Source organism: Methanoculleus methanifontis (genome assembly GCF_030464365.1).
GTDB classification, from domain to species: Archaea; Halobacteriota; Methanomicrobia; order Methanomicrobiales; family Methanoculleaceae; genus Methanoculleus; species Methanoculleus methanifontis.
The window spans coordinates 1-57,671 of record NZ_VCYI01000016.1 but is presented as its reverse complement, the minus strand read 5'-3'; the positions used below and the strand labels follow the sequence as shown (position 1 = coordinate 57,671).

The following is a 57,671-nucleotide window of genomic DNA, read 5'->3' as shown; positions in this document are numbered from 1 at the left end:
CGATCTCGAAATCTGGAAGGAGTTTTCCTGCGCTAAGTTCGCTGCAATCTCCGTCTTTGATGAACTGGCCGAAAAACACCCCTTTGCCGGCGCAGACACACCGGAGCGACAAACCCAGCGCCGCAGTCGTCTTTCCTTTGCCGTTGCCCGTGTAAACGTGAATATATCCTCGTTCCATAAACAGGGACCCCTCCGGATTTCGTCAGGTATTCGAGCGTTTGTTTCTCCTGCACCAATAAGAGATAGGATTGAACCCAGAGAGAGCACCGTTTACGCCGGCGTACCGAGCTGATGTGGCTTCGTACGCGATGACCGGGATCGTATCTGCTGGCGGTTTGGGGTCTTTCCGGGTTTGTAGACGTGACCGCATGCCCCGCACTGAAGGGGTGTGAGGGGGGCGTGCACAGGCGACCCCCCCGCACCGCCTCCCGGCCGGTGCGCCCCCCTCATCGCACCCTCCGCACAAAGGTATTTTATGTATGACAACAGATTAAATGAGGTAAACGGGGCATGAAAGTGCAATCGATGCATCTTCTGTTTCCGTTCGGGCGATTCGGGCGAGGGTTGCCAAGCCAGGTCAAAGGCGCTAGGTTGAGGGCCTAGTCTCGTAGGAGTTCGTGAGTTCGAATCTCACCCCTCGCATTCGGTTTTACGGGATTAAATTATTTACGCCATTCATTGCTGCTAAGGAGCCTCCAGCGCCCGCGCAATACCGCCGGTCCAGGCCTCGATATCGTCCCGGTTGCGAAAGTCGCCCTCGGGAAGAGCCGCCCGGTTCCGCCGCATCCTTCATCCAGTGCTCCATATACACGGCACTCCCGATAACGGCGGCGTCACACTCCCCGGGGGTGTACACCTGCTCGCCTGCAGAAGATCGCTCACCCATCCTGCGCGCTTTTCCAGAGTGTGAACCAGAACGCCGCTCCCTCATCAGGACGGCCGGGCACCCGGTCCTCGACCCATATCCGGCCGCCGTAGCGCTCGATGAGCATCCGGGAGATGAAGAGTCCGATCCCCTTGCCCGGACCTCTGGCTTTTCCGCGCTCCAGCCGGCGGAAGAGTCTCTCCTTCACGTCGTCCGGAACACCGGGGCCGGTGTCCTCGACCGAGACCTCGACCTCCCCGTCCAGCTCCCTGACCCGGATGGTTACCTCAACGTCCGGTCCACCGAACTTGACAGCGTTGCCGATGAGGTTCGCAAAGACCTCGGAGAGGAGTCCGTCCGCCCTCACCTCGACCGGCGCGTCCTCGTAGTGGATCGATGCCCCGGGGAAGGTCTCGATCTCCTTTCGGACGACGGTATCGAGGTTCACCGGAGCAAGCAGGGACGGCTCCTCCTGAAGCCGCCTGATGGTGGCGACATTCCGGAGAATTTCATTGCTCTTCTCGACACTGCCGCGCAGTTTCTCTGCATACGCACCCGGCTCGCCCTCCAGCATCTCGACCATGAGATCCGCGTACATCGTCGTGACGGTGTTGGCGTTCCTGATGTCGTGGGTCATGATGTCGAGATACAGGTTCGCCTCACGGTGCGCATCTTCAAGTCTTTTGTGTAGTTGTGCTCGTTCTTCTTCCGCCCGCTTCCGATCGGTGATGTCCCTGATATTGACGGTGGTGATCGGACTCCCGCGGACGGTGCAGTGCGCCACCGAGACCTCAAGCCACATCTCTCTGCCGTCCCGGCGCCGGAAGAATATCTCCCCTGGCTCCTGCATGCCGGAACCTTCCGGGACCGGGTTGCTTTCCAGATCCCCGATAGGCCTCCCTACGACCTCCCTGCTGCTGTAGCCGAGTATGCTCTCGGCGGCAGCATTCCATACCAGCACGTTTCCCCCCGCATCCAGGCCGATGATTGCGTCGGGGGACGACTCGATCAGAAACCTGTAGCCTTTGCTGGAGGGAGGAAAGATGTAGTCCAGCACGTAATGAACGTTCGCCATGCGGCTGCCTGAAAGGCGGAGGATCAGGAGCAGGGCCAGCAGGAAGTACAGGGAGGCACCCCACTGCCCTGCCCTGCCTGCCCAGGCCATGAGGTCGCCGCGGGACAGGGTTAGCAGGTACGCGATCTGGCCGAGGGCGAGGAGAGCCAGCGCCAGACCGTATAGATACTGGAACGACGAACGCGAACGAATATAGTTTATAAATACCACCAGCGCAGCAGCGGCAAAGAGACCCGCAGCGAGGGTGATGACCACCTGCCGGATCGGGGTTCCTCCCTCTCCCGGGATGAAGAATTCGGGAATCGCCCCGGCCGTGCTCGCGATGACGATCAGGGTGACCGCCGCTATGCTGCCGCCGTAACCCACTGCGAGTGCAACCGCCCGTTGTCGCGGATCGGGCCTGGCGAGCCCGATCGAGAAGACGGCGATCAGAGCGCCGGCAAGATGCAGGGCACCGGCGAGAACGGCACCGAGATTCTGGATCTGCACTCCGTTGTTCAGGCTGATCGGGGTCCCGACCAGGTTCGCCAGCAGAATGGCCAGGCCCAGCACGAGAATGCCGGACCCCATCCAGACAAGCTGCAGCCGCCCGGTCTTCATCGCGGCCCATGCCACGAGAACGGCCAGGAGCACGGAACCCATGTTCGGGAGGATATTGAGTGCTGCCTGGAAGGGAGCAACGAAATCAAACGGAACATTCATGAAAGACTGGACCGCAACGACCAGTGCCAGTAGAAGGACGGGCGCGGCGGCAAGCAGCTGCCAGTTGGGCCCCTGATTCACGAGTCCGGTGCTGCTGTCCGCTGAAACCATACAAGTTGCCTGATTATAGGCTTGTTTTTCGTACTACATTAACACCGGGTATTGAACATACCGTCAGAAACCCTGGACCCGACGACTTCCCGCGGTCTTACCCCGGAGATGGAAGGAGAGAAGAGATGTTATATCCTGTCCAGGGGGCTTATGCCAGCACTTCGTGACGCTGCTGGCAGCGTTCCTGGAGTTCGTTCCACTCGTCCGGGTGCTCCTCTGCCCACTCAAGGATCGCGTGGACAATCCGGCCCCGCGACTCGGGATCCCCCCGGTAGTCTACCAGGACGCAATTTACCACCACTTCGATCTGTTCTTCCGGATGCTGGCTGTTTTCTGCCATAGTGAGCCCTCCTGATACACCCCCGGTGCTCACATCCGGTGAAGATTCGACAGCATATAATCCTGATCCTCCCCGGGCGGTGGCGGTCGCAAATCCTCCGATTTTCCCGGACGGTATGCCGGATCCGGCCTTTTGCCTCCCGGCCGCTTCCGGCACCGCCGCCGCAGGGGTTATCGTGCCATGGAGGAGAACAATACGGGAAGAACCATGAAACTCGGCGTGCTCTTCTCCGGCGGGAAAGACTCCCTCTTCGCCTGCTGGCAGGCGATCCAGAAGGAGGAGGTTGCCTGTCTGATCACGGTCGTCTCCCAAAACCCGGAGAGTTACATGTTCCACACCCCGAACATCCGCCTTGCCGCACTGCAGGCCGAAGCGGCGGGGTTCCCGCTCGTGGAGGTGGAGACGGCCGGGGAGAAGGAGGAAGAACTCCTCGACCTGAAACGGGCTCTCCTCGCCGCCAGGGAACGGTACGGGATCGAGGGGGTCGTCACCGGGGCGATCCTCTCGGTCTACCAGGCGGCGAGGGTTCAACGGATATGCCGGGAACTGGGGCTCTGGTGCTTCAACCCGCTCTGGCTCGCCGACCAGGAAGCCTACATGGAAGAACTCATCGGTGCCGGGTTTACGGTCGTCATCGCGGGTGTCTTCTCCGCTCCCTTCGACGAGTCCTGGCTCGGGCGGGAGATCGACCGCCGCACACTCGACGAGCTCCGGGCAATCGCCCAAAAATATCAGGTCACCCTCACCGGCGAAGGAGGGGAACTCGAGACGTTCGTCGTCGACGCCCCCTTCTTCGCTCAGAAGATCGCGATCGAGGAGGCGTCGAAGGTCTACCGGAACTACAACGGCGTTCTGCGGATCGAGCGGGCGGGGCTGGTGGCGAAATGATCCTGGTCGTCGACCTCTGCTACCGGGACGGCTCGCTCTCCCGCGACGAGTTCGTCGCGCCGGTTGAACGAATTCTTTGCAGGGCCGAAACACCGTTCCTCACCCGCCACTACACCGCCGTCGGCGCACCGGACCTTAAGAGCGCGGATGCAGCGATCCTCTGCGGCACGGCGCTGATGGATACCGGATACATGGAACAGCCGGAACTGTTCCGGTGGCTTCTCTCGTTCGAGCGCCCGGTGCTCGGGATATCCTCCGGCATGCTGGCGCTCGCGGCGGCGTTCGGCGGCGGCACTGAGCCGTGCTGCGAGATCGGCATGGTCGACGTAAACGTTCTCGCGCCCGACCCACTCTTTGCCGGGCAGGAGGTCTTTCCCGCCTACGAGGTGCACGAGCATGCCGTGCGGGTGCCCGGGGAGTTCGTAGCACTCGCCGCCTCGGACCGGTGCGTCCAGGCGATCCGGCACCGCTCGCTTCCCCTCTACGGGCTCCTCTTTTACCCCGAGGTCAGGAACGAGTGGATCGTCGAGCGGTTCCTCGGGCTGGCCGCCCGTCAGAGCCCGTAGCGGTTGATCGTGTTTATCAGGGCCGCGAACCCTTCCATCTCCTTATCGAGGACTTCCATCCGGGTCATGCCCATGCTCGTCTCCGCGTCGGCGGTCAGCGACTCGGGGCCGCGCACCACCTCGCGGTCGACGCCGTCGGCGGAGAGGATCGTCCTTGCTTCGGCGTCGTGGACGAACGCCCGGCCGGGGAGGATAACGACGTCTTCGAGCCTCTTTAGGTTCACCCCGGCGAGGTCATCGGCGGTGATGAGGCAGGCGATCTCCTTCTTGACCGGAACGACCCTCGAGATCGAGCCGCGGATCGAGAGGGCCCGCTGGAGGAATGGGGCCGCGATGCTCCCGGTGATCACCGTCGCGCGCTTCCGGACGCGCGGGAGTTTCTTCAGGAGGTCGGGCTCGTGGAGGATCGCGAACGGCGACCCGATCGAGGGGTCGCCGAGCGGCGTCCCGCTGATCTTCATCGAGAACCGGTCGTTGAGGTCGGTGACGATGTCGTGGAACTCGTCGACAGTGTGAACCCGCTGCCCCTCGAGGAGAGGAGCGTTGCCGAGGATCAGCCCCTGGTCGGTCCGGTTTGCAAACCGCATCAGGATAAGCCCTTTTGCGCCGCGCTCCTCCAGCCACGCGCAGGTATCTTCGAGGGTTTTGCCATCGTTGACGCCGGGGATGACGACTGTTGCGGCGTAAACGTCGATTGCGCCGCAGAGCCGGCCGAGGACCGCGAGCGAGGCTTCCGGCGTCGGGTCGTGCATCCACTGCCGCCGGAGTTCGGGGTCGGCGGCGAAGACCGTGTAGGAGACCTCGGCGAGGCCGTTCTCGATGAGGTGGTCGGCCAGCCCCGGGTCATCGAACCCCTTGCCGCTGGTGTAGCCGATGTGGAGCGGCACCTCCATGCTGCCGAGGAGTTCGATGAGGTCGCGAAACTCCGGGTAGCAGCTCGGGTCGCCGCCGCCGCTGATGGTGATCCGGTCGACGTCGTCGCTCATCACCTGGAGGTTCGCGAGCGTCTCGTCGGCGACCGTCCTGAGGCTCTTGAACGCCTCATACCCTTCCCGCACCCCCCGGGTGCAGTAGTCGCACCCCTTCTGGAAGGGGAGGCAGTATTTGCAGCCGAACGCCGTCGTCCCCTCGACGTGTTTGAAGTAGCAGTACGAACAGAATCCCCGGCAGTCGAGGCCGGGCCGGCCTCCGAGATCGACGGTGAGATGCGACATTCTGATGGTACTTCTGTGCTCCTCTGTTATGAACGTTGCAGACCTCTCCCGGCGCGGGTTCGCGGGGAGAACGGGCGCTGCTCCGGGTGCAGGATTACGCTGAAATGTTTGAGACGGACCCCAGGAGGTCAAACCATTGACTTCCTTTTGCACCTTCGGTGCTCCAACTCCTTCTTCGCAGGCTAACGGTTGCTCAGACTCCGTTCCTACGGAACGTCGCACCCTGCGGGAAAAGTCGTCCTTCGCGTTCTTCGCGGCTTCGCGTGGGACTGGATCGTAATCTGCACCCGTTGTCTCACGCGAAGCCGCGAAGCCGCGAACGTGAGCACCAGAGGTGCGAGCTCCGGTGTTTCTGGGTGTTGCTAATTTCTTTTTAGTTCTCGCGCGAGGTTGCATTGCTCGATACCGGATGCCACACAATAGTGAAGTGCCGGGCACGCCGTGGCGGCTGCTCCGGGCGGGCGGCGGCACCTTTATGCCACGCCGGAGCGACGGAGTCGCGGTATGCGGACGAGCCACCGGCTGCTGCTCCGGTTCTATCACGATCCGGGCTACGACTTCTCCCGGGTCGAGGTCGAGTACGTCGACCGGGGAGCGCCCGGCGATCGCTCGACGGTTCACGGCGACCGGGTCGTCGCGCTCGATGCGCAGTACCTGGAGGTGGACGCCGGGACGCACGTGGCGTGTATTCCCTACCATCGGGTCCGGCGGATTCTCTATGATGGTGAGGTTGTTTGGGAACGCGACGCTCCAACAGGAGCGGAGCGTGAGAAGCCCGAAGGGTTTTGAATCGCGACTGGCGCGAGCGCAGCGAGCGGCAGGAGCGCGAGCACCGCTAGGTGCGAGTGACGACGCTCCGTCAGGAGCGGAGTGTGAAGAGAACCGGCGCCACCTTTTTTACCGCAGACCGCCTACAATATAAGGTATGCCCCAGTGGCTTAGCTGGCAGAGCGGCTGACTTGTAATCAGCAGGTCCCGAGTTCAAATCTCGGCTGGGGCTTTCTGTTTTTGATTCCGCGCTCAAACGGAATGCAGTTTTCACTTCGTTATGACTGTTTACGCTGACGCTTTGTTCAAAGCACTTTTAAAAAGTTGATCCTGATGGCTTCAACCTCGCAAGTGAGTTTGTTATAGTACTCAGACCTCCCAAGAGATCGGTCCCCTTGGGACAAATAAGATCGAGGTGATCCTAAAATTATAAGACCCCCTCAGATAAAATTTGGGATCATGGTATTCCGGGAAATTGACGACGATCTCTGGGGTATTGTCCAAAAATACCTCCCGCCAACGAAGTCGCACATTGGCCAACCGCGGTGTGACCCCCCGCGTGCTGTTCAACGGTATTCTGTAAGTTCTCACTACTAGATGCACCTGGCTCGATGTTCCAGCGAACTATAAGAGGCGCAATGCAGTAGATCGGTTCTTCAACGGAATTGAAGCGTTTAAGAAGATTTTTCCACGATACGAGCGGTATGAACACTCATTCCTAGGACTGATTCATCTAGCATGCAGCATCATGAACGCGAGAGTATTGGGATGACCTCATCTTCTCATACTCTGTGAGAAGGGTAGGGGATATGATTCCCTCACACAGACTGAATCTAGGTACGCTTGATCGTTGAGTCGGTAAACCCGTAATGCGTTTGGAGATGCCGGCGGTACTCAAAGAAATGGCAAGCCTCCTCTATGAGGGCGGCCTGCGCCAATATGGTTTTACCACATGGACACCCTTGGTTATCAAATGGTGGCAGTTCATATGGAAAGCACATATTCTCTTCTGTGGTCAAGGCCACCGATTTTCTCACCATCATTACTACAAACGCGCCCTATTTCGGTGACAAATTGGTTCTTTTCGATTTTCACGTGACACATGATTACTAGATAATTTGTATGACAACGGGGTACCATTCCCATATCGCCATCTGGATTTGAGTTTACTAGTCGTTTGTATTCTGCCAGTTTTTCAAGCCTGATTTGTCGGATGCTCGGAGATAATTGGTAAGTATCATCAGTTGGTTTGCAACATGGGGGAGGATCTTGAAGTATCTCAGGATCGTTTCTAAGATTGCCATATTTGTCGTAAAGTTCTCGGAAATATTCCCGGATCGTCACCTTTCCATAGGAGATTCTTGCCATCGATTTTTCTTGATCTCGCATCAGTTTGGAGTTATTTGTCTTCACTTCTGCCATAAGGTAAATATTGTCGTAGCAACTGTCCCCGAGTCCGGGGAATTGTATTCCGTATTCAAAATCGGGCATCCACCCGCGAGGAGTGAAATGTATCGCCCGGGTTTTATACGGTTTTCCGTTGTACTTTGGATAGATATCGTAGATTGCATCAGGTAGATAGTAGTCTCGTGTGACGGCTTTCGCGATAGATTTTCCAACATCTCCGAGCGCAACCCGCGAGAGTTGATCAAAAGTGATATGTTTCACAGAACCACCTGCAATACTGAAGCATTAATACCCGCACCCTTAAAAGCATCCACGAAGAAGAGCATGTCGCTGCTCCTTGAGAGGTGTCCCTACAAAGTATGCCCAACGCTCCTCCACCTTAACAGCGTCGGTCCACCCGACCTGTCGCAGATGCGCCACAGCCACACAGCACTATAGATGCTCGGGTTTCTCGAGCATCGGCACGTCGATGCCGGCATGACACAGGGGAACGCCGACCATCCCCGCAATCCACTCGCACGGGCTGCATTACTCTTGACACTCAGGCGCACGCATCATTTTCCAGTTTTGATGAAAATTGGTTCACCATTTTTTTTCATCGCAGTCCTTTTCACCAGATCCAACCCATATATATACATGGCCTCGTACGTCCACCGGATAGAGGTACAATATACCCGCGATCCACGGCTGCCGACGCGTACCGAGAGGTTCCGCTCGCTGGGTTTCCCCCTGCGCGAGCTGCACCTCGTCGACGTCTATACCATAGCGACCGCCCGGAGGGACTTCTCCCCCGATGAGCTCTCGCAGATCGGCGCGCAGCTCAGCAACCCCGTCGTCCAGCGGTACTCCGTAGACCGGCCGACCGAGGCCGACTTCGACTACGCGATCGAGGTCGGGTTCCTGCCCGGGGTCACCGACAATGCCGGGACGACGGCAAAGCAGACCATCGAGGACTACTTCGGGTTCCGGTTCGGCGAAGGGGAGGCGGTCTTCTCGTCGCAACTCTACCTTGTCGCCGGCGACCTCACGCCCGAATCCCTGGAGCGGCTCACCGCCGCCCTCGCAAACCCGCTCGTCAACCGGGTGCACGTCAGGAGCCGCGAGGAGTACGCCGGGAAGGGAATGGACGCGATCACCCCCTTCGTCCACCTCCACGAACTCCAGACCGCCGGGACCGTTGATCTCGACCTCCCCGACGCGGAACTCGCCCGGATCGGAAAAGAGGGCATCACGGACCCCGGGACAGGGGAGCGGCGCGGGCCGCTCGCCCTCGACCTCGCCCAGCTCCACGCAATCCGCGACTACTTCCGGGGGCTCGGGCGAAAGCCGACGGATGTCGAACTCGAGTCGCTCGCCCAGACCTGGAGCGAGCACTGCAAGCACACGATCTTTGCCTCGGCCATGGACGACGACGTCCCGCGGGGGCTCTACAAGTCGTGCATCCAGGCCGCCACCAACACCATCCGCGAGGCAAAGGGCGACGACGACATCTGCGTCTCGGTCTTCACCGACAACTCCGGCGCCATTGTCTTCGACGACGAGCACCTGGTGACCTGCAAGGTCGAGACGCACAACTCCCCCTCCGCCCTCGACCCCTTCGGCGGCGCCCTCACCGGGATCGTCGGGGTGAACCGCGACACCATCGGGTTCGGCCTCGGCGCCAAGCCCTGCATCAACATCTACGGCTACTGCGTCGGCGACCCCGATACCGAACCGGTCCTCTTCCGCGGCAAGAACCGGACGAACCCCATCCTCCCTCCCCGGAGAATCTTCGAGGGCGTCGTCCGCGGCATCGACGTCGGCGGCAACTGCTCGGGCATCCCGACGCCGCAGGGGTGGTGCTACTTCCACGACCGCTACGTCGGTAAACCACTCGTCTTCGCCGGCACCGTCGGCGTGATGCCGCGCGCCAACAACGGAAGACTGCTCCACGAGAAGCAGGCCCTGCCCGGCGACCTCGTCGTCATGGTCGGCGGCAGGGTCGGCAAGGACGGGATCCACGGCGCCACCTTCTCCTCGGAGGCCCTCGACCCCGCGAGCCCCGTGACCGCGGTCCAGATCGGCGACCCGATCACCCAGAAGAAGTTCTCCGACGTCATCGTCAAGGAGGCCCGCGACCTCGACCTCTACCGGAGCATCACCGACAACGGGGCAGGAGGAATCTCCTGCTCCGTCGCGGAGATGGCGAGGGAGTCGGGCGGGTGCCATGTCCTCCTCGACCGCGTCCCGCTGAAGTACCCCGGCATGGCGCCGTGGGAGATCTGGATCTCCGAGTCGCAGGAGCGGATGACCCTCGCCGTCCCGGAGGAGAAGATCGAGGCGTTCATGGACCTGATGAAGAGGAGGGAGGTCGAGGCGACCGTCATCGGGACGTTCACCGATACGGGAAGATGCGTCGTGGAGTACGGCGGAGAGACCGTCATGGACGTCGATCTCGACTTCCTCCACGACGGCCTCCCGAAGGAGCACCTCATAACAGAGCCCGTAGAGACGGCCTATCCCGAGCCCGAAGTCCCGTGCCCCGACCGGCTCGACGACCTCCTCCTCGCGATGCTCGGAAGGAAGAACATCTGCTCCAAAGAGTTCATCTCGACCCGGTACGACCACACCGTCCAGGGCGGGCACGTCCTCGGGCCGGTGCAGGGAGCCGGGCGGGTCCAGACCACGGCCACCCTGACGAAAGTCGTCCCCGGCTCGATGAAGGGTGTCGGGCTCTCGCAGGGCCTCTTCCCGTCCTACTCGGAGCTCGACCCCTACCGGATGGCGCTCGCCGCGATCGATGCAGCGGTCCGGGGTTTGATCGCGATCGGCGTTCCGCTCGCGACCATCGCGCTCCTCGACAACTTCTGCTGGTGCTCCTCCGACGAGCCGGCGAGGCTCTGGCAGCTCAAGCGCGCCGCGTTCGGGTGCTATGACGGTGCGGTCGAGTTCGCGACACCGTACATCTCCGGGAAAGACAGCATGTATAACGACTTCTCCGGGTTCGACGCCGACTCGAACCCCGTGAAGGTCTCCGTGCCGCCGACGCTCCTCATCACCTCGATCGGCGTCCATCCCGACGTCACGGCCGCGGTATCGATGGACGCGAAGTTCGACGGCGACCTCGTCTACGTCGTGGGGGAGACCGGGGAAGAACTCGGCGGGTCGGAGTACCTCGCGCACCTCGGTATCAAGGGGGGTTCGGTTCCGTCCCTCGATATCCAGACCGCAAAGGTGCGCTACGGCCGGATGACCGACGCGATCGAGAAACAACTTCTCGCCTCCGCCTTCCCCGTGACCCACGGGGGGCTCCTCGTCGCCCTCGCCAAAGTCGCGATCGCCGGGAGAGCCGGCATGAACCTCGCCGTACCCGGCGGGATGCGCCCGGACACCTACCTCTTCTCGGAGTCGCTCGGGCGATTCGTCATCACGGTCGCCCCCTCCGACCGCGAAGCCTTCGAGGAGATCTTCGGCAGCGACGCACACCTCCTCGGCCATGTCGGCGGCAAAACGTTCCGGGTATCGGCAGGAGAAAAAACCCTCATAGAACAGCCGGTGACGACAATGGAAACTGCGTACAAAGCACCTTTCGGGGGGTACTGAGCATGGCTCGCGCAAACAATCCGAGAGCCCTCATCATGAGCGGCTACGGGATCAACTCCGAGATGGAGACAGCGGAAGTCCTGATGCGGGCGGGCATGGCGTCCGATATCGTCCACATCAACGACCTCATCGCGGGGGAGAAGACCCTCTCCGACTACCGGCTGATGGTCTTCCCCGGCGGGTTCTCCTACGGCGACGACACGGGCGCCGGCAACGCCTACGCGAACCGCGTCCGGAACAACCTCTGGAGCGACGTAAAGGAGTTCCTCGCGGGCGACAACCTGGTGCTCGGGATCTGCAACGGGTTCCAGATCCTCGCGAACCTCGGCCTGGTCCCGGCGTTCGACCGGGACTACCCCCGCGAGATCGCCCTGATGCCGAACAGGAAGGGCGTGCTGGAGTGCCGGTTCGTCACCCTGAAGCCTGCCGCGGATAACCTCTGGACAAAGGGCATCTCGCACATCTACTGCCCCGTCTCCCACGGTGAGGGGAACTTCTCCTGTTCGGAGGAGACCCTGAAGCGGATCGAGCGGGAAGGGATGGTCGCGTTCCGCTACTCGCGCGACGACCTCTCCCCCGCGGGAGGGGAGTACCCCTACAACCCGAACGGGTCGGTTGCGGACATCGCCGGGATAACCTCGGCGGACGGCAAGGTTCTCGGGCTGATGCCGCACCCCGAGAGGGCGATGGAGTTCGTGAACCTCTATGACTGGCCGGTGAGAAAAGAGCGGCTGAAGCGCGAGAAAAAACCCCTGCCCACCGAGTCGATGAACATGCAGCTCTTCCGTAACATCGTCGATTACTTCGGGAAATAAGCATCCCCGCAATTTTTTGGGTGAAGGGGGGAACTCCGCCCGCAATGAACACCTCCCTTTCCCCGGCATAAAACTATATTATTCTCCGGGAGAATATCGGCCAGAACCGGGGAGGAGTCACCACGAAGATCAGGGTCACCCATTGTTTTGCAGAGGAGAGCGCCGATACGCCTGCGGTCCTGGAAGTCGAGGTCGACCAGGCGGACGTCCCCTCTGCAGACGAGATCCTGACGTTCGCCTCCGTTCACGGGAACTTCGTCTGCATCTCCGACCGCATCTTCCGCCGGTTCGAGATCATCCTCCCTCCTAACAGCCGCCTTGAGATCCTCAAGGACGCGCTTCTCCAGGTCGTCCACCTCGACCGCGAGGCCTCCGGGGGCTCCGGGCTCAACCCCTACGAGGTCGAGGACTTCGTCGACGCGCTCGAGCGGACGCGGCAGAAGGTGGTCGCCGGCGACGACAGCGCCTGACGTCGTGTTTCGTTCACCTTTTTGCCCTGGACCGCGAACCGATACGTGATCGGAGTGACAAACAAGGAGAGAGGGGTGTGCGGGCTCGCCGCCAACACCATCCATACCATGGACTGCATCGAGGGCATGCGGCGCCTGACGGCGGGCTCCGTCGACGTCATCGTCACGTCGCCGCCCTACAACATCGGGAAGGACTACAACTCCTACGACGACAAACAACCCCGCGAGGACTACCTCGACTGGATCGGAGAGATCGCCGCCGGAACGGCGCGGATCCTTGCCGACGACGGTTCGTTCTTCCTCAACATCGGCGGCAAACCCCGCGACCCCTGGATCCCCTTCGACGTCGTCCAGCGGTTCCGCCCCCACTTCGAACTGCAGAACGTCATCCACTGGGTCAAGTCGATCGCGATCGAGAAGGAGGACGTCGGCGACTACGAGAAGATCGCCGGGGATATCGCCGTCGGCCACTACCAGCCGGTGAACAGCGCTCGCTACCTGAGCCAGTGCCACGAGCACATCTTCCATTTCACGAAGAAAGGGGACGTGGCGCTCGATAAACTGGCGGTCGGCGTACCCTACCAGGACAAGAGCAACATCGGCCGGTGGAAGGCGGCGGAGCGCGACCTCCGGGACCGGGGGAACACCTGGTTCATCCCCTACCGGACGATCCGCTCCTCCCGGCCGCACCCGACCAGTTTCCCGGAGAAACTCCCCGAGATGTGTATCCGGCTCCACGGCTGCCGGCCCGGGATGCTCGTCATGGATCCGTTCATGGGTATCGGGAGCACGGCGCTTGCGGCCATCGCCCTCGGTGCGGACTACATCGGGTTCGAGATCGACCTCGAATACCGGGAGATCGCACAGAGCCGGATCGCCGAAGCGCGCCGCGAACGAGAACAGGACTGAACCTGGCGGATATTTTATCCCCAAAACCCCAACGAGAGACTGATGGAGACCCTCATCGCCTTCGCCGTCACCCTCGCGGCAATAACCGTCGCGTCGCTCAGGTACCGCCTCCCGCCGTTCCTGACACTCGTAGGGGCATCCATCCTCTTCGGCCTCCTCTCCCGCATGCCGGCGGAGACGATCGTTACGGTTGCCACGACCGGCGCCGGCCGGATCTTCACCCTCCTCGGGATCGTCATCTTCTGCGGGGTCGGCATTGCCCAGGTTCTCCGCGAGAGCGGCCGGATCGCGGATATCGTCGCCGATATCCGGGGGCTGGTGCGCCGCCCCCTCGTCACGGCGGGAGCGGCCGGCTATCTCCTCTCCGTCCCGCTGATGTGCGGCATCACCTCGTTCGTCATCCTCGCCCCCATCATCACGCACCTCTCTTTCGACGGCCGGGCATCCAGGACCCTCCTCTACTGCGCCGGCGTCGCCGGGATGATATCCTACGTGCTCCTCTACCCCGCTCCCGTCGTCTACTCGACCATAACGGCCCTCGGCCTCTCCGGCCGCCCCTGGGATATCGACCTCGTCGCCCTCCCCCTCTCCCTCCTTCTCCTCGCCGGGCTCCTCCTCGCCATGCGAGGACGGATGCCGCCGGCCGAAGAGGCGGAAGAACCGGCGACCAGGCGGAACCATCGTGCCTGGCTGCCGTTCATCGTTATCCTCGGGATGCTCGCAATCGGGTCGTTCGTCCCGCACCTCCACGCTCTCGCAAACATCAACCTTGCGCTCCTCGCCGGCCTCTTTGCAGCCCTTGCCACCGTTCCGGGCGACGTCCGGGAGAAAGCGCTTCATAAGGGAACGAAGAACGCCGGGATCATCATCTTCGACCTCGCCGGTGCCGGGGCGCTCGGCGGCGTCATCGCCGCAAGCTCCTTCCCCGCGGACGTGACCGTGCTGGTCGCGGCCCATCTTCCCCTGATCATCCTCCCGTTCGTCATCGCCGCCCTGGTGCAGGCGGCGCAGGGCTCAAGGGTCGTGACCGCGGCCGTCACCGGCGCCATCCTCGCCACGACCCCGGCCATCACGGCGATCAACCCGCTCGCCCTGGTGCTCATGGTCTCCGCGGGAGCGCTCATGTTCTCCTACGTCAGCGACCCTTTCTTCTGGCTGCTCAAACGGACGACCGGCGACGACTTCTCCGCGGTCGTGCGAAACTACACCCTGCCGCTCTCGGCGGCAGGGATCGTCACGCTCGCGGCGGCACTGGTCGTCCAGGCCGTTCTGTGACGGAATCCCCCACCTCTTCCCACCAATATTAATCAAAAATTTGGTCACGACCATGCCTATTATATAATCCAGGCGGTATGTAGTCCCTGCCAGAGGGAGAATGATGGAAATAAAGTACGTATCGACGACATGCCCGTACTGTGGCACCGGGTGCGGGTTCAACCTTGTCGTCCGGGACGGCAAGGTCTTTGACGTGGCGCACTGGCAGCGCGCGCCCGTCAACGGGGGCAAACTCTGCCCTAAAGGGCGCTACGCCCACGAATTTGTCAACAGCCCCGATCGCCTCACGAAACCGCTGATCAAGAAGGACGGCGAGTTTGTCGAGGCGACCTGGGACGAAGCCTACGACCTGATCGCGGAGAAGTTCAAATCCTATAAACCCGACGAGGTAGCCTGCCTCTCCTCCGCCCGGACATCAAACGAGGAGAACTACCTGATGCAGAAGTTCGCCCGGGTGGCGCTCAAGACCCTCCACGTCGACCACTGCGCCCGGCTCTGCCACGCGTCCACCGTCGCGGGCCTCGCAGCAGTCTTCGGGTCGGGGGCGATGACCAACTCGATCAAGGACATCGCCGAGTCGAAGTGCGTCTTCGTCCTCGGGTCCAACACCTTCGAGCAGCACCCGCTGATCGGGCGGAGCATCATCCGTGCGAAAGAGGGGGGTGGAAAGCTGATCGTGGCCGACCCGCGCCTCACCCCCACCGCGAAGCAGGCCGACCTCTACATGCCGTTCGTCTCCGGCACCGACGTCGCTATCCTGAACGGACTGATGCAGGAGATCATCAGAAACGGCCGGGAGGATAAAGAGTTCATCGAGAGGCGTACGAAAGACTTCGAGAAACTCAAGGAGGCCGTCATGAAGGATGACTACAGCCTTGAGAACGTCTCGAAGGTCTCCGGCATCCCGGTCGAGAGCCTCAGGACTGCGGCCGAGTGGATCGCAACCGCCGACGTCGCCGCGCTCATCTACTCGATGGGTATCACCCAGCACACCGTCGGCGTCGACAACGTCAAATCGACCGCCAACCTGATGATGCTCACCGGCAACATGGGCAAGCCCGGTGGCGGTGTCAACCCGCTCCGCGGCCAGAACAATGTCCAGGGCGCCTGCGACATGGGAGCCCTCCCGAACGTCTACTCCGGCTACCAGAAGGTCACCGACGAGGCGGCGCAGAAGAAGATGAAGGAGATGTGGGGCGTTGACGAGCTTGCCGAGGGCAAAGTAGGCTACACCGTCACCGAGATGGTCAACGTCCTCGCCGAGAGCCCCGGCGAACTCAAAGCGATGTACATCATGGGCGAGAACCCGATGCTCTCCGACCCGGACCTCACCCACGTCGAGGAAGGGCTCAGGAACCTCGAGTTTCTGGTCGTCCAGGACATCTTCATGAGTGAGACCGCTGAACTCGCCGACGTCGTTCTGCCTGCGGCATGCTACGCGGAGAAGGACGGCACCCAGACGAACACCGAACGGCGGGTCCAGCGCTGGAAGAAGGCGCAGGAGCCCCCGGGCGAGGCGAAAGAAGACTGGAAGATCCTCTGCGAACTCGGGAGCAAAATGGGCTACCCGGAGCAGTTTACGTTCGAGAGCCCCGAAGCGGTCTTCGACGAAGTCGCCGCCGTCACGCCGTCCTATCACGGCATGTCCTACGCCCGCCTCGATCCCGACGGCCTGCACTGGCCCTGTCCGACCGAGGAGCACCCGGGAACCCCGATCCTTCATCGGGAGACGTTCGCCATGCCCGACGGGCTCGGGGTCTTCTCCCCAATCGAGTGGAAGCCGCCCGCAGAGGTGCCGGACGATGAGTACCCCTACGTCCTCACGACCGGTCGCACGATCTGGCAGTGGCACACCGGCACCATGACCCGCCGGTCGTGGAGCCTTGAGATGGAGGCGCCCATCGGCTGGATCGAGATCAACTCCGAGGATGCAAAAGAACTCGGGATCGAGGACGACGAGGTCGTCCGGGCGAGCACCCGGCGGGGCTCGGTCGAGATCCCCGCACGGGTCACCCCGGAGATCATCAAGGGCGTCATGTTCATCCCGTTCCACTACAAAGAGCATCCGGCAAACAGGCTGACCCACAACGCGCTTGATCCCGTAGCGAAGATCCCCGAGTACAAGGCCTGTGCCGTGAAGGTTGAGAAGATCACCGAGGAGGCTTGAAAATGGCAGGAAAAGGTGATTTACTCTACGCATGGACGACGAACGACGAACTCAGGGAGAAAGCGGAGACCGGCGGGGCGGTCACCGCGCTGCTGCGCCACGCCCTCGAGAGCGGCATGGTCGACGCGGTCTTTGCGGTGAGGAAAGGCGCGGACGTCTACGACGCGATGCCGGCCATGATCACCGATCCCGCCGAGATCGGGGGGATTGCGGGATCGCTCCACTGCGGCACCCTGCTGCTCCCCAAGCAGATGCGGCGCTGCCTTCTCTCCACCGATCCAAACATGAAGATCGCAACCGTCCTCAAAGGCTGCGACGTCAAGGCGATCTACGAGATGGCGAAGCGCAACCAGGTCAACCTGGACAACATCATCATCATCGGCCTCAACTGCGGTGGCACCATCCGGCCGGAGACGGCCCGGATCATCGTCCGGGAGAAGCTCGGGCTTGACCCCGACGATGTCGTCAAGGAAGAGATCGACAAAGGAAAGTTCATCGTCATCACAAAGGACGGCGAGCACGCCTCGATCTCGATCGATGAACTCGAAGAAGGATCGGAGGATCTTCTCGGGGATCAGGGCCTCGGCCGCCGCTCGAACTGCCGCCGGTGCAAGATCAAGATCCCGCGCCAGGTGGACCTCGCCTGCGGCAACTGGGGCGTTATTGGGGAGAAAGCCGGGAACGCCACGTTCGTCGAGGTCTGCTCCGAGAAGGGTGCAAACCTCCTCAACGCCGCCGTGAAGACCGGGGCGGTCGCCACCGAGCCCGCGAACCCGAAAGGGATCGAGATCCGCGGCAAGGTCGAGAACGCGATGCTGAAACTCGGCGACAAGTGGCGGGAACGCTACTTTGGGGCGCTCGGCGAGGGCACGGAGCGCCTGAACAAGATCCGGGAGCAGACCTCCCGGTGCATCAAGTGCTACTCCTGCATCGAGAACTGCCCGATCTGCTACTGCGTCGAGTGCAGCACAAGGAAAGACTACCTGGTCGAGCCCGGCGTCATCCCGCCGCCGTTCATGTTCCACCTGATCCGGTTCGCGCACATCTCCGATTCCTGCGTCAACTGCGGCCAGTGCGAGGAACTCTGCCCCGTGGAGATCTCGAACTCGGTCTTCATGCACGCCATCCAGACCGATCTCGAAGAACTCTTCGGGTTCCACCCGGGCGAGGACATGACCCCGCCGGTGCTCGCGCTCGTAGAAGAGAGTGCAGAGCGCGACCGGCTCATCGCCACCGGGAGCGACCAGATCTTCGATGTCTTCCGCTGACTGCGGTTCAACCCTCCATTACCGACCCTTTTTTCCCGTCGGGACTGCTCCCCGAAACCGTATCCGGTTCGATCAGAGTGCTGTTCGCAGAACGGTATTTTCCCCCGGATTGTGACGTTTTTCTGACGTACGCTTTCATGACGTCCGTTCGAGTGACAAAACCCGAGAGTGTCCTCGGGTCTTTCTCCGGGACGACGGGCAGGTGATGGATATCGTGCTCGGTCATCAGATCCAGAGCCTCGCGTAGCGTACAGGCATGATGCACGGTGAACACCCGTGAACTCATGACATTTTCCACCGGTACGTCGTACTCGTCATTCATCCGGTTATCCCTGACATCATCGAGAGCGATCATGCCGACGAGCTTCCCTTCTCTATCGAGCACCGGAAACCCGGTATGTAGCGTCTCGTCGATCAGGCAGAGCACCTTCCCGGTGGTATCATCGGGCGATACGGCGACGATCCGGTCGCGGGGCACCATAACATCCCTCACACGAATATCCTGAAGCATCTCTATCATATACTCGTCCCGGTGAGCAGCCGATTGGGATCGGTTCAGCACCTGCTCACAGAAGATGGTGGACTGTCCGATGAGAAGAACCGCTACTGAGACGGCACCCATCGCCGGCACGAGCAGGGAGAAGTCGCCGGTCATTTCTACGACCATGATCATGACCGCGATCGGTGCGTGTGAGATCGCACCGAAGAAGGCGATCATCCCGACGACGAAGAAGACCGGCACGGATTCGGCAGGCACAACCCCGGGGAGCGCGAGGTGCAGCAGCGATCCGACGGCACCTCCCGTCGCCCCGCCGATAACCAGTCCCGGTGCGAAGACGCCGCCGCTCCCCCCGGAACCGATGGTGAGCGACGTCGTCAGGATCTTCGCAAACGGGAGGAAGAGCAGCACCCCGACAGGGAGCATGTTATACAACGCGAGTTGTGCAAAGCCGTATCCGGTTCCGAGGCTGCCGATCCCGACGAGTGCCGCTTCGGGGGAGAGAGCCGCAAGAGCAAGAACGAACGTGCCGGTGAGAAATGCCCCGGTGAGGGGTTTGAAGTGATTTGGGATCTTCAGGTGGCTGAATACCCTTTTAAACACCCGGTTTGTCCCATAAAACGTGTTAATGTAAATCAGGCCGACCGCAGTCGAGACCACGCCGAGGAGGAGGAAGAGTGGGATCTGAGAAATATTCCAGGAGGTCACTCCGGAACCAAAGACCGGTTCAAACCCTTCAATCAGGCCGAAGATGGCGTATCCGATGACCGAAGCCAGAAATGCGGGAACGATTGCTTCGGTCTCGAAATCCTGTTTGTAGAGGATCTCCGCAGCGAGGATTGCTCCCCCGAGAGGCGCCATGAAGATCGTGCCGATTCCCGCACCCACGCCGGTGGCGATAGCAAGCCTCCGCTCACGGGCGGAGAGGCCTAAAAGATCGGCAGCGATCGAACCGAAACCGGCAGACATCTGTGCAGTCGGCCCTTCACGCCCGGCACTCCCCCCCGTCGAGATGGTCAGGACGGCAGTGACCGCTTTGACGAGGGGAACGCGCCAGCGTACCCGTCCCTCTCCATGAAACGCCTTTATTGCTGCATCCGTCCCGTGGCCTTCCGCTTCTGGGGCAAGGGTGTAGACCAGGAGGCCGGAGAGGAGCCCTCCGAAACATATGACGGGGAGGATCATCCAGAGATGATCGGGAGGAGCCCATTGAGCGATATCCTGGAGAGTTTGCCCCTCCTTCGGGAGGTGGAACCCGACGATGCCTTCCATGAAAAATGCAGTTCCCAGTTTCAGTCCTTCGAAAAAGAACAGAGCGCCGAGGCCGGATATGAGCCCGACGACGATGGCGATAAGTACGATCCTTCTATAGGGAGTGACGGTTTCCTCGATCTGCATGGAATGCATGGAGGTTTGTCTGTCCAACATTTATGTGATTTGATTAACTGCATTCAGGAGTATACGCAAAAAGGTTCTCGTGCGACGGCACTCAGGCACCGACCACCACCAGAAGCCCGACAACGCCCCTATAGCACGCGATGTCCGGCGAGAGGAACCCTAACAGCAGGGCCGCAGCCGCAACCGGTAGAGGGGCGGTATATCCGTATCACCGGGAGGAGCATGACACCGGACGGCGGTTTGCGGTCAGCCGTAATCGGGGGCACCCGTCTCCGGGAAACTGTCGGACCCGGACCCCGGAGAGGCGGGGCGCACCCCCCGGGGGGAGAGTGCCACGGAAGCTTCAGGGCCGTTCAAAACGAGGCACATTCCGGAGAGGAGTAACTCATTAAATCGAAAAAATATGCTTTTTTTCAAAAAGGGCGAGATGTAACCGCCATTTACGCCCGATATTGAAGCATGTCCCGACGCGCACACATCTACGGCGATTTTACCGGGCGTCCGGTACCCCGGCATAAATACGTTTGGAAAACGCGGGATCTGCGCGCCCGCCTCCGCACACCAGTCCAAAAGCCTGCTTAAAATCGCATATATTCTGCGTGGACGCGTGCGTAATGGCAAAAGCATCGTTTATTGATATCCGGTGTTTAACGACAGGAATTAACTTAAAGCGCGGATAAACGCTTGAATTTGAGTTATCTTCGCCGCGCACAGCGATCATTTCGAAACCTATTACTAGCACTCTCAAATTACTGATTAACTAGACCTATCCATTCGAATTACTTGATGGTATAGGTAGGACGTTTAGAGAGGTGTATGAAAAATGGTATTCCATCCTCCAGTTGCTATCGTAGCAAAAGCGGGTGATGCAGGAAAGTACAAGGTCGGACTGCCGGCCTGGAACATGTTCCTGCGTGGTATCCTGTCCGGAGCGTTCATCGCGATGGGTGCTGCCCTGGCGACGATCTGTTCGACCGGTATCCAGGCAACCGATGTCGCGATGCGGTTCGGTACCGCGAGTCCTGGTATCTCCCAGCTCGTTCTGGGTGCTGTCTTCCCTGTTGGGCTTATCATCACAATCATGACCGGTGCCGAGCTCTTCACCGGCGACGCGATGCTCGCCCCCATGGCGGCGTTCGTCCACAAGGTCAGCTGGGTAAGTGTGCTCAACCTCTGGGTCTGGGTATATATCGGCAACCTGGTCGGGTCGGTTCTCTTCGCGTATATCGTGGCATACGGTCCGTACGCCAGCTTTGATGCCACAGGAGCCGCGACGCTCACCGCGTTTGGTCTACGAGCAGTAGGCATAGCAACTGCAAAGACGAGTTACGTCGGTGCCGCGGCGTTGTGGTCGCTCTTCCTCAAGGGAATCGCCTGCAACTGGCTCGTCAACCTTGCTGTCCTGCTCGGTATATGCGCCGACGACGCGATCGGCAAGATCGTCGGTATCTGGTTCCCGATCTTCGCTTTCGTTGCCAGCGGGTTTGAGCACAGCGTTGCGAACATGTACTTTATCCCTGCAGGTATCTTCTGTACAGGCATCGACCCATCAGCAGCAGTCGAGACCCTGAACTGGGTGACAATGTGGACCAACAACATCATTGTGGTCACACTTGGTAACATCGTCGGCGGTCTGTTCTTCGTCGGTGTTCTCTACTGGGTCGCATTCAGAAAGGAAATTGCAGCCCTTAAGTAAACCTGATTGACGATGCAAATCGGAGATGTCAAAGTGAGGGTGACGGCCGTTACCGTGGCCGTCTTCCTCTTTTTTATTGTCCTGATCGCTGTGTATGTCTTCACAACCGGGGAGATATACTCGCTGTTTTGGACGGTTCCGGCGGCAGCCATGCTGCTTCTCATACCCATGGCACTCAACTACATGAGCCAGAAGCAGTATGCATCGCTGGTGCCGATGTATGAAGCGGAAGCAAAGAACGTCCGGATACGGGAGATCAACTTAAACAAGCTCGGCGAACCGATACGCATAAAGGGTGTTGTCGAGCGGGTCTACTTCCAGTTCCTCAACCGGCCGCAGTACCTCGTCGCCGACCGGACAGGTGAGATATCGGTCAAGATGTTCACCTCGCCGGCAGAAGACGTGCAGAATGGTGATGTGGTCGAGGTGCTCGGAACCGTCGTCAAACGCTACATCATGACCGGAGAAGCGGTCGTCAACTGCGTCTCCATACGGAAAATCAAGAACGATCAGTAATTCCGACGCCCGGAGGGCGTCAAGCAATTCAGTGAAGGGACGGCGGAAACAGGATGTTTCCTGCCCGAATCACCTTCGTGCATTGTAGCTAAAACGTATTTTCAAGCCCGTCGTCTATCGGCTTTGCTCGCGGTTTTCTGTTGAGTTCCTCGATATACTCCTCGAAGAGATGGATCCGGGTGCTCACCGGGAAGGGTATCCCGATGGTACTGATGACCGCCTCTCCGCGCTCGAGCGTCTGAATCTCAGTATCCAGGCGGGAGAGATCCTGTTTTGCGCTGCTTGCTATGGTGTCGCGATCGCCGCGATCGGAGAGCCCCATCACCACAAAGGTGTTCAACTGCGCAAGAACCCGGGCGTCGATGTTTTTGGGCTGCTGGGTGACCACGCAGAGCCCCACGCCGAACTTCCGCCCCTCCATCGCCGCCTCGCGGAACGTCCTGGTGTTCCCGAGCCCCGAGCCCAGCACCCGCTGCGCCTCCTCGATGGTGATCAGCACCTGCCTGGGCTCCTCCTCGCCCCCGGCCTCCTCGCCCTGGTGGCTGCGCATGATCTTCCGCGTTATAATCGAGAGGACAAAGAGTTCGCTCTGCTCGCTCATCCCCGGGATGTCGATCAGGACGACTTTGTTCTCGTGGAGCGCCTTCATGACATCCGGGATAGAGGAGCCCTGCCTCCGGAAGAAGCCCCGGTTCCGGTTCATCATCCCCGCGATGCGCCGCTGCATCACCGAGAGCGTGCTCGGCGAGAAGTTCTTCAGGTCGTTCGCAATCCGGGGGTGCCGGCCGGTGTAGGTCTCGGCGTCGAAGGTCGCGAAGTCGGTGCTCTGGAAGAAGTCGATCACTTCGGAACCGGGCGTGCTCTCGAGCATCTCCACGACCTCGCGCTGGGGCGGCGAGTGCTCGTAGAGGAGGAGGAGATCGGGCGCCCTGAAGTCGTCGTAGTCCAGGTAGAGCTGGTTTAAGTGGTACTTCCGCCTGAACTCCTCCGGCCGGGTGGAGAAGACCTCGAGTCCGTCACGGCCGGCCTGGTAATGCAGGAGCCCCATGGTAGTCTCTCCGCTCGACGACCGTCCTCCCGCCACGTACTCTCCGTGCGGGTCGACGATGAGGAGCCCGAACTCGCGTGCCCTCATGCAGGAGGCACAGAAGACCTTCATGAAGTTGCTCTTCCCCATACCGGTCGTCGCAAAGACGCCCATGTGCTGGCGCATCACCTGCGCGTGGAGCGCCACCCTGACGTCCTTCAAGACGCCCTGGCCGGTCTTCATCACGCCGACCTCGATCTCGCCCATCACCTGCGCGAGGAACGCGAAATCGCGCGACTCCGGGCGCTCGACGCGGGAGAACTTCGCGGGGAGCGTCCGGGGTTTGCGGAAGGTGCCGTCTTCTCCGACGTACCCGAGGGGCGTTGCCTCGACGAGGATGAAGACATTCTCCCCGATCCCGTAGAAGTGCTCGGTATGGGGGCGCGTGTCCCACTTCGGGTCGGAGAAGTTGCAGTCGTGGAGGAGGTCGTTCACCTTCGCAAAGAACGTCAGCCCTTTGACACTGTCCGTGATCTTCAGCACGTCCCCGAGATAGAGTTCCGCATCGTGGGGGACGGCAAACCGGTAACCGAGCACCCGGTCACCGATCAGCCGGTATTTCGAGGCGTCGTCGCCGTCAATATCGGTCAAACTCGTCATGATAGTCACCAAAGATGCCGGTGTAGTCGACAAGGCTCATGCCGAGCCGGTCCATGTCCCGGATGATGTCCTGGCGGACCTGATCGACCGCATCCTTCCCGATCTTGGTGGTGAGGTGGGCGTCGAGGAGCGGGTACGGGTAGCCCGCGACCCTCCCGTCGTCGGCGTAGGCTGCGAGCGCCGAGAAGACCCGTTCGACCTTCTCCGCGCTGTAGAATGTCGGGATCTCGACCTTGAACGCCCGCTCTGCCCGCGGGTGCAGCCGGGCGACGTACTGCTCGCCCCGCTGCTTCCAGGTGCGTGTCTCCCGCCGGTCGATCAGGCCGTCGGCGGCGGAGACGCAGAGGTACCAGGGTCCGGGGACGCCGAGGTCGCGTGCAAGCCCCTCCGCCGCCGGGACAATCGGGTGTCCGCCGCCCCAGGTAAGCGACGTCCGTTTCGTCACCGCGGCGATGAGCACGCCACGGAGGTTGCAGAGGTTCAGGAGTTTCTCGACGACCTCGTCGTGGCTTGCGTGGCGGACCTGGAGCGTGCCGTCGAGGACGATGAGATCGCCGGCATCGAGCTCCGCGGCCATCTCCATCGCTGCCCAGAACTCAAGGGTATCCCGTATGACGGCGGTGTTCCGGACCGGGTCGTCGTGGTCAAGGTGTACCTTCGGGGTGCAGTGGAAACAGTCGTGATAGATCTCGTCGAAGTCCTCGTTTCCCCTTCCCGGGTTGACCGTGACGATCTGGAGAGGCGTCGTCCGGTGGTGGAGGCGCGAACCGCCCGCGTACGAACTGATCGATGCCCGGATAGCGGCAACGGCAAAACTGCCGGCATCGAGGATGACGGTGTTGCTTCCGTCCACCGCGCAGACCGCGCCGTCAAACCTGGACGGGCAGCGGCGGTAGGATGATGTATTAAACCCGCCGGCGGCCGCGAACCGTCCGGGGAGGTCAGGTGGAGCGCACTCGCGGATTCGCCCTGCGATCCGTCGGATCGCGTCCCGGTAAACAGTTTTCGGATCGGTCATTCGAACTCCCTGACCGTGCTGGCCTGGTCTGTGCCCATCTCGACCATCAGCGTCGTCGAGAACTCGTCCTGGACCTCGGTGATGTGGGATATCAGGAGGATCTGGGGGAAATGGGCTTCCTGGGTCCGGAGCGCCCGGAGAAGGTTGTTGCGCCGCCCCTCATCCTGGCTCCCGAAGATCTCGTCGAAGATCAGGAACGTGGAGTCATGCACCTCGTTCACCTCGGCGAGGAACCGGGAGAGCGCCACCCGGAGGGCGATGGCGATGTCGTCCTGCTCGCCGCCGCTGAACCGGTCGGCCGGATAGTCGTCGCCCATGTCGTGGACGAGGACGGTGAAGTCGTCGTCCAGCATCACCGTGCCGTAACGCCCGTCGGTGATCTCCGCAAGCACCCTCCCCGCCTCCTCCTCGATCTGGTCCCTGACCACCTGGAGGAGGTAGTCGGTGTAATCTTTGATCAGCGACCGGGTCAGCTTCATCCGCCCGATTTCCTCGTTGAGCACCTCCTGCTGCCGAAGGAGGTCATCCGCACGCGAGAGCCTTCCGGCCTCTTTCTCGATATCCAGTTTAAGGCCGTTTATCCGGAAAATAGCGGCGGTTCTCTGCTCCCGCACCACCGCAAGAGCCCGTTCGCAGCCCGCGACCCGCTCTTCCGCCGCTGCGACAGCCTCCTCTTTGAACCCAAGTTCTTCGACAGCCTCCCCGACCCGGAGCAGTTCGGCCTCCCTCTTCGCGAGGAGAACCCGCTTCGCCTCCAGCGCCTCAACCAGCCTCGGGACTTCTTCGAGGCGGACGCGGAGTTCGAACGCTCTCCGGTGCGCCGCTTCGGCACGCCCGTACTCCTCGTTGAGGCGCGCAAACCGATCAGGATCGAACGCGAGGCGGGCGAGTTCATCGCGGATAGCCTGCAGCCTCTCCTCGAACTCGTTGACTCGTGCGGAGACGCCCTGCAGTTCCTCTTCCAGCGCCGGCCGCCGCAGAAGCCGGGCCTTTGCTTCCGTGTATGCCTGGTAGGACGGCTCAAGTGCCCGCGCCTCGGCCTCCAGCCGCTGCAGGGCCGCCAGGTCGAACCCGAGCCGGGAGATCTTCGCTTCAAGTTCCTCTTTGCGGCTGAGGTAGTCCTCGACGTCGATGATGAGCCGCTGCCGCTCCTCCTGGAGGACAGGGAGGCGGCTGCACTCGCCCCGGAGGGTATTGGACGCCGTCCGTTTCTCGGTGAGAGCGCGGATCCGCTCCTTGAGGGCGGCATGCGCCGCCGGGTCGTACCCCTCCATGCCGAGCGCCCGCATCGCCGCACGATGACCCTCCGCCTCGGCCCGCCACCGCTCTCCGACGCTCGCGCTCTGCTCATACCGGGACGAATACAGCGCGTGCTGCTCTTTCAAGCGCTGGGAGACGGTGCGCTGCCCGTAAAGATCCTTCAGCGCCGCAACGAGGCTCTCGCGGTCGGCGGTCGCCCTTGCATACTCGCCATCAAGATCGGCGAGCGTCTTCTGCATCGCCGCGGCGGTATCTGCAAGATCGCCGACCAGTTCCTCATAATGGTCACCGAGACCCTGGTGGCACGTCGGACACGATCCCTCCGGGCCGGCGGCAAGGATCTCCGCCCGGTGTTCGGCAAGCCTTCGGATCTCCTCGCGGATCCCCTCCTGCCGTTCGGCGCACGCGCTGATCCGCGAGGTCAGGTACTCTTTCCGGCTCTCCGCGGATTCGATCTCATCCTCGATCGAGCCCATCCCGGCAAGCTGCCGGGCAAGCCCGGCAATCTCGCTCTCGAGAAGACTCATCTCTTCGGAGGCCGCGTCGACCTCCCGCAGGCACCGCTCCTCCTGCCGGGCGAGTTCCTGAGCCCGGAGGAACACCTCCTCACGGGTCAGGAGAGCATCGTAGTCCCCGATCTCTTCTTCAAGCGCGCGAAGATGTCCGACCTTCTCCTCGATCCCTTCGATCTCCGTCCGGTTTTCCCCGACACGCCGCTCGATCTGGGCAAACCGCTCGTCCATGCGTGCGAGTTCCTCGTGGAGAGCATCGTACTCCGGCTGGAGTTCTTTCATCGCAGCGATACGCTCACGGAGGCCCTGCCACTCCCCGACGTCGCGCTTGAGATCCGCAACCGCTTTTTCGTCCTCTGCAAGCGCGGCGAGTTCTGCCTCGACCTTCGTGCGGCGCTCGCCGTACTCCCGGATCTGCTCTTCTGCGGCGTTCGCTTCGAGAGTCAGGCGTTCAACGAGTGCTTTCTCCTCGGCCATCGCGGCCGCCTCGGCTTTCAGGGTCTCGTAGCGGTCGGCAAGGAGAGCGAGTCCTTCGAGTTCGGCCTGCACCCGCTGCCGTTCGGCGATCTCCTCTTCCGTCTCCCGGCACTCAGTGCGGAGCCGCTCGATCTCAGCCGCGAGCATTCCCCCTTCCCGAGCAAGGTGCAGATAACGCTCGCGCACAGAGAGCAGCCGGTCGCGCTCCGTGCGCGCACCATCGAGTCCCTCCATGGCAGCCGTCTCTCTCCCCAGGGCCTTCTCTGCCTCCTCCTCCGCCCCGGCAAGTTCCACGCGGAGCGTCGCAAGGCGACCGCGAACCCCTTCGGCATCCAGTTCCTGGAGCCGGCCGGAGATCTCGCGGCAACTCCCTTCCCGCGCATCGATGAGCGATTTGAGACGTTCCATGCTGTCCTTCTTGAGGTAATCGATGCCCAGCACCTGCATGAACCAGTCCTTCCGGGATCCGGCCCTGCTCTCGAGCAGGGCGAGGAGTTCCTTCTGCCCGGCGTAGATGGTGTTTCGGAAATCGCCCGGACCCATGCCGACGACCCGTTGCACTTCCTGCCCCACCTTCTGGACGCTGTTTGCGAGGAGTTTCTGGTTCAGGTAGAGGTTTGCCTCGTGAAGGTTTGAAGAGGCGCGGCGTTTGAATTTCCGGACGACGGCGTACTCGTTGCCGTCGACCGAGAAGTCCAGGCGAACCTCACAGACGTCCTGCGGTCCCGCAAAGGAGCTGACGATGTAATCCCCGTCAAGCCCGGTGCCCTGCAGGCCGTAAAGAGCGAAGAGAACGGCAGAGACGATACTGCTCTTACCGGTTCCATTGTTTCCGACGATCCCCGTGATGCCGTCCTGGAAGACAATCTCCTGCTCACGGAAGCGTTTGAAGTTGCGCATCCGGAGTTTATTCAGCAGCACGCTCTCCCTCTTTATGGCACGCTATGACCGATCGGAGAACCTCCGTCCCCGTCTTCTTCACGAACTCCTCGTCGGCGGGAGCGAGGTGCTCCTTCTCCACGAACCGCTCGAACTCGGCGACGTAGTCGATGCCGACAAGCGAGTCTTCGTAAAAGATCCGGGACGGGTCGTCGACGGCCAGCACCTGCAGCTTGAGGTCCAGCGCACGGTTCCGGATATCCTGAAGCGCCTTCTGGTCGAGCGCGCGGAGCGTATCTCGGCGTATCCCGTCGAGCGTGACCTGGCAGATCGCGTGGTGGAGCTTCTTTTCATGGTTATCGACGGCATCGAGGATGCCGTCCACGACCTCTCTGGCCGAGAGTCCGTCGCAGTTGATCCGGCCGAGGCTGAACATCGGCGTGCGCGGAAGATCGATATGCTCGACCTCGCCCGACGCGAGGTCCACGGCGAGGCCCCCCTTCTCCTCCGCGATCTCCCCGTAGTTGCAGTGTTCGAGCGACCCGCTGTACCAGGCGTTGTCCGCGACCTGCACCTGGCCGTGGAAGTGGCCGAGCGCGATGTAGTCGAACCGGTCGGAGAGGATGGTCGCATCCAGCTCGTGCTCGGCGACGGTGTGCAGCCGTTTGTCCTTCAAGATGCTCGCAAGGCCGTGGGTGACGAGCACATTCGTGCCGCTGGAGAACTCGATCCCCTCAAACGCCCTCCGGTAGCCTTCCACCTCGAGCATATTCGGTATCAGGTGAAAGACCGTGTCCCCGAGTTCCACCCGCCGGTAGCGGTTGTGGTGGGCGACGTAGAGGTCGCCTGCAGCGTAGCCGCCTCGCTCCAGCACCTCGAACGGCGACGCCGTGTACCGGGTCTTGGCCATGCTGTGGTTGCCCGCGACCACGAGCACCGGGATCCCCGCATCGTGCAGGCGGGAGAGGGCGTCGAGCGCCGTCGTGTAGGCGCGGGTCTTCGGCTTGACCTGGTGGAAGAGATCGCCCGCGTGGACGAGCGCATCGGGCCGTAAGGCGATGATCCGGTCGACGGCGGCAAGGAAATTGTCGTAGATGAGTTGTTCGCGCAGGTTCATCCCGGTCTCCGGATCAACCCGGTTAAAAGCCGATAATCCGAGATGTGTGTCTGCCAGGTGAACGATCTTCATGCCCAATTAGTCTCCGTGTCGCTTGAGTATAAATGCCTGATCTGCGCGGTGTGAATGTATCCGGCACCGAAAAGGTGTTCATGATACGCGTAATCTAATATATCCTCACTGATATTTGTATGGTGATCTCATGTCAAAAAGAGCCGTTGATGCAGTTTTTCAGGCACTCTTCCTCCTCTCCGACGTCCGGTTCCTCCTGCGGGAGACTGCTCCCGGGCATGACCTCGACGAAGGCCAGAAGGAGCGCGCCGCAAAAACCCTCGAAAAAGTGAAACGGCAGGTTGCAATCCTCGAAGAGGAGTTGGTACGGTGAAGTGCGCGATCGATATCGAGTCCCGCGACGTCGAGGAGATGTACATCAACATCGATCCCATCCAGGCGGGCGGGCGGCTCACCGTCGATGCCATGAAAGCGGCGATAGCATACGGGGACGGTTACTCGGTCTGTGACAACTGCCTGAGCCCCTTCAGGCTCGACTACATCAAGAAGCCACCCATCGCGCAGTTCCACGCCGACCTCGCCGCGTGGCTGAATATGGACACTGCGCGGGTGGTGCCGGGAGCGCGCCGGGGGTTCCAGGCGGTCGCGAGCACATACGTGGAGAAAGGCGACCCGGTCATCGTCACGGCGCTCGCCCACTACACCGAGTTCGTGGCGGTCGAGGAAGCGGGCGGAATTCCGCGTGAGATCCCGAAGGATGCGAAGAACCACATCACCCCCGACGCCGCCGCAGAGAAGATCGAGGCGGTGATCCGGGAGTTCTCGAAGACGCCGCCCCTGCTCTTCATCGACCACGTCGACTACCAGTTCGGGAACGTCCACGACGTCGCGGGCATCATAAAGGTCGCCCACCAGTACGACATCCCGGTCCTCGTCAATGGGGCCTACTCGGTCGGGATCATGCCCGTCGACGGCAAAGCGCTCGGTGCCGACTTCGTGGTCGGGTCGGGCCACAAGAGTATGGCGGCCCCGGCGCCATCGGGGCTCCTCGCGACGACGAACGAGCACGCACAGCGGGTATTCAGGACGACGCAGGCGAAGGGAGACGTCACCGGCCGGACGTTCGGGATAAAAGAGGTCGAGATGATGGGCTGCACCCTGATGGGCGTCACCGTCGTTGGGATGATGGCCTCGTTCCCCCACATCCAGGAGCGGGTGAAGCACTGGGATACCGAGGTGGCGCACTCGCAGACGGTCGTTGACGCCCTCCTCTCCATCGAGGGGACGAAGGTGCTCTCCGACAACCCGCGGCAGCACACCCTGACCCGGATCGATACCCGCGAGTCCTTCGATACGGTAGCGCAGCAGCACAAAAAACGCGGTTACTTCCTCTCGAGCGAGCTGAAGAAACGGGGCATCACCGGCGTCATCCCCGGTTCCACCAGGGTCTGGAAATACAATACTTTCGGGCTGACGGAGAAGCAGATCCGCCACGTCGGGGAGTCGTTTGTCGAGATTGCGCGGGAAAACGGGTTGAATATAGTCTGAGGGAGACCTCGGAATTCTTTTTTGAGCGGGTGCGTGCGGGCCGGGGCGAGTTTGGACGCCTTCTGGTGAGATGTGCGACGGCGAGAGATTGTACACGGCCTCACGCGAAGCCGCGAAGCCGCGAAGTCCAAGCCACCGTTGGCTCCTCTTCTTCGCGTCCTTCGCGTCTTCGCGCGAGACAACGATATCAGAATAGAAGAGCAGGTTTGTTGAGAGCCAGAAGACTCTCTCACCCAACCTTCTCAACCACCCCGTTCTTCGCCCGGTACCGCCGCACCGTCCCCACCGCCCGTTCCGCGAGACCCTCCGCACCGATCTCCTCTTCGAGTTTCAGAATCGTCTCCGCGGGCGCCGCCGTTGACGGGTAGCGGGGGGCGACCGTGCACCCGATCTTCCCGGGCTGGGCCTCGAACGTCCCGATGGCGCGTGCGCGGTCGACGACCTCTTCCTTGTCGAGGCCGATCAACGGCCGGAGCACCGGAACGGTCGCCGCGGGAGCAATCACCGCCATGTTCGCGAGCGTCTGGGACGCCACCTGCCCCAGGTTGTCGCCGCTGACCAGGGCGGCGGCGTCACGCTCTTTTGCAAGGATACTCGCCACCCTGAGCATGAACCGCTTGCAGAGGACACACCGGTAGCGCGGCTCTTTCAGTGCCGTGATCGCCGCAAAGAACGGTTCCATCTCCACGACCAGGAGATCGAGGGCGTGCCCCGGGATCCAGAGAGAGAGCCGGGCGTGGTTCTGCAGGACGTTCTTCTTCGCATCCGCACCCCCGAACCGACCGCCGTGCATGTTGACGTGCACCATCAGGCAGCCCCGGCGCATCATCAACCACGATGCGACCGGCGAGTCTATTCCTTCCGAGAGCAGGGCCATCACCTCTCCCTGTGTCCCGTAGGGGAGGCCGCCCGGCCCCGGGATCTTCTCATCGTAGACGAGACCGCCATACTCCCGGGCTTCCACGAATATCTCGTAGTCGGGCGCCGTCAGGTCGACCCTCGCCTCCGGTATCCGGTCGAGGACGGCCGAACCGACCGCCGCCGCGAGTTCCTGGCTGCTGAACCCCTCGACACCCGACCGGCGCGCCCTGACCGCAAACGACATCCCGGGTTCAAGATGCCTCTCTGCATGCTCGACTGCCGTTGCCGCGAGCCCCTCGATATCTGCCGTGGTCACCGTGCAGACGCTGGTGCTCACCACCCCGAAGGTCTTTGCAGCCGCCGTAGCGATCCGGTGGGGCTCGTCTCCGTAGATCATGATTCTCCCCCGGTATGTCTCGATACGGTGAGTAAGCCCCTCGCTCTCCAGCGCAAGGCCGATGTTTTTTGTCATTATCGATATGTACCGCCGTTTCACCGTCTCGCTCTTGAGGAAGATCTCGCCGTACCTGATCATCACCGCTTCCACGAATCCGCACCTCCTTCCCGGTAACCCCCAGAAGCAATCGTTACATCCGCAAACCCGAGTTCCTTCACCGCACCGCGCAGTTCCTCAAGCCTCCGGCGGTACGCCGGGTCGGCCTCGATGGAGGCCCGGCGGGCGCCGGTGCATCGGACGCGTATCGTCCCCGGGATCTCCCGTGCGAGAAGGGATTCCGCCGCCGCGACGAGCGCGAGGCACTCCCGGGTGACCGGTTCGCCGGGGGGGATGCGGGTTGCGAGGCACGCGGACGGTGGGCGGACGGGCACCCCGAGCTCCCTCGCAAGTGCCTCGATATCCGCCTTCCCCATACCGCACTCGGCAAACGGGCTCCTGATCCCAAGTTCGGAGAGCGCCTGCATCCCGGGCCGGGTATCCGCACGATCATCGGCGTGGGTTCCGTCGACCACCGTCCGGCATCCCCGCCGCCGTGCCTCCTCCACGACCGCCTCCATCATCGCCCGCTTGCAGACGTAGCACCGCTCCGGCCGGTTCTCCCGGACGGCGGGGACAGCGAGCATATCGAGCGGTATCACAACGTGCGGGACTCTCAGGCGCTCCGAGAGTTTGCGCGCCGCCGCGAGTTCCCCCGGCGGGGTGAGGCTGGTATCGACGCTGATGGCGATCGCCTGAATCCCGTGACGCCTGGCAATCACCAGCAGAACTGAGCTGTCCGTTCCACCAGAGAGCGCGACCGCAACAGGTTCATACGATTTCAGGAGTGCATCAAGCCCGCGAACTCTCGTCATCTGCCCTTCATATGCTCGTTCGTCCTAGATGAATGTTCGCGAATCGCGCCAATTCCCGGTATCTGCACGAAGAGCAAATGATTTTTAACAGAGGCACTCCGAATGTGTACTGATATGGCGAAGAAAAAAAGTGCCAAGCAGGCAGAACCCATGAAACTCTTCTATATTTTTTACAATCAGGAGCGCTGGGACAACTGGATCAAGACGCTGCAAGAAGCAAGTTTCGAGCCCGCTGAAGGTGAAGAAGTCTCCGAAGGCGAACAAATGCTCTTCAGTTTCACCGAAGATATCACCCTCTCGGTCTTAAAGATCATCCGCCTCTACCAGAACGGCCGGTTCACGAAAGAGGAGGCCACGGAGAAACTCGACGACGTGGAGATTATCGTCATGACCGGCCTCCCCGAGGGGGAACTCGAGGATATCATCGGGTCGATCCAACTCTCGCTGCTGGTGCTCTTCACCGCCTGCCGGAAGTACCTCGAGGGCGGGTTCGACAAGGACATCAAGACCCTCGTGAAGAAGGGCAAGGGCATCGACGAGGAGAACCTCGAAGAGGCACTTGAGGTTGCGGCGAATATCGGGGCCGCCGTGGTCGACGGCGCCACCTGCTGCGCGAAGTACATCAAGGACAACGTGGAGAACCCGACCCTCTTCGACGAGTGGCTCATCGAGATCGAGACCATGAGCAACGCCATGAAGTCGCTTGCGAAGTTCGACGAGGAACCCGGCGAGTCGTCGTGATTGCGGATAAGGCCCGGTTTCGGGCGGCACGGAAACTTGAGCGGACAGCGGGGTTCCGGCTCCCGGACCATGCCTTCTCGGGCGCGTTTCTTGAGTCGGTCGGGACGGCGATCAACTTCGAGAACCTCGATCGCCGGACGCACGAGCAGCTTCTGACCTTCTTCCGGGACTTCATGGACTGCAAGTGCAAGAACGCACCTTTCTGCGGGTGCCCGGAGAGGAAGTTCACCTTAACCATCATCGAGTTTCGGGAGCTGGGGCTCGATCACCGCCAGATCAGCGCCCACCTCCTTGACGAATACGGGATCGACCTCTACCCTGCCGACATCCTGAGTTTCCTCGAAGACTCCGTCCACATGCTCGAGGCGATCCGGGACGTCGCCGAACTGCAGGGACGGGAAAAATTGGCGGAGAACGCCATCGAGCACATCAAGAAGATCGAGCATTAAACCTGTCTTTTCTACCGTGCCCGATCCCCGGGGTTCCGCATCATGGGAGCAACGTTGCACCCCGCCATCTCCCCGAAGCAGAAGAGAAACCGCTCCCGAATGCTTGTCGGCAGCCTCGCCTCCGGGATGGGTTCGAACCCGAGTCTCTCGTAGAACCCGATCAGGGGAAGGGTCGAATGGATGTAGATCGTCTCGGAGCCGCATTCGTCGAGGAGTATCTGTACGGCTTCCTTTGCGTATCCATGTCCGCGGTGCTCGTCCAGCGTGAAGACGCAGTCCATCTCAAGACCGCCGGGATGGCGGGTGCAGCGGGCCGTCGCCGCAAGGGTTCCGCCAATAAAGACGCCGAATATCCTCTCCCGCGTCGAGTCGGCCTTCTGGCCGCGGTAGTGCGTCCAGATAGTCTCTGCAAGTGGGAACTCTCCCGGCTGCAGTTCGCGAACCTCTTTCTTCATCATCTTCTCCAGGTGTAGCCACACATTGCCGCACCTGCTATTTTAACGGGACGGGTAGTCCTGCCCGACCTCAGAGGACACCCGGCCAGGGGATACCGAGACCCGTAGTCAACCCTTTTAATTCGTCGTGGATGCCCCGGTCAATCTTGAGGAGAACCAGGAGATAGACCAGCCCGCCGAGTGCGACCGCCCCGAGGACGACGAAGACGCTCGTGAGCGGGATGACGAGCGAGTAGGCCACAACGATAGCGCCCATCACGAGCGCGGCGATGAGGATGTGCCCTACGGCTCCGCGCTCTATCCGCACACGGATACTCCGGGAAAGAGTGCGGTGGGCAAGCGCCGCGTTCAGCACCATGGTGGCGAGCGTGGCCGCCGACGCGCCGACAATGCCGTACGCCGGGATCAGAAGGACGTTCAGGCCGATATTCACCGCAACCGCGATTGCCGTTACCCTGAACGAGTCTTTCGGCCGGTCGAGAGCATTCAGGCACATCGTCTGGAGGAACATGAAGACGTGGGCTACCTGGACGAGCAGGAGCAGCGTGAGAGCCGATGCCCCGGAGGAGAACGACGCCCCGTAGAAGAAGTAGAGGAGGCGCTCGCCAAGGAGCCAGCCCCCGGCAAGGACGGGGACCGCGAGCAGGAGCGAATACGTGAAGGCACGGGCGAGCGCGTTCTCCACCGAAGATACTTCGCCCCGTTTCCCCCAGAAACTGACCTTCGGGTAGAGGGTGGTGCGGAGCGCTATGGTAATGAACGTCGCAACCGAGGTGAGCTGGAGCGCCACGCGGTAGATGCCGACGTCGGCATCGGTCAGGAAGTAGCCGATCAGGATGGTATCGGCGTACGAGAAGACGAGGTACCCACCCGCGCCGAGGAACGTCCAGAACGAGAAGGCAAAGAGGCTCCGGACGTGGGAGCGGGCAAACGGCGCGAGTGAGAGGTCGAGGAAACGGAAGGCGAAAAACCCTCCTGCAAGGAGCCCGGCGACAAACCCACCGGCGAGCCCGGCAACACCGTAGCCAAGGATAACCGCGGCGACCTGGACGACTACCCGGATCACGTTGTTGAGCAGGCCGCTGATCTGGTTGACGCCGACCTTCCCGGTGCCGTAGATGGCGTTTGAGGTGATGGTCGTGAAGACGCTGACGATCAGCGCGATGACCAGCCAGGGGAAGACTCCCGATGATGTGAGGTCGGTAAGATATGGTTGTGCGATGAAGAGGAAGCCGACCGAGACGACCACCAGCATCACCCGGAGGAAGACGAACGCAGTAAAGAACGCGTTCTGATCCTCGCCCTCGCTGATCCGTTTTACTGCGGCGCCCCCGAACCCGCCGTCCCCGAGCAGGTTGAATACGCTGTAGTAGGCGACGAAGATGAAGTACGCGCCCAGTATCGACGGCCCGACGGTATGGGCGAAGAACATCGTGGCGAGAAAACCGATCGCGGTGAGGCCCAGCGTTGAAGCGAGGCTGATAACACTCTGGCGCTGGACGGGGTCGATGCGCATGACACGGGCAAGATACCCGGAGGGGCGGGACACAGGCAAGGGTTTGCCTGTGAGAAGCCTTATTGCTTTTGAACCGGAGAGGAAAGGAGATGGCTATGATCCAGCAGGGTGGACGTGTCTCCGGAACGAGAACTGCGATACGTCATGGCGGAGCGGTGCTAATGTATAGAGTGGCGTCAACGTATAGTAGCATTATTCAGTGCTCCAGAAGAGGGCACGTACGAAACTACCGGTGGTGAAAAAATTGGACGTAGGGGTGATCGGCGTCGGAATTATGGGCAGGAACCATGCCCGCGTATACTCGGAACTGAAAGCGGTGGACTCGCTCCACCTGTTCGACCTCAACGAGAAGGCGGCCCGCGACCTTGCCGGCGCCTTCGAGGCAACGGCCTCTCCAACCCTGGAGAGCCTGCTCGAAAACGTTGATGCCGTGAGCGTCTGCGTCCCGACGCCCTACCACTTCTCTGTTGCGGAGACGGTGCTCGATGCCGGGGTGCCGCTGCTCATCGAAAAGCCGATCTGCGCGACGGCGGAAGAGAGCCGGCGGCTCATCGAGAAGATCCCCGACGGCCTTGTCGCCGGAGTCGGGCACATCGAGCGATTCAACCCGATTGTCCCCGAGATCAAAAAGATCGTCCAGCGCCCACTCTACATCGAGATGAAGCGGCATAACCCGGCCTCTTCCCGGGTGAGCGGCTCCTCGGTCGTCGAGGACCTGATGATCCACGACGTGGACATCATGCGAAACGTTCTCTTCCCGGACGGGGCCTATCACCTCGCCGGCAGCGGGAACGAGGATGTCTGCAGCGCCCTCTTCTCGTTTGATGGTACTCCAGTCTACCTCTCGGCAAGCAGGAAGTCCTCGAAGAAGATCCGGATGATCTACATCGAGGAAGAGGAGTTCACCGTCGAGGGGGACTTCATGGCTCAGGAGATCTACATCCACCGGAAACCCGGCCAGTATTCGGTCGAAGACGAGCGCTATGTGCAGGAGAACATCATCGAGAAGGTGCTTGTGAACAAGCAGGAGCCGCTGAAACTCGAACTCTCGACGTTCCTCGACTGCGCGGCCCGGGGATACGGATTCCCCGTCAGCCCCGCACAGGCGCTGCTGAACATGGAGATCTGCGAAGATGTCGCACGGTGTTTTGCGGCGTAAGGATGGTTTTACATGAGCACCAGGTTACAATCGATCATCGATAGAATTGGGCCGATCAGAAATATCGGCGTTATTGGAATGGGCTATGTCGGCATTCCCGCCGCGGCGCTCTTTGCAGACGCACCCGGGTTCGAGTTCGTCCGGGGATTCCAGCGTGACTCCCCATCTTCCGGTTATAAGATAGCCATGCTCAACCGGGGTGAGTCACCGCTCAAGGGCGAGGAGCCCGGGCTGGAAGAACTGCTCAGAAAGGTCGTCGGTGCGGGGAAGTTCCGCTGCACCTCGGACTTCTCCGAGATCGCGACGTGTGATGCAGTGACGCTCGCCATCCAGACGCCGTTTAAGGATCCAAAAGACCTGATCCCCGACTTCTCGGCCCTGACTGAAGGGCTCCGGCAGGTGGGCAGGCACCTCACGGAGGGCACGCTCGTTGTGCTCGAGTCGACCGTCACCCCCGGCACGACCGAGCGCATGGCTCGTGAGATTCTCGAAGAGGAGTCGGGGCTCGTCGCCGGCGAGGAGTTCTGCCTCGCGCACGCCCCCGAGCGGGTGATGGTCGGGCGGCTCCTCAGAAACATCCGGGAGCACGACCGGATCGTCGGCGGGATCGACGATGTCTCTACGGCGCGGGCGATCGAACTCTACCGGCCGGTCCTCACGACGGGGAAGATCATCCCGATGACCGCGACCGCGGCCGAGGTGACGAAGACCGCTGAGAACGCCTTCCGCGACCTCCAGATCGCCGCCGCAAACCAGCTTGCGCTGCACTGCGAGGCGATGGGCGTCAACGTCTACGACGTCCGGGCGGGGATCGACTCCCTCAAGGGCGAGGGGATCACCCGGGCAATCCTCTGGCCGGGCGCCGGTGTCGGCGGCCACTGTCTCACGAAGGATTCCTGGCACCTCGAACGGGGCGCACAGGTTCTCGGCGGCGATCTGTGGTACCCGCACGGGGCCGAGTCGATCTTCGGCGTCGCACGGGCGCTCAACGAGTTTATGCCCCGGCACATGGTCCACCTGACCCTTGAGGGACTAAAACGGGCGGATAAGTTCCCAGAGGGCGCGACGGTCGCGCTGCTCGGGTGGGCGTTCATCCAGAACTCCGACGATACCCGAAACACGCCCGCTGAGCCCTATCTCGCGGCGATGGAGGAGGCGGGTGCCGAGGTCAGGGTCCACGACCCGTTCGTGGACGAATACCCGGGGATAGAGGTTTCGCACGACCTCGAGGGAACGCTCGCGGGCGCGGACGTCGTCACCATCTTCACCGGTCACCACCACTATGCTTCCCTCGATCCGGCGCGGGTGAAGGAACTCTCGGGAAAGGAGCATCCCGTGATTGTCGACGGCAGGAATGTCGTCGACCCGGACGCGTTCATCCAGGCGGGCTTCATCTACAAGGGCATCGGCCGCGGCGACAGGAACAATCATCCGATCCGGTAGCAGCCATGAAGATCGCATCGATCGTCGGCGCCCGGCCGCAGTTCATCAAGTGCGCTCCCGTCTCCCGGGAACTCAGGAAAGAGCACGAGGAGATCCTCATCCACACCGGCCAGCACTACGACCACGGCATGTCGGAGGTCTTCTTTGAGGAACTGGCGATTCCGAAGCCCGACTACAACCTCGGCATCGGCTCCGGGACCCACGGTCGCCAGACCGGGGCGATGCTCGGGGCGATCGAGGATGTCCTCGAAAAGGAGAAGCCCGACGTCGTGTTAGTCTACGGCGACACGAACTCCACCCTCGCGGGCGCGCTTGCGGCGGCAAAACTCCACATGCCGGTCGCCCACGTCGAGGCGGGGCTCCGGAGCAACGACAGGCGTATGCCCGAGGAGGTGAACCGGGTGCTCACCGATCACGCATCGGACCTCCTCTTCTGCCCGACGGAGACCGCCGTTGCAAACCTCGCGGCCGAGGGAGTCACGAAGGGCGTCCACCTCGTCGGGGACGTGATGCTTGATGCGATGAACTACAACCGCGGGATCGCGGAAGAACGCTCCCGGATCCTCGAGGACATCGGGGTCAGGCCGGGGGAGTACCTCGTCGTCACCGTCCACCGGCCGTCGAACACCGATGATCGTGAAAACATGGCTGCCATCCTCAGCGCGCTTGGGGAGACCGATAGACCGGTCGTCTTCCCGGTTCATCCCCGGACACGGAAGTGCCTCGCAGGATACGGCCTTCTTACGAAGATGCCGGAGAACGTCAGGGTCGTCGAACCGCTCGGCTACCTCGACATGATCCGCCTGATGGCGCACGCGGAAAAGATCCTCACCGACTCCGGCGGTGTCCAGAAGGAGGCCTACATGCTTGGCGTGCCCTGCATCACCCTCCGGGAGAACACCGAATGGGTCGAGACGGTCGAGGCGGGGTGGAACGTGCTCGTGGGGGCGGGGAGGGAGAAGATTGTCGATGCTATTCGGCATTTTTCACCCGGAACACGTCAGAAGAGCGTATTCGGTGACGGAAACGCCAGTGTTCTGATCGGGAAGATCCTTGCCCGGTTTCAGTATGCCCGATCTGGATAACAGTGCCCGGCATGTGCCGGGACACGAGTGAACGTTGAGGCTGGTAAACTTACGTTCGAAATTTCGACCATTGCATAATATTTGATCCTTCCCGGCGCATTCACTGTTTTTGCAGCTGACTGGAGTTCTCCTCCGATCCGGTATGCTCCTTATTTGCCCGGTGCCGCCCACTACGATAAAGTATAAGTCTCCCGAAAGACAGTTGGAGTCGCTTACCCCCCTCATTTGTGCCCGGTGACATCAGGGAAGGTCCCGGCCAGGGAGGCGCAAACGAACTCCGGATTATGCGTATCTGTATGCTCACCACGACCCACCTGCCCCACGACGGGCGGATATTCGAGAAAGAGGCGAAGAGCCTGGCAAAGGAGCACGATGTCACGATCATCGCCCCTTCGGAGAACGAGAGCATCGATGAGAACGGAGGCGTGCAGATCGTCGCCGTCCGGAAACCCCCTTCAAACCTCCTTCATCCGGTGACGCTCTGGAGGGCGTTTCGGGCGTGCCTGAACCAGAAGTGCGACGTCGTCCACTGCCATGAGCCCGATGCCCTCCTCATCGGGGTCCTTACGAAGTTTCTCAAAGGGAAGCGGGTCATTTACGACATCCATGAGCACTGGCCGAGCGAGATCCCGTTCGATCTCGGTATCCCGAACGCGACGGTCCTCACGAGGGTCCTTGAACCCATGCTCTCCCGGGGAGAGATCCTGCTCTCGCGGTTTGCCGATGCAAAGATCGCCGTCAGCGAGAGCGTCGCGGAACGATTCGGTCGGAACGGGACACTGCCTGTGATCGTATCCAACTATTCGGTTGCTGGCCCGGTGCCGCCGGCTCCGCAGGCAGGACGCAGCCGCAACGTGGTCTACATGGCCGGAAATATGCAGTTGTTCCACGGCATCAGGGAGTGCATCCAGGCGATGTCGAAGGTGGCTGCAACGGTTCCCGGGGTCACCCTGACCCTCGTCGGGAACATCCGCGAAGATATCGGTGCGATCGCTGCGAAGACGGACCCGAGACCGGAGATCACTCTGACTGGCTACCTCCCTTACCAGGAAATGTACGAAACGCTCCGTAAGGGCAGCATCGGCCTCCTCGTCTTCCAACCCGACTACTACAATGCATACATCGGCCTCCCGAACAAGCTCTTCGACTACATGCTCTGCGGTCTCCCGGTCGTTGCGAGCGACTTTCCGGAGATCCGGAAGGTGGTGGGGGAGACAGAGTGCGGGGTGCTGGTCGACCCGACCGACCCGGATGCGATCGCGGAGGCGATCGTCTACCTGCTCGAGCACCCGGACGAGGCGCGGAGGATGGGGGAGAATGGGCGGAAGGCGGTTCTAGAGCGGTATAACTGGGGGGAGATGGAGAAGAGGCTGCTCGGGGTATACAGGCAGGTTGAGGAGGCGGGAAGGGGCGATCGGAGCCGTGGCCGCAGAGCGCGATAATTTCCGGCCTTATCCAGTGCTCCTATCTCTCGCATACGGGATACCCGGTTTATCCCACGAACAGCATCACCCCGCATGGACACGCCTGCTGCAGGGTTGCATGAGCCCGTTTAGCAAAGTCTGGAGGAATTCACGTGAAGGAGCAAACGAAGATATTCCTGGTATCCCCTTCTCCATCCACATTCACCGAGCGCGATCTCGAGGCGCTCAGGCGGGAATACCGTGTCCGGGAGGCCGTCATCAGCAACTACCAGGGGAAAAACGGCCTGAAGCGGTCACTCCTGATCACGTTTGAGATACTCCGGGGAGTCCTCTGGGCCGATCTCACCTACTCCTGGTTTGCCCACAACCATTCGTATCTCGCCGTAACGCTGGCAAATCTCCTCGGGAAGAGAACCATCGTCGTCATCGGCGGGTACGAGGTCGCGAGAGAGCCTGAGATTGAGTATGGTGCCCTGCTGGACCCGAAACTTGCAAAGAGGGTGAACTACATCATCCAAAACGCCGACCATATCCTCGCGGTATCGGAGTTCAACAGGCGGGAGATACTGGAACTGGGCGATCACCGTCACGTTGCAGTCGTCTATAACGGGATCGACTGCGCGCAGTTCTCCCCGGGAGAGGAAAAAGACGATCTCGTCATCACGGTATGCCAGATCAACCAGAGCAACATCACGCTCAAGGGCCTCGACACGTTCCTTGAGACTGCGAAACGCCTCCCGGATCTCCGGTTCGCCATCATCGGCCGCGATCTTGACGGGAGCATCGAAGACCTGAGACGGGATGCCCCGGCGAACGTCGAGGTTGTCCCGTCTCCTTCTCAGGGGGGACTCCTGCAGTGGTACCGCCGGGCAAAGGTCTACTGCCAGCTCTCCTACCGGGAGTCGTTCGGTGTTGCGCTTGCCGAAGCGATGTCCTGTGAGTGCGTCCCCGTGGTGACGGACAGGGGCGCCCTCCCGGAGGTGGTGGGAGACACGGGATTCGTGGTGCCGTACGGGGATGCGGAAGCGACGGCAGCGGCGATATCGGAGGCGTTACGGTCAGACAGGGGGAAAGCGGCAAGAGCCAGGGTTGAGAGGGAGTTCTCCCTTGAGGAGAGGATGCAAAAAATCCGGAATATCATCGAGGAAAGATCTGTGTGATCCGGATCTCTGGATTTTGCCGGTGGAGCGAATCTTCACGGCGAAGGGGATGAACCCAACCATACAGGAGGTTTTGAGTCCGCCCGGATCGTTCAGGGCGCTTTCCTGATGAGCCCATCGACCGATTCCCGCACGTTATTATTCCCGCTCAGGACGTCGTAGACGAACCGTGCGATGGGCATGTCGATGTCATGGTTCTCGGCCAGTTCGATGATCCCTTTGACCGATCTGGACCCCTCGAACGTCACGCCGGACTCTAAATAGGGGGTTTTTACGATCTTTTTGCCGACCATCAGCCCCAGTGTCCGGTTGCGGCTTTTATCCACGTTGGCGGTCAGGTTGAAATCCCCAAAGCAGCAGAATTTTGTGAATATCCCTTCATCAAGAGAAATAGCCCGTAAAAAGGTGCACATCTCCTTGTAGCACATGTTCAGGAAGGTGTAGTGCTCGTTATGGTTGCTGTAAACCGAATCCCACATCCCCGTTCCGATGGCGTATACGTTCTTCAGCACGCCGCATAACTCGACCGCTCTGATATCGTCCGAAAAATCCAGGATGAATTCCCCGAAGAGATCCGAGATCGTTGCTCTCAGCGATGGATCCCCGCCGGCACCTATCGTAGCGCCGGCGATATGACCGTAGGCAATCTCATCGGCGAAGGTCGGCCCTGAGAAGCAGGCCATATTCGGGTTGCCCGTCTCATCGCGGATAATTTCACTCATCGTTTTGAGCGACGGGTACTCCAGTCCTTTGGCTACCGTGACGAGGAACTTGCCTGCAAGATCTTCGTGCGCAGCGCTAACGATAGACCGAACTTCACTTGAGGGGACAGCGATGACCACGGCCGCACAGTCCACGACATCCAATCTGTCGCCCATTAGTCTCGCACGGATATTGGGGTTCAAGCGCAGACCCGGGAAATAACGCGAATTACAGTTGTCACGGTTAATCGAATCGACAACCGCCTGTCTCCTCCCGAACACGATAACCTCTCCGGCCCTCCGGGAGATGCTCTGCGCAATGGCGGTACCCATGCTTCCGGCACCGATGACCCCAACTTTCGATATCATCAAAACCGCCCCCGTGCACCGGCGGCTATGCCCGCGATGCTCTCGGCATACCTGAGGTCCCGGATATCGTCGATCTCCGTCCATTTCAGTCCGTTCGTGAACGAGTATGCAAGGTTCCCGCTCTCTGACAGGGACTGGTAGATGAAGTCGTAGTAGTTATTCGGATCCCCCGAAACCAGGGCATTCAGCAACCGTTTCGCTTCGCCGATATCCCTGCCGGCGATCTTCGAGATACCGATGAACTCCCCTGTCGCGTTTACTATCGGGACGGTTTTTCCCATCTCTTCGATCCGGCCGTTTACTATCTTCACTTTAAACGATTCTTCCGTGAGCGGCTTTGTATTGTCAACCACAATCGCGGTCTGATCTATCTTCAATAAATTGTCCAGGATGGCACGATCGTACAGCACGTCGCCGTTAAAGATGACAACATCGTCATGTATGCCAGATAGCCCGATATTGAGGGAATAGGCTGTGTTCGTCGAGAGGTAGTCACCGTTACGAACCAGATTGAGCCGAACGCCATAGGTTCTCTCCAGTGTCGTGCAGGCTTTCCGTACCATATCCGCCTTGTACCCGATGACGATGGTGACCGCGTCTACATCAGAAGACACCAGATCCGAGACTATTCGTTCCAGCAGCGTGCAATTGTCGATTGTAAGCAGGCATTTCGGGCCGATCTTCTCGAGATCGATGTCTCTGCCCAATCTTCGTCCACATCCCGCTGCCAGGATTACGCCGATCAAAGTGAAACACCGCTCTTATTTATCGTGCGATATACGCCTGTAGATTATAACAATATTTGGTTATTAACTGTGCGTATCAACCGGTCGTGTTGCTGAGGTTCTCCCCAAAACCGCCTGCAAGCCTTTGGCGCACCTGGTACAAAGCGATCATATGCGGGATTTCTGCCGTGTGGACTGTACCATGGTCTGAAATGAGCATGCTTTTATTCTGGCAGCGATGTGGGGAGATGCGTCCGCCGAATGCATAACTTCCGGGAGGTGCAAGCCGTGACCCGGAGGGTGCTTGAAAGGCTCAAAGTCTCCTGGTAGGTCCACCCGAAAGATTCTGCGACATCTCCAACCAGATCTGATTAACGCTGCTCGATCAGTCTGCAGACTCTTTCAGATGCGAGTTCGTCGGTGTACCTGAACAATAACCGTCGTAGCCTGATCCTCTCCGGTTCCCATCTGTCCGGGCCGGCGAGGGCATTCGTAAGCGCTTCTATCAGTTCATCGACATTGGTGGAGACCTCTCCCGGTGCCCAGTCGCGAAACGGTTCGAGAATAAATCCTCTTTGATCCCGGTACTCCCCAATATCGGGCACGTGGAAGACGATCGGTCGGTTCAGGTGAAGAAAGTCGAAGTACACCGACGAGTAGTCGGTGATCAGGATATCGACGGCGTTCAGGAAGTCGTAGATGGTATCACCTGATTTCCGCAGGTCATCGTTTAAGAGTATGTGGATATGCTCTCCGTTATACGCTTGGAAGAGATTCTCGTCGTGAGAGTGCGGTTTGCAGACAAAAAGCAGATTCTCGTCCTTCACGAACCGGCGAAACTTCTCGCTTGCGAGGATCTCTTCGAGGATTTTACGGCTCGCACCGGTATCATATTCCCGGAAGGTGGGAAGATACAGTAGAAGCCTCTTTTCAGAAGTGCCGTCCCGGCCGAGGATACGGCATAGTACGTTTATCCCGGCAGCTCTGGGCCTGTAAAGAGCATCGCACCGGGGTTGTCCAAGGACCAGAACCTTACCGGGATCGATCAGGAAAGCGGAAGAGAAGATCAGCCGCTCGAGTTCTGAGGGTGTGATAAGATAGTCCACGGAGTTCGCAAACCTCCGCAGCCTCCATGTTGCAGAGAGTCTCGCGGCGGCGTTCGGAAAGTCGGTATCGGCAAAGTACCCGATCGTCTTCAGCGGGAGGCCGTGCCATAGTTCGATGCTTACCTGGTTTCTGGACTTCCAGGCTGGTGTGCCGTGGGTGCTGATGATGTACTTTGCCGTCAGCGCATGGTAGAGGTATTCACGTGAGCGGCGGATGACGTGGTTTGCATTGATGGGTGAGTAGACGCACCAGATCAACTGATGGGTTCTATCGAGGCCGGATTCGAGCATTTTGTCGTAGACGTACTTTGCGTTGTCGGAGTAATCGGGCACCGAGAAGAACAGGATTTTATGCTCATCTTTCGGCACGAGCAGTGATACCGCTGAAAAAAGAAGGGTGCCTGCATCATAGGCCAGCGATCGGATGCCGTTGACGATACTGCGAGGGACCATTGGATCGAGGGGATATACTCGCGTTCTCATTGTTTAAGTAAACGGTTGGGGGACAGGGCGATTTGGTGGAACTGGGTGGGGTCGCATGGGCGGTTGGCTGCTTGGTGGAGCGTTTGAGGGGTTGTATGAATGAACTGGGGGGCCAAGGAGGCAGTGTTACCCGGGATAGATGAAGAGGGTGCGTACCGGGTGATTGTGGGACATATTAGTGCATACAGCCGTGAATTGTATCTACTATCATAGTTGGTTTAAAAAAATCATAAATTACACCATAATCCCACGAGTTCCGTATTTCGATAAGGTATAAGTTAATGTCTATCAAATTGATTTGTCTGAATCGATCTGTTGTGACATATCAGGATGCGGGAAATCTGCAAGGACTGTACATCTCAAACGAGGCATAAAAAGACATGATTGGAGTGCAACATGACGATGAGTATGCAGTTGAGGAAGTGTTTCAGTTACTGAAGGTTCCCTGGGAATGGTATACCCCGACATCCAGGTATGATGTTGTCATAACAAAAACCGGACATATTCCAGAGACCTGTAACCGAATTGACCTCACCGATAATGACCTGATCAAAAAGATTGCCGATATGCTCAACGAGGGGCTCCCTCGTAACCGCAGGCCGCTCTGCGAAGAGTGCCTGGACACGTTGCGCCAGCAGATCAAGCGTTTCTCCCCGCTGATCGAGATCCCGCCGATACCCTGGGGATACACCTACTCGCTTGCGCTTACGCACGATGTGGATGTCGCCTCCGTCAGAGAGCGGTCTTTTCTTTCGGTCTTCTATGCAGCCTACAACTGCTTCCGCCAGCGGAGGTTTGTCGAGGGAACCAGAATCGTGCTCGCGAAATTCGGCCTCGCGAAGGACCCCTGGGATCTCTTTGAGACCTGGAGGAGACTTGAGGAGCAGCTCCAGGTGAAGTCTACGTTCTACTTCCTGCCCCAGAGCGGCTATGCGGGTATCGGGTCTCCGAAGATTCGTGCCGGATATTATTCAATCGATGATACTCCGGTTGATGAACTTGCTGCCCGCGGGTGGGAAGTGGGGGTTCATGGCCTAGACAACTGGGTTGATAAAGCCAGCGCCGAGAATGAACGCATGTCTCTCCCGAAGGACGCAAGAGTAAGGGTAGGCACACGGGTTCACTGGCTGCACTTCGATGAGGGCACATGGCAGATCCTTGATGACGCCGGCTATGATTACGACTCAACATTCGGGTACAACGAGGATATCGGATTCCGGGCCGGGACATTGCAGGTCTACCGGCCACGCGGGGTGGAGAGGCTGCTGGAACTCCCTCTCCACATCCAGGACGTCAGCCTGTTCGGGAGGCACTGCTGGCTCACGACAGAAGAGGGATGCAAGCGGGTAGACTGCCTGAGTCTGGACGAGGATGAGGCGTACCAGACCTGCAACGAGATCCTCGATCAGGCGTTGCGATACGGTGGTGTTGTCACGATACTCTGGCACAGTGATTGCCTGGCCGCGCCCCGCGACTGGGGCGATGTATATACGAATATCATCAACAGGGCCATGGCAGATGGGGCGTGGGTAACGCGCGCAATTGATATTGTCGACTGGTTCAGAATGCGCCGCAATGCCAGATTGGACTATTCGAAGACCGAAGACGGCTTCAAAATCACGATTACAGGCCTCGAGCGGGCTCGATCATTGCCGCCGTTGCGTGTCCGGGTTCATGTCGACCCGGAGAGAGTCCGGCATATCGATGCAGAGTATGTCTGCGGCGACGGGTATGTGGATATCAGGTTCGATAGAGAACAGGTGAACGTGGTTTTGTCATGAGGGTTCTGATCACTGACGGAAACTTCAAGCACACGCTGGCGTCAGTTCGGTCTCTGGGAAAGAGGGGAATTGATGTTACGGTGCTCTCTGATATGCGCCTGAGCGTCTCATTCCACTCAAAATACTGCTCTAAAAGCATTCTCGCCCCCAACCCCGAACATGATACCACGTTTGCCGAGTCTGTGTACGACCTGGCAAAGCGGGAGCAGTTCGACGTAGTCCTGCCGATCAGTTACGCGGCAGTCGACCAGATATCCCGGGTTAGGGAAAGATTGGAGCCCTATGTCCGGGTGCCCCTGCCGGATCGGGCCTCGATCGACCTCGCCGGGAATAAAGATAAAACCATGCAACTTGCAGAGAGCATCGGCGTCGCCATCCCAAAGACCTTCTATCCGCAATCGCTTGAAGATGTCGAGCGGGTCGCAGACTTCCTCTCCTATCCCGTGGTGGTGAAGGGAGCACGGGAGAACGGGAATGTCGGGTATGCGAATTCGGCAGAGGAGCTTATATCCCAGTACCAAAAAATATCGGCGTTCGCCCCAATCGTCCAGGAATATATCTCTGGCGGGGGCTATGGATTTTTTGCGCTCTACAATCACGGGGAGGCAAGAGCAATTTTCATGCACCGGCGGCTACGGGAATATCCGGTCACCGGTGGTCCGAGCACCCTTGCCGAGAGCATCTACGACCCCATGTTGATGGAGCAGGGCCTGAAACTGCTTGACAGTTTGAGGTGGCACGGCGTAGCCATGGTCGAGTTCAAGAAGGACGAGCGGACCGGGAAGTACTTCCTGATGGAGATTAATCCTAAATTCTGGGGATCTCTTGAACTCGCCATCGCATCCGGCGTAGACTTCCCGTACCTGACCTGCAGGATGGCATGCGAAGGAGACATCGAACCGGTTCTTTCCTATAAGATCGGCGTCAAGTTCAGGTGGCTCTTCCCCCTGGACGTGTTTCATGCCGTGACGAAACCGGGAGCCGTACCAGAGTTCATCTCCGATTTTGCGGACAGGACCATCTGTTATGACATCGATCCCCACGACATCGTGCCCAACATCCTGCAACTGGGGATGACGGCCGGCGAGTTTGCGCTCCGCATCAAACAGGGGAGATTCTGGAGGCCGCATGGAAGACCTCTACTTTGACTGTCACATCCACTCAAAATATTCGCACGATTCGTTGATGCGGCCGGGAAGGATCCTGAAGCAGGCGAAGAAAGTGGGTTTGACCGGCGTCGCAATAACCGATCATGGTACTATCCGGGGTTCCCTTGAAGCCAGGAAACTGGAGAGGGAGATCGGGGTGACCGTCATCCCCGGTGTGGAGGTTCTAACCGACTCCGGTGACATAATCGGTCTTCTCGTCAATGAGGAGATTCGCTCCCGCAGATGGGATGAGGTTATTGACGAGATCAGGGAACAGGGAGGCGTTGCCGTCCTCCCTCACCCATATCGGGAACATCAAAATGTTTCCGAACTGGCAAAAGCGGTCGATATGATTGAAGTATGGAATGCACGAAGCACGGTAGAGCAGAACGAGAGGGCGGTGCAGTTGGCCCGGAGGCTTCGGAAACCCGGGATGTATGGCAGCGACGCGCATACCTACGCAGAGATCGGGAATGTGAGTGCGCTGGTGAATTGCGGCACCTGGGAGGTAAGAAAAGTTGTACGTGCAGAGTGCTCTTCACGATCGGCGGTTATCCGGTCTCACATAACCCATCACCTGAGACGGGGTGAACTTCTGCAACTGATACAATCTGGATGGCGGTACCTATGGAAGATCATAGACTGATGGTGCTGTCTGACCATTACCTTACGTTTGTCAAGGACCAGGTAGAATTGCTCGCAAGGGCATTTGCTCATACTGATGTGTACGTCAGGTACCACCCCGCAACCGAGATCTCCAGGATATTTCCAGTTCCCCGCCTCAAGGCTTTCCGGAAGGATTCGCTTGTCGATCGGATGGCTCTGCCAAAAAATGTATCCATCTATCCGGTGTCTCTCTTCTATCTCCCCATTGACCATCAGTTCAAAAGGGTTGGAGAGCGATATTATAATGCCATCGAAAACTTGCTTCAGGGGTCCAAAGCATCTCCAGATATCATTCATGCGCATTTTGTCTGGCCGAACGGCTTTGTAGGTGCGAAGCTGAAGGAGAAGCATAAAGTCCCATTTGTTGTCACCGCACATGGGTACGATATCTACGATCTGCCATTCCGAGATGCGGAGTGGAGAGGGCGAATTGAAGCCATTCTCAACGCCGCCGATGTGATTATAACCGTCAGTAACAGCAACCGCGAATGCATGAAGAGACTGAATGTGACCACTCCGGTGAATGTCGTGCCGAATGGATTCAGACACGATCTCTTCTACCCGATGCGAACGGAGACCTGCAGAAATGCCCTCAACCTCCCCATCAATCGGAAGATACTTCTTAGCGTTGGAAATCTGGTGGAAGTCAAAGGTTACGCGTACCTGGTTGATGCGATCTCCGAAGTTGTTCGAGAGAGAACGGATGTCCTTTGTCTTATTGTCGGTAGAGGAGAGTTAAAGCGCAGGTTAGAAAAAAAGGTGTCATCATTAGGACTTGAACAATACGTGCAATTTATCGGAGGCAAACCGCATGGCGAGATTCCGTTATGGATGAACGCCTGCGACCTCTTTGTCCTGCCAAGTCTGAGGGAAAGCTTCGGGATTGTCCAGGTAGAGGCGATGGCCTGCGGGAAACCTGTCGTTGCCACAAAAAATGGTGGAAGCGAAGAGATCGTGACGCCGGGTAAAACTGGCCTGCTCTGTGATGCTGCAGATTCAAGGGGCCTTGCGGAGAGTATTGTCAGAGCATTCGGCATGCCGTGGGATGCCGATGCAATTGCAAATGCCGTCGGGCCTTACGCCTGGGAAAGCGTGGGAAAAAAGATTTTACGGATATATGGCAGTATAATCTGAAGTTTGTGGAGGAGAATCACGTATCCCTGAACCGAGGCGATACGCTCCGTCCCCCCTCCTCGCCCATCAGGGGGAGCGGGGGCAGTCGTGGTGATACTTGGTGGGAAGCCGTGTCCCCGGGATTGCACCTTGGTGGTGATTCACCAAAGCCGAAAGTGCCCAGTTTCCTGCACTCGCCCTTCGTGTGAGGCCATAATTGATCGTTCCTGCACACGGCAAAACCTCCAAAATAAGATGACACGGTCCACTATCCAAAAATTCTTCATTCCGATGAAGCCACGCCTAGTCGGCCCTGTGCGATTCCCGTAAGTCCGCGGGAAGTCGGAAATGTTCCCTGGCCGGATAGAACTCCTATGTTCTCCATGTGATCAACAGGATCCACCATTGTGACCTGAAGGCAATCGAAGCGACCAATAATAGTCCGACATCAAAAGGAAAAGAAATTGTATTTGTAACAGTAATTTTAAACAAGTTATCAGGTATCGAGGTCATCCCAAAACCCTCTGATAGGGTCGTGAGGTGACAATCGGGGTACACCGGGATCAGAGTTCTGCTCGCATCTGGTAGTTCAACGAAATCTAATAGCAATCTTTGGATACAGATAGCATGTGTAAGACAAGAAATTTTCGGAAATGTAACCATAATCGGGGATGATCCGACTATAGATTTCTTGGGTTGCTGCTGCATTCTGCTGTAGAGTCCCGGTTAACTACCGCAAATTCATGGTGACAACGATGAAGGACACTATTAACGGCGTCAGAATCAAGAAACTCAACGTCATTCCCGACGAGCGCGGCTGGCTGATGGAGATCCTCCGTTGTGACGACGAGATCTTCGAGCAGTTCGGCCAGGTCTACTGCACGACGGCCTACCCGGGCGTTGTCAAGGCGTGGCACTATCACAAAAAGCAGACCGACAACTTCACCTGCGTCCATGGGATGATGAAGGTCGCGCTCTACGACGCCCGCGAAGACTCCCCTACCTACAAGAACCTCATGGAGCTCTTCGTCGGTGAGAAGAACCCGATCCTTGTCAGCGTCCCGGCCGGTGTTTACCACGGGTTCAAGGGCATCGGCACCGAGACGGCGTTCTTTGTGAGCATCCCGACCCTGCCCTACAACTATAGCGAGCCCGACGAGTTCCGGCTGCCCCCGGACACCGACGAGATCCCCTACGACTGGGGTCTTGCACCCGGGCTGAAACACGGATGAAGGGGCGACAAAGATGACCATACTCATCACCGGCGGCGCGGGGTTCATCGGTAGCAACTTCATCCGTTACATGCTCACGGAGCACCCCGATACTCCGATCGTCAACCTCGATGCGCTGACGTACGCGGGAAACCCGGAGAGCCTCCGGGATGTCGCCGACAACCCGAACTACACCTTCTTCCATGGCGACATCTGCGACCCTGGCACGGTAGCGGCCGTCTTTTCTCGCCACCCGATCGATACCGTCGTCCACTTCGCCGCGGAGAGCCACGTCGACCGTTCGATCTCCGACGGTTCCACCTTTGTGCGGACGAATGTCCTCGGGACCTTCACCCTGCTCGACCACGCGCAAAAACACGGTGTCAGGCGGTTCATCCATGTCTCGACCGACGAGGTCTATGGGAGCACTCCTGAGGGATCGTTTTGCGAGATCGACAACCTGAACCCCTCCAGCCCCTACTCCGCGAGCAAGGCCGGATCCGATCTCTTGGCCCGCTCGTTCTTCATCACCCACGGCCTCCCGGTGATCGTCACCCGGTGCACCAACAACTACGGGCCCTACCAGTTTCCAGAGAAGCTGATCCCGCTCTTTGCCACGAACCTCCTCGAGGGAAAGAAGGTCCCGATCTACGGCACGGGGAAGAACGTCCGCGACTGGCTCTACGTCCTCGACCACTGCCGAGCTATCGACTTCGTTCTCCGGCACGGGGAGCCGGGGGAGGTCTACAACATCGGCGGCGGTGCGGAGAAGACGAACCTCGAGATCACCGAAAAAATCCTCGAACACCTAGAGAAGGACGGGTCGATGATTGCGTACGTCCCCGACCGAAAAGGGCACGACTTCCGCTACTCGCTGGACTTCGGGAAACTTCGTAATCTTGGCTGGAAGCCGGCGTATAGTTTCGATGACGCCCTCGCGGCGACGATCGCGTGGTACGCAGAGAATGAATGGTGGTGGCAACCGCTGAAGGGGCGATCGCCATGACGTTCTCGAAGGTCCTGATCCTCGGCGCCGGGGGGATGCTGGGGCACGACCTCGCGGCGCTCTTCTCCGGCGCCCGGCTCTGCGGGCATGAGGACCTCGATATCACCGACGAGGCCGCGGTGAAGGCCTATATCCGCGATGCAAAACCCGACCTCGTTATCAACGCGGCCGCGTACACGAACGTCGACGGGTGCGAGGACGAGCCCGAGACGGCGTTTGCCGTCAATGGCGACGCGCCGGGATACATCGCCGCCGCCTGCCGCGAGGTGGGTGCGGTGCTCGTCCACTACAGCACCGACTACGTCTTCGACGGCTCGGAGACGGAGTATGTCGAGGCCGACGAGCCGAACCCGATCAACGTCTACGGCGCCTCGAAGCTCCGCGGCGAGCAGAAGATTACGGAGAACATGGACGACTTCCGGATCATCCGGACCTCCTGGCTCTTTGGCCGGCACGGGAAGAACTTCGTCGAGACGATCCGGCACATCTCGCAGACGAACGAGACCGTCCGGATAGTGATCGACCAGGTAGGCAAGCCCACCTACACGATGGACCTGGCCCAAAAGACGGCCGAGATCGCCGAATGTCCGCGGGGGATCTACCATGCGACAAACGACGGCGTCTGCTCGTGGTACGAGTTTGCCCGGGCCTTCGTCCCGAACGTCGTTCCCTGCAAAAGCAGCGAGTTCCCGCAAAAAGCGAAGCGTCCCGCGTACTCGGTGCTTGTGAACACGAAGACAAGCCCCATGCGCCCCTGGAAGGAGGCGCTGGAAGACTACCTGCGCCCTACGGTGAAAGTACCCATGAAAGGCATCATTCTTGCGGGCGGGACCGGGTCCCGCCTCTATCCCCTAACGAAGGTGACGAACAAGCACCTGCTCCCGGTCTATGACAAGCCGATGATCTACTACCCCCTCCAGACGCTCGTCGCGGCAGGCATCAAGGATATTATGATCGTCTCTGGACGGGGACATGTGGGCCACTTCCTCGAGCTGCTGGGCTCCGGCAAAGATCTGGGGGTCCGGCTCACCTATGAAATCCAGGAAGGCGCCGGCGGGATCGCCCAGGCGCTGGGGCTTGCAGAGTCCTGGGCTGGGACGGACAACGTCGCGGTGATCCTCGGCGACAACATCTTCCAGGACGATATCAGAAAGGACATTGAGTCGTTCGAGTCCGGGGCGAAGATCTTCTTGAAAGAGGTCCCCGACGCCCAGCGTTTCGGGGTTGCCGAGGTGAAAGGGAGCAGGGTGATCGGGATTGAGGAGAAACCGAAGGTCCCGAAGTCAAACCTCGCGGTGACCGGGCTCTACCTCTACGACGCCGGGGTCTTTGAGATCATCAGGACCCTCAAGCCGTCCGGGCGGGGAGAGCTCGAGATCACGGATGTGAACAACGCCTACATCCGGCGGAGCGCGATGGAGTTCTCGGTGCTGGAGGGGTTCTGGAGCGATGCTGGGACGTTCGAGAGTTTGTTAAGGGCGAGTGTGATGGTTCAAAGTCATGGTGTCTGGCAGGGCACTGCTGGAAATTTCAGTCCTGAATTAGCAGACTGTCCCTCAAAGGCTATCGATGGGGGTAATAATAGTTGATCTGTGCCTATCTGTGTGCAGGTTCCGAAAGCAGCGTCATTCGGTGAAAACTATGTCCAAAACCGAATTATACCGTGGTAAAAGCAATCATTATTTCTCTGGTGTTCGATGGGATATCATCTCTCTAATCCCTGATGGAGCTCACAGAATACTGGAAGTCGGTTGTGGAACTGGAAACACGCTAATCAAACTGCGAGAGCTTAACAAAGCCCAAGAGATCATCGGGATAGAGTTAAACTATAATATCTTACAGGATAATTGCAACCGACTTGATGCCATTCTGGTTGGTGACGTAGAAGAGATTGAGCCGGCCTTTGAAGAAGGCTACTTTGATTACATTATCTTTGCTGATGTTCTGGAGCATCTCGTGAACTCTGCCGCTATTTTAGAGCGGTACTCCTTATATCTCAAGAGCACGGGATATATAATCGCCAGTATTCCAAACGTTAAGAACTACAGGATACTGCTTGACTTAGTGTTATACGACAAGTTTGAGTATGCAGACGCAGGGATCCTAGATCGTTCGCATCTCCGGTTTTTCACGCGAAGGGAGATGTATCGCCTTTTTAATAAAGCGGGTCTGGGTGTTGTCTCGGTGCAACCGAAGTTTGGGGGAGGGCACCTCGGTAACATCGATAGGCGCCTGAATCACTCTGTGGGCAGGTATTTGCCAGGAGGATCGTTCTTAGCCACTCAATATATCATCAAGGCAATAAGGAGAAACGGTACAGTATAATCATGGAGCTGTCGCAATATCTCCGGATCAGAACGACGCGTGGCAGTTTAATGAACTCTTGGAGTGATTGCGCATGCATCTTGTATCGTGGAATAGTCTTCTTGAATTGACCAGGAGAAGGAACGATCAGGCAAGGAGACGGAGTTCAGACAAATTACAGAAGATCTGAGACGTTACCTGGGAGAAACTCCATGCAAGTAAAGACCTCGATAATCATTCTTAACTATTGTTCGTTGAATGACACAGAGAATTTGGTTGCGCAACTTCTCGATATCAAAGATAATGTTCAGATTATAATTGTTGATAATGGCTCTCCAGATGACTCATATAACCATTTGATGGCTCGGTTTGGGAGTTGCAGTAATGTTTACTTGATTCGAAACGAGTGCAATTTAGGTTACGCATCAGGAAATAACGTTGGTATAAGGTATGCACTTGAGACTCTGAAATCTCCATATATTGCCATCATGAATCCAGATGTCGAGGTTGCTGAAGATTATTTCAGAAATATGATGGGATATTTGGAAGCCGATCAGAAAATTGCTGCAATAACAGGGATCATGCTAGATCGTCACAGCACTTTACATGTGGCATCGATAGCGTGGAAAATCCCGTCAAACCTTGATGATGTCTTTTTGAGTAGCGGGCTATTAAGGCGCATGTACAACCCTGTGAAGTACGATACATTCTCAAATATTAGTCATGTTAATCCAGGTATCTATTATGTGGATACTATCCCAGGATCTTGTTTTGTCATAAGATCTACCGTACTTAAGGAAGTTGATCTTCTAGATGAGGAAACTTTTTTATATTGTGAGGAGAGGATTCTTGCAAAAAAAGTAAAGGATATAGGGCTGACTAATGCCATATCAATAAATGATATATTCATTCATAAGCATGTTGAGAAGAAACACGATTTAAAACAGGCATTGCAGCATTATTACTGGGTTAGTACATCGCGGTTATACTATAACATGAAGTACAGCAATCTTGGTAAGATATCATATATCTGCCTACCTTTAATTGTGCTATCTATCCTCTTAGGTTTTACCGAATTAGTCTTCGTGCATCCCATTCGATGGTTACGATCCCTCCTCAAAATTTAATGGCTCTGTTGAATTCCTCCCAGACAACAACAATCACGACTGTTTAACCTGCCTTCATCATGTTATGGAGAATCGTCTTGCTTTTGATCTCCTTGACCTGGTACCCCACCTTTCGCCGGATCGTTTCCTCTTCACTGAATTATCAAACTGCAAGATCCTTGTACTTTTAGGAAAGCCTCTGCTGACTTCATCGAAGGATCCTACATCTCGATCGGTCATCGCGGGATCGTCGCCAGCGCCTTCGACCCCCTCGGCATCGCGCGGTCATTGACCGTGCCATTCCCGAGACACGGCAGCACTACCTCATCTAGGGAGATATCATCAAGGTCATGTGCTCAACGGTCTCGGATTCGTGGAACGGCGTCTTTACCTGTATCCGGAGTCTTCTCGGACATCGCCGTTGACCGGCTCCTCGGCGACGGCGTGACGATCGACCACCTCAATGACGACGTCTTGGGCAGGACGCTCGACGTGATCGCCGCGTACGGCCCGACAGAACTCTTCAACGTGATCGTCGCGGCATGCCTGCTCGCCAGTGATTACGGCACGCACTGCCTCCACGTCGACACCACCGCCTTCAGCGTCAGCGGCGAGTATGACGCCGACTTCGACTCTCGCGATATGACCATCACCTACGGCCGTCCTTGGGACGGCCGATGGGCTCTCAAGCAGTTCATCCTCGGGATATCGGCACGGCATCCCGCTCTTCCTGCAGACCTTCTCCGGGAACGAGTCCGATAAGAAGACGATGCTGGCGATCATCACGCAATTGACCGAGAGTTTGCAACACCCGGACCAAGTCTACCACATCGTCGATGCCGCGTTCTATACAGCCGAGAACCTCGCCACGCTTGGCACCCATACCTTCTGGATCGGTCGGGTGTTGGCGACCCTGAACGAGGTGAAGGTTCTCGTTGCCGCAGTTCTCCCCCTGCAGCCGTGTACGGATGACCACTACCAGTATGCGGAGCATGCGTCCAAGTATGCGAGCATCCCGCAAAAATGGGTTGTCTACCCATTCGGTGCCGATGCAGGGGCAGCAAGAGAAGACGTTCGAGAAACGGCTGGAGAATGACAAAAAGAAAGCTGAAACATCGCTGCGAAAACTCAGGGCACGGGAGTTCGCCTGCGAACCGGATGCCCGGATCGCTGCCGAGAAGTGGGGTAGCGTAACGAAAGTTCTGTAAAATTGAATTGGCCCTGGATCCAACCTAGATTTGGACAAAGGAGAAACAGGGCCATGGATCCCTTAGCGTTAATCGAAGATTATCTTTCCGATCAGGAGAACG

47 protein-coding genes, 2 tRNA genes and 1 pseudogene (1 of these 50 running past the window's edge) are annotated in these 57,671 nt (G+C 59.3%); 32 read left to right on the top strand and 18 right to left on the bottom strand.

The features are described from left to right. Window positions 1–178, bottom strand: the beginning of a protein-coding gene (locus tag FGW20_RS11450; RefSeq protein ID WP_301678222.1) for a cob(I)yrinic acid a,c-diamide adenosyltransferase. The gene continues 338 nt to the left of window position 1, outside the view; the window shows 178 of its 516 coding nt (coding positions 1–178); the start codon lies at window positions 176–178; the stop codon falls past the left edge of the window. Between the two features lie 379 nt (window positions 179–557). On the opposite strand from FGW20_RS11450, the gene FGW20_RS11445 reads away from it, so the two are divergent. Beyond that, window positions 558–642, top strand: a tRNA-Leu gene (locus FGW20_RS11445). Between the two features lie 236 nt (window positions 643–878). Here FGW20_RS11445 and FGW20_RS11440 read toward each other — a convergent pair. Further along, on the bottom strand, window positions 879–2,753 hold the full coding sequence (locus tag FGW20_RS11440) for a PAS domain-containing sensor histidine kinase (RefSeq protein ID WP_301678221.1): 1,875 nt from the start codon (window positions 2,751–2,753) through the stop codon (window positions 879–881). A 148-nt stretch (window positions 2,754–2,901) separates the two neighbouring features. Then, complete coding sequence (locus FGW20_RS11435; protein WP_301678220.1) at window positions 2,902–3,093, bottom strand: hypothetical protein; 192 nt, start codon at window positions 3,091–3,093, stop codon at window positions 2,902–2,904. A 207-nt stretch (window positions 3,094–3,300) separates the two neighbouring features. On the opposite strand from FGW20_RS11435, the gene FGW20_RS11430 reads away from it, so the two are divergent. Then, a complete protein-coding gene (locus tag FGW20_RS11430; RefSeq protein WP_301678227.1) occupies window positions 3,301–3,981 on the top strand; it encodes a diphthine--ammonia ligase in 681 nt (226 codons plus the stop codon). After that, the gene (locus FGW20_RS11425) at window positions 3,978–4,547 is read left to right on the top strand and encodes a type 1 glutamine amidotransferase (RefSeq protein WP_301678219.1); all 570 of its coding nucleotides are present in this window, start codon (window positions 3,978–3,980) and stop codon (window positions 4,545–4,547) included. The genes FGW20_RS11430 and FGW20_RS11425 overlap by 4 nt, the downstream gene beginning before the upstream one ends. Here the strand turns inward: FGW20_RS11425 and mmp10 are convergent. Further along, the gene (mmp10, locus tag FGW20_RS11420) at window positions 4,535–5,761 is read right to left on the bottom strand and encodes a methyl coenzyme M reductase-arginine methyltransferase Mmp10 (protein WP_301678218.1); all 1,227 of its coding nucleotides are present in this window, start codon (window positions 5,759–5,761) and stop codon (window positions 4,535–4,537) included. The two genes, FGW20_RS11425 and mmp10, sit on opposite strands and share 13 nt — an antisense overlap. A gap of 504 nt (window positions 5,762–6,265) precedes the next feature. Here mmp10 and FGW20_RS11415 point away from each other — a divergent pair. Both FGW20_RS11415 and FGW20_RS11410 read left to right on the top strand, forming a co-directional pair. After that, a complete protein-coding gene (locus tag FGW20_RS11415; protein ID WP_301678217.1) occupies window positions 6,266–6,550 on the top strand; it encodes a DUF504 domain-containing protein in 285 nt (94 codons plus the stop codon). A gap of 138 nt (window positions 6,551–6,688) precedes the next feature. Further along, window positions 6,689–6,761 (top strand) — tRNA-Thr (locus FGW20_RS11410). Between the two features lie 752 nt (window positions 6,762–7,513). Here the strand turns inward: FGW20_RS11410 and FGW20_RS11405 are convergent. Continuing rightward, window positions 7,514–8,197, bottom strand: a complete 684-nt coding sequence (locus FGW20_RS11405) for a hypothetical protein (protein ID WP_209727407.1) — start codon at window positions 8,195–8,197, stop codon at window positions 7,514–7,516. A gap of 375 nt (window positions 8,198–8,572) precedes the next feature. Between FGW20_RS11405 and FGW20_RS11400 the strand changes: the two genes are divergently transcribed. Together FGW20_RS11400 and FGW20_RS11395 are read left to right on the top strand one after the other, a co-directional pair. After that, window positions 8,573–11,518: a phosphoribosylformylglycinamidine synthase subunit PurL gene (locus FGW20_RS11400; RefSeq protein WP_301678216.1), complete on the top strand. Its 2,946-nt coding sequence runs from the start codon at window positions 8,573–8,575 to the stop codon at window positions 11,516–11,518. A gap of 2 nt (window positions 11,519–11,520) precedes the next feature. Then, on the top strand, window positions 11,521–12,333 hold the full coding sequence (locus FGW20_RS11395) for a phosphoribosylformylglycinamidine synthase subunit PurQ (RefSeq protein ID WP_301678215.1): 813 nt from the start codon (window positions 11,521–11,523) through the stop codon (window positions 12,331–12,333). Here the strand turns inward: FGW20_RS11395 and FGW20_RS11390 are convergent. After that, window positions 12,318–12,689, bottom strand: a complete 372-nt coding sequence (locus FGW20_RS11390; protein WP_301678214.1) for a hypothetical protein — start codon at window positions 12,687–12,689, stop codon at window positions 12,318–12,320. The genes FGW20_RS11395 and FGW20_RS11390 overlap by 16 nt on opposite strands. A gap of 159 nt (window positions 12,690–12,848) precedes the next feature. Between FGW20_RS11390 and FGW20_RS11385 the strand changes: the two genes are divergently transcribed. The 4 genes from FGW20_RS11385 to FGW20_RS11370 all read left to right on the top strand — a co-directional run bounded on the left by FGW20_RS11385 (window position 12,849) and on the right by FGW20_RS11370 (window position 18,422). After that, entirely contained in the window at window positions 12,849–13,712 is an 864-nt protein-coding gene (locus FGW20_RS11385) for a DNA-methyltransferase (protein WP_301678213.1), read from the top strand. A 42-nt stretch (window positions 13,713–13,754) separates the two neighbouring features. After that, the gene (locus FGW20_RS11380) at window positions 13,755–14,987 is read left to right on the top strand and encodes a GntP family permease (RefSeq protein WP_301678211.1); all 1,233 of its coding nucleotides are present in this window, start codon (window positions 13,755–13,757) and stop codon (window positions 14,985–14,987) included. 103 nt (window positions 14,988–15,090) lie between these two features. Beyond that, window positions 15,091–17,154, top strand: a complete 2,064-nt coding sequence (gene fdhF / locus FGW20_RS11375) for a formate dehydrogenase subunit alpha (RefSeq protein WP_301678226.1) — start codon at window positions 15,091–15,093, stop codon at window positions 17,152–17,154. 2 nt (window positions 17,155–17,156) lie between these two features. Next, on the top strand, window positions 17,157–18,422 hold the full coding sequence (locus tag FGW20_RS11370; protein WP_301678209.1) for a Coenzyme F420 hydrogenase/dehydrogenase, beta subunit C-terminal domain: 1,266 nt from the start codon (window positions 17,157–17,159) through the stop codon (window positions 18,420–18,422). A gap of 7 nt (window positions 18,423–18,429) precedes the next feature. On the opposite strand, the gene FGW20_RS11365 is transcribed toward FGW20_RS11370, so the two are convergent. Next, a complete protein-coding gene (locus FGW20_RS11365; protein WP_301678208.1) occupies window positions 18,430–20,319 on the bottom strand; it encodes a chloride channel protein in 1,890 nt (629 codons plus the stop codon). A gap of 823 nt (window positions 20,320–21,142) precedes the next feature. On the opposite strand from FGW20_RS11365, the gene FGW20_RS11360 reads away from it, so the two are divergent. Next, window positions 21,143–22,015 (top strand): formate/nitrite transporter family protein, encoded by an 873-nt coding sequence (locus FGW20_RS11360; RefSeq protein ID WP_301678207.1) that lies wholly within the window; start codon window positions 21,143–21,145, stop codon window positions 22,013–22,015. A gap of 12 nt (window positions 22,016–22,027) precedes the next feature. Next, window positions 22,028–22,531: a nucleotide-binding protein gene (locus FGW20_RS11355; RefSeq protein ID WP_301678206.1), complete on the top strand. Its 504-nt coding sequence runs from the start codon at window positions 22,028–22,030 to the stop codon at window positions 22,529–22,531. An 88-nt stretch (window positions 22,532–22,619) separates the two neighbouring features. Here the strand turns inward: FGW20_RS11355 and FGW20_RS11350 are convergent, their stop codons facing one another. From FGW20_RS11350 to FGW20_RS11335, 4 genes are read right to left on the bottom strand one after another with little or no spacing between them, the layout of a single operon-like run. Continuing rightward, on the bottom strand, window positions 22,620–24,218 hold the full coding sequence (locus FGW20_RS11350) for an ATP-binding protein (RefSeq protein WP_301678204.1): 1,599 nt from the start codon (window positions 24,216–24,218) through the stop codon (window positions 22,620–22,622). Further along, a complete protein-coding gene (locus FGW20_RS11345; RefSeq protein ID WP_301678203.1) occupies window positions 24,196–25,236 on the bottom strand; it encodes a DNA double-strand break repair nuclease NurA in 1,041 nt (346 codons plus the stop codon). Before FGW20_RS11345 ends, FGW20_RS11350 begins: the two co-directional genes overlap by 23 nt. Beyond that, window positions 25,233–28,406: an AAA family ATPase gene (locus FGW20_RS11340; protein ID WP_301678202.1), complete on the bottom strand. Its 3,174-nt coding sequence runs from the start codon at window positions 28,404–28,406 to the stop codon at window positions 25,233–25,235. The genes FGW20_RS11345 and FGW20_RS11340 overlap by 4 nt, the downstream gene beginning before the upstream one ends. Then, window positions 28,393–29,553, bottom strand: a complete 1,161-nt coding sequence (locus tag FGW20_RS11335) for a metallophosphoesterase family protein (RefSeq protein ID WP_301678201.1) — start codon at window positions 29,551–29,553, stop codon at window positions 28,393–28,395. The genes FGW20_RS11340 and FGW20_RS11335 overlap by 14 nt, the downstream gene beginning before the upstream one ends. 130 nt (window positions 29,554–29,683) lie before the next feature. On the opposite strand from FGW20_RS11335, the gene FGW20_RS11330 reads away from it, so the two are divergent. Next, entirely contained in the window at window positions 29,684–29,866 is a 183-nt protein-coding gene (locus FGW20_RS11330; RefSeq protein WP_301678200.1) for a hypothetical protein, read from the top strand. Further along, complete coding sequence (gene pscS / locus FGW20_RS11325; protein ID WP_301678199.1) at window positions 29,863–31,041, top strand: O-phospho-L-seryl-tRNA:Cys-tRNA synthase; 1,179 nt, start codon at window positions 29,863–29,865, stop codon at window positions 31,039–31,041. The genes FGW20_RS11330 and pscS overlap by 4 nt, the downstream gene beginning before the upstream one ends. Before the next feature lie 229 nt (window positions 31,042–31,270). Here the strand turns inward: pscS and thiI are convergent, their stop codons facing one another. Then, window positions 31,271–32,449, bottom strand: a complete 1,179-nt coding sequence (thiI, locus tag FGW20_RS11320) for a tRNA uracil 4-sulfurtransferase ThiI (RefSeq protein WP_301678198.1) — start codon at window positions 32,447–32,449, stop codon at window positions 31,271–31,273. Then, the gene (gene larE, locus FGW20_RS11315; protein WP_301678197.1) at window positions 32,437–33,210 is read right to left on the bottom strand and encodes an ATP-dependent sacrificial sulfur transferase LarE; all 774 of its coding nucleotides are present in this window, start codon (window positions 33,208–33,210) and stop codon (window positions 32,437–32,439) included. Before larE ends, thiI begins: the two co-directional genes overlap by 13 nt. A 114-nt stretch (window positions 33,211–33,324) precedes the next feature. Between larE and FGW20_RS11310 the strand changes: the two genes are divergently transcribed. Beyond that, the gene (locus FGW20_RS11310; RefSeq protein WP_301678196.1) at window positions 33,325–33,951 is read left to right on the top strand and encodes a DUF2150 family protein; all 627 of its coding nucleotides are present in this window, start codon (window positions 33,325–33,327) and stop codon (window positions 33,949–33,951) included. Continuing rightward, window positions 33,948–34,400 (top strand): DUF5814 domain-containing protein, encoded by a 453-nt coding sequence (locus FGW20_RS11305; RefSeq protein WP_301678195.1) that lies wholly within the window; start codon window positions 33,948–33,950, stop codon window positions 34,398–34,400. The genes FGW20_RS11310 and FGW20_RS11305 overlap by 4 nt, the downstream gene beginning before the upstream one ends. A gap of 11 nt (window positions 34,401–34,411) precedes the next feature. On the opposite strand, the gene FGW20_RS11300 is transcribed toward FGW20_RS11305, so the two are convergent. Both FGW20_RS11300 and FGW20_RS11295 read right to left on the bottom strand, forming a co-directional pair. Continuing rightward, the gene (locus tag FGW20_RS11300) at window positions 34,412–34,879 is read right to left on the bottom strand and encodes a GNAT family N-acetyltransferase (protein WP_301678194.1); all 468 of its coding nucleotides are present in this window, start codon (window positions 34,877–34,879) and stop codon (window positions 34,412–34,414) included. A gap of 46 nt (window positions 34,880–34,925) precedes the next feature. Next, window positions 34,926–36,404 (bottom strand): flippase, encoded by a 1,479-nt coding sequence (locus tag FGW20_RS11295; protein WP_301678193.1) that lies wholly within the window; start codon window positions 36,402–36,404, stop codon window positions 34,926–34,928. A gap of 211 nt (window positions 36,405–36,615) precedes the next feature. On the opposite strand from FGW20_RS11295, the gene FGW20_RS11290 reads away from it, so the two are divergent. The 5 genes from FGW20_RS11290 (at window position 36,616) to FGW20_RS11270 (ending at window position 42,642) form a co-directional block, all read left to right on the top strand. After that, window positions 36,616–37,530: a Gfo/Idh/MocA family protein gene (locus FGW20_RS11290; RefSeq protein ID WP_301678225.1), complete on the top strand. Its 915-nt coding sequence runs from the start codon at window positions 36,616–36,618 to the stop codon at window positions 37,528–37,530. A gap of 12 nt (window positions 37,531–37,542) precedes the next feature. Next, entirely contained in the window at window positions 37,543–38,973 is a 1,431-nt protein-coding gene (locus FGW20_RS11285) for a nucleotide sugar dehydrogenase (protein ID WP_301678192.1), read from the top strand. A gap of 5 nt (window positions 38,974–38,978) precedes the next feature. Beyond that, a complete protein-coding gene (wecB, locus tag FGW20_RS11280; protein ID WP_301678191.1) occupies window positions 38,979–40,058 on the top strand; it encodes a non-hydrolyzing UDP-N-acetylglucosamine 2-epimerase in 1,080 nt (359 codons plus the stop codon). A gap of 296 nt (window positions 40,059–40,354) precedes the next feature. After that, complete coding sequence (locus FGW20_RS11275; protein WP_301678190.1) at window positions 40,355–41,500, top strand: glycosyltransferase family 4 protein; 1,146 nt, start codon at window positions 40,355–40,357, stop codon at window positions 41,498–41,500. Between the two features lie 134 nt (window positions 41,501–41,634). Continuing rightward, window positions 41,635–42,642 carry a glycosyltransferase family 4 protein gene (locus FGW20_RS11270; protein ID WP_301678189.1) on the top strand — a complete coding sequence of 336 codons (1,008 nt, stop codon included), beginning with the start codon at window positions 41,635–41,637 and terminating at the stop codon, window positions 42,640–42,642. A 92-nt stretch (window positions 42,643–42,734) separates the two neighbouring features. Here FGW20_RS11270 and FGW20_RS11265 read toward each other — a convergent pair whose 3' ends face one another. The 3 genes from FGW20_RS11265 to FGW20_RS11255 all read right to left on the bottom strand — a co-directional run bounded on the left by FGW20_RS11265 (window position 42,735) and on the right by FGW20_RS11255 (window position 45,996). Then, window positions 42,735–43,712 (bottom strand): NAD(P)H-dependent glycerol-3-phosphate dehydrogenase, encoded by a 978-nt coding sequence (locus FGW20_RS11265; protein WP_301678188.1) that lies wholly within the window; start codon window positions 43,710–43,712, stop codon window positions 42,735–42,737. Continuing rightward, entirely contained in the window at window positions 43,712–44,458 is a 747-nt protein-coding gene (locus FGW20_RS11260) for a phosphocholine cytidylyltransferase family protein (RefSeq protein WP_082223167.1), read from the bottom strand. The genes FGW20_RS11265 and FGW20_RS11260 overlap by 1 nt, the downstream gene beginning before the upstream one ends. A gap of 350 nt (window positions 44,459–44,808) precedes the next feature. After that, the gene (locus FGW20_RS11255) at window positions 44,809–45,996 is read right to left on the bottom strand and encodes a CDP-glycerol glycerophosphotransferase family protein (protein WP_048115164.1); all 1,188 of its coding nucleotides are present in this window, start codon (window positions 45,994–45,996) and stop codon (window positions 44,809–44,811) included. Between the two features lie 410 nt (window positions 45,997–46,406). Between FGW20_RS11255 and FGW20_RS11250 the strand changes: the two genes are divergently transcribed. The 10 genes and pseudogenes from FGW20_RS11250 to FGW20_RS13420 form a co-directional block, all read left to right on the top strand. Then, window positions 46,407–47,807 carry a polysaccharide deacetylase family protein gene (locus tag FGW20_RS11250; RefSeq protein WP_048114664.1) on the top strand — a complete coding sequence of 467 codons (1,401 nt, stop codon included), beginning with the start codon at window positions 46,407–46,409 and terminating at the stop codon, window positions 47,805–47,807. Next, complete coding sequence (locus tag FGW20_RS11245; RefSeq protein ID WP_301678187.1) at window positions 47,804–48,955, top strand: carboxylate--amine ligase; 1,152 nt, start codon at window positions 47,804–47,806, stop codon at window positions 48,953–48,955. The genes FGW20_RS11250 and FGW20_RS11245 overlap by 4 nt, the downstream gene beginning before the upstream one ends. Continuing rightward, entirely contained in the window at window positions 48,936–49,601 is a 666-nt protein-coding gene (locus FGW20_RS11240) for a PHP domain-containing protein (protein WP_301678186.1), read from the top strand. The genes FGW20_RS11245 and FGW20_RS11240 overlap by 20 nt, the downstream gene beginning before the upstream one ends. Next, window positions 49,583–50,755 carry a glycosyltransferase gene (locus FGW20_RS11235; RefSeq protein WP_301678185.1) on the top strand — a complete coding sequence of 391 codons (1,173 nt, stop codon included), beginning with the start codon at window positions 49,583–49,585 and terminating at the stop codon, window positions 50,753–50,755. Before FGW20_RS11240 ends, FGW20_RS11235 begins: the two co-directional genes overlap by 19 nt. A gap of 734 nt (window positions 50,756–51,489) precedes the next feature. Continuing rightward, window positions 51,490–51,966, top strand: a complete 477-nt coding sequence (locus FGW20_RS11230) for a dTDP-4-dehydrorhamnose 3,5-epimerase family protein (RefSeq protein ID WP_301678184.1) — start codon at window positions 51,490–51,492, stop codon at window positions 51,964–51,966. A 13-nt stretch (window positions 51,967–51,979) separates the two neighbouring features. Then, on the top strand, window positions 51,980–52,951 hold the full coding sequence (gene rfbB, locus FGW20_RS11225) for a dTDP-glucose 4,6-dehydratase (protein WP_301678183.1): 972 nt from the start codon (window positions 51,980–51,982) through the stop codon (window positions 52,949–52,951). Then, window positions 52,915–54,540 (top strand): dTDP-4-dehydrorhamnose reductase, encoded by a 1,626-nt coding sequence (gene rfbD, locus FGW20_RS11220; protein WP_301678182.1) that lies wholly within the window; start codon window positions 52,915–52,917, stop codon window positions 54,538–54,540. The genes rfbB and rfbD overlap by 37 nt, the downstream gene beginning before the upstream one ends. Before the next feature lie 52 nt (window positions 54,541–54,592). Further along, entirely contained in the window at window positions 54,593–55,276 is a 684-nt protein-coding gene (locus FGW20_RS11215) for a class I SAM-dependent methyltransferase (RefSeq protein WP_301678181.1), read from the top strand. Between the two features lie 191 nt (window positions 55,277–55,467). Next, complete coding sequence (locus FGW20_RS11210; RefSeq protein ID WP_301678180.1) at window positions 55,468–56,382, top strand: glycosyltransferase; 915 nt, start codon at window positions 55,468–55,470, stop codon at window positions 56,380–56,382. 189 nt (window positions 56,383–56,571) lie between these two features. Next, window positions 56,572–57,545: pseudogene (locus FGW20_RS13420) on the top strand (IS1634 family transposase); the annotation flags it as partial. Window positions 57,546–57,671 lie beyond the last annotated feature (126 nt).

What these genes read in the sequence shown, in the direction of transcription:
- FGW20_RS11440 (WP_301678221.1), bottom strand. Translation starts at nt 2,753, where the DNA reads ATGGTTTCAGCGGACAGCAGCACCGGACTCGTGAATCAGGGGCCCAAC.
- FGW20_RS11435 (WP_301678220.1), bottom strand. Translation starts at nt 3,093, where the DNA reads ATGGCAGAAAACAGCCAGCATCCGGAAGAACAGATCGAAGTGGTGGTA.
- FGW20_RS11430 (WP_301678227.1), top strand. Translation starts at nt 3,301, where the DNA reads ATGAAACTCGGCGTGCTCTTCTCCGGCGGGAAAGACTCCCTCTTCGCC.
- FGW20_RS11425 (WP_301678219.1), top strand. Translation starts at nt 3,978, where the DNA reads ATGATCCTGGTCGTCGACCTCTGCTACCGGGACGGCTCGCTCTCCCGC.
- mmp10 (WP_301678218.1), bottom strand. Translation starts at nt 5,761, where the DNA reads ATGTCGCATCTCACCGTCGATCTCGGAGGCCGGCCCGGCCTCGACTGC.
- FGW20_RS11415 (WP_301678217.1), top strand. Translation starts at nt 6,266, where the DNA reads ATGCGGACGAGCCACCGGCTGCTGCTCCGGTTCTATCACGATCCGGGC.
- FGW20_RS11400 (WP_301678216.1), top strand. Translation starts at nt 8,573, where the DNA reads ATGGCCTCGTACGTCCACCGGATAGAGGTACAATATACCCGCGATCCA.
- FGW20_RS11395 (WP_301678215.1), top strand. Translation starts at nt 11,521, where the DNA reads ATGGCTCGCGCAAACAATCCGAGAGCCCTCATCATGAGCGGCTACGGG.
- FGW20_RS11380 (WP_301678211.1), top strand. Translation starts at nt 13,755, where the DNA reads ATGGAGACCCTCATCGCCTTCGCCGTCACCCTCGCGGCAATAACCGTC.
- fdhF (WP_301678226.1), top strand. Translation starts at nt 15,091, where the DNA reads ATGGAAATAAAGTACGTATCGACGACATGCCCGTACTGTGGCACCGGG.
- FGW20_RS11370 (WP_301678209.1), top strand. Translation starts at nt 17,157, where the DNA reads ATGGCAGGAAAAGGTGATTTACTCTACGCATGGACGACGAACGACGAA.
- FGW20_RS11365 (WP_301678208.1), bottom strand. Translation starts at nt 20,319, where the DNA reads ATGCAGATCGAGGAAACCGTCACTCCCTATAGAAGGATCGTACTTATC.
- FGW20_RS11360 (WP_301678207.1), top strand. Translation starts at nt 21,143, where the DNA reads ATGGTATTCCATCCTCCAGTTGCTATCGTAGCAAAAGCGGGTGATGCA.
- FGW20_RS11355 (WP_301678206.1), top strand. Translation starts at nt 22,028, where the DNA reads ATGCAAATCGGAGATGTCAAAGTGAGGGTGACGGCCGTTACCGTGGCC.
- FGW20_RS11350 (WP_301678204.1), bottom strand. Translation starts at nt 24,218, where the DNA reads ATGACGAGTTTGACCGATATTGACGGCGACGACGCCTCGAAATACCGG.
- FGW20_RS11345 (WP_301678203.1), bottom strand. Translation starts at nt 25,236, where the DNA reads ATGACCGATCCGAAAACTGTTTACCGGGACGCGATCCGACGGATCGCA.
- FGW20_RS11335 (WP_301678201.1), bottom strand. Translation starts at nt 29,553, where the DNA reads ATGAAGATCGTTCACCTGGCAGACACACATCTCGGATTATCGGCTTTT.
- FGW20_RS11330 (WP_301678200.1), top strand. Translation starts at nt 29,684, where the DNA reads ATGTCAAAAAGAGCCGTTGATGCAGTTTTTCAGGCACTCTTCCTCCTC.
- larE (WP_301678197.1), bottom strand. Translation starts at nt 33,210, where the DNA reads ATGACGAGAGTTCGCGGGCTTGATGCACTCCTGAAATCGTATGAACCT.
- FGW20_RS11310 (WP_301678196.1), top strand. Translation starts at nt 33,325, where the DNA reads ATGGCGAAGAAAAAAAGTGCCAAGCAGGCAGAACCCATGAAACTCTTC.
- FGW20_RS11285 (WP_301678192.1), top strand. Translation starts at nt 37,543, where the DNA reads ATGAGCACCAGGTTACAATCGATCATCGATAGAATTGGGCCGATCAGA.
- wecB (WP_301678191.1), top strand. Translation starts at nt 38,979, where the DNA reads ATGAAGATCGCATCGATCGTCGGCGCCCGGCCGCAGTTCATCAAGTGC.
- FGW20_RS11275 (WP_301678190.1), top strand. Translation starts at nt 40,355, where the DNA reads ATGCTCACCACGACCCACCTGCCCCACGACGGGCGGATATTCGAGAAA.
- FGW20_RS11265 (WP_301678188.1), bottom strand. Translation starts at nt 43,712, where the DNA reads ATGATATCGAAAGTTGGGGTCATCGGTGCCGGAAGCATGGGTACCGCC.
- FGW20_RS11255 (WP_048115164.1), bottom strand. Translation starts at nt 45,996, where the DNA reads ATGGTCCCTCGCAGTATCGTCAACGGCATCCGATCGCTGGCCTATGAT.
- FGW20_RS11250 (WP_048114664.1), top strand. Translation starts at nt 46,407, where the DNA reads ATGATTGGAGTGCAACATGACGATGAGTATGCAGTTGAGGAAGTGTTT.
- FGW20_RS11245 (WP_301678187.1), top strand. Translation starts at nt 47,804, where the DNA reads ATGAGGGTTCTGATCACTGACGGAAACTTCAAGCACACGCTGGCGTCA.
- FGW20_RS11240 (WP_301678186.1), top strand. Translation starts at nt 48,936, where the DNA reads ATGGAAGACCTCTACTTTGACTGTCACATCCACTCAAAATATTCGCAC.
- FGW20_RS11235 (WP_301678185.1), top strand. Translation starts at nt 49,583, where the DNA reads ATGGAAGATCATAGACTGATGGTGCTGTCTGACCATTACCTTACGTTT.
- FGW20_RS11230 (WP_301678184.1), top strand. Translation starts at nt 51,490, where the DNA reads ATGAAGGACACTATTAACGGCGTCAGAATCAAGAAACTCAACGTCATT.
- rfbB (WP_301678183.1), top strand. Translation starts at nt 51,980, where the DNA reads ATGACCATACTCATCACCGGCGGCGCGGGGTTCATCGGTAGCAACTTC.
- rfbD (WP_301678182.1), top strand. Translation starts at nt 52,915, where the DNA reads ATGGTGGTGGCAACCGCTGAAGGGGCGATCGCCATGACGTTCTCGAAG.
- FGW20_RS11215 (WP_301678181.1), top strand. Translation starts at nt 54,593, where the DNA reads ATGTCCAAAACCGAATTATACCGTGGTAAAAGCAATCATTATTTCTCT.
- FGW20_RS11210 (WP_301678180.1), top strand. Translation starts at nt 55,468, where the DNA reads ATGCAAGTAAAGACCTCGATAATCATTCTTAACTATTGTTCGTTGAAT.